The sequence below is a fragment of the Pseudomonas sp. 910_23 genome (genome assembly GCF_052850795.1).
This window is the reverse complement of sequence record NZ_VXCZ01000004.1, coordinates 285,862-336,530: the sequence shown is the minus strand read 5'-3', so window position 1 is coordinate 336,530 and position 50,669 is coordinate 285,862. Positions and strand designations below refer to the sequence as shown.

48 protein-coding genes and 2 pseudogenes (1 of these 50 running past the window's edge) are annotated in these 50,669 nt (G+C 57.0%); 23 read left to right on the top strand and 27 right to left on the bottom strand.

Annotated elements, in window-relative coordinates; genetic code table 11:
- Positions 1 to 39: 39 nt before the first annotated feature.
- Both FW800_RS07235 and FW800_RS07230 read right to left on the bottom strand, forming a co-directional pair.
- The gene (locus FW800_RS07235; RefSeq protein ID WP_248129033.1) at positions 40 to 1,212 is read right to left on the bottom strand and encodes a major royal jelly family protein; all 1,173 of its coding nucleotides are present in this window, start codon (positions 1,210 to 1,212) and stop codon (positions 40 to 42) included.
- A gap of 349 nt (positions 1,213 to 1,561) precedes the next feature.
- On the bottom strand, positions 1,562 to 2,500 hold the full coding sequence (locus FW800_RS07230) for a LysR family transcriptional regulator (RefSeq protein WP_248129032.1): 939 nt from the start codon (positions 2,498 to 2,500) through the stop codon (positions 1,562 to 1,564).
- 109 nt (positions 2,501 to 2,609) lie between these two features.
- Here FW800_RS07230 and FW800_RS07225 point away from each other — a divergent pair, with 109 nt between their 5' ends.
- The 9 genes and pseudogenes from FW800_RS07225 to FW800_RS07185 all read left to right on the top strand — a co-directional run.
- Complete coding sequence (locus FW800_RS07225) at positions 2,610 to 3,467, top strand: polysaccharide deacetylase family protein (RefSeq protein ID WP_200648838.1); 858 nt, start codon at positions 2,610 to 2,612, stop codon at positions 3,465 to 3,467.
- 69 nt (positions 3,468 to 3,536) lie between these two features.
- Complete coding sequence (locus FW800_RS07220; protein WP_200648839.1) at positions 3,537 to 4,844, top strand: MFS transporter; 1,308 nt, start codon at positions 3,537 to 3,539, stop codon at positions 4,842 to 4,844.
- 94 nt (positions 4,845 to 4,938) lie between these two features.
- The gene (gene hpaH / locus FW800_RS07215; RefSeq protein WP_200648840.1) at positions 4,939 to 5,721 is read left to right on the top strand and encodes a 2-oxo-hept-4-ene-1,7-dioate hydratase; all 783 of its coding nucleotides are present in this window, start codon (positions 4,939 to 4,941) and stop codon (positions 5,719 to 5,721) included.
- A gap of 11 nt (positions 5,722 to 5,732) precedes the next feature.
- On the top strand, positions 5,733 to 6,530 hold the full coding sequence (locus FW800_RS07210; RefSeq protein ID WP_200648841.1) for an aldolase/citrate lyase family protein: 798 nt from the start codon (positions 5,733 to 5,735) through the stop codon (positions 6,528 to 6,530).
- A 123-nt stretch (positions 6,531 to 6,653) separates the two neighbouring features.
- The gene (locus FW800_RS07205) at positions 6,654 to 7,397 is read left to right on the top strand and encodes an SDR family oxidoreductase (RefSeq protein WP_446437297.1); all 744 of its coding nucleotides are present in this window, start codon (positions 6,654 to 6,656) and stop codon (positions 7,395 to 7,397) included.
- 83 nt (positions 7,398 to 7,480) lie between these two features.
- Positions 7,481 to 8,431, top strand: coding sequence for an MBL fold metallo-hydrolase (locus tag FW800_RS07200; protein ID WP_446437296.1), 951 nt, complete (start codon positions 7,481 to 7,483; stop codon positions 8,429 to 8,431).
- Between the two features lie 89 nt (positions 8,432 to 8,520).
- Positions 8,521 to 9,414, top strand: coding sequence for an AraC family transcriptional regulator (locus FW800_RS07195; protein ID WP_446437295.1), 894 nt, complete (start codon positions 8,521 to 8,523; stop codon positions 9,412 to 9,414).
- Between the two features lie 68 nt (positions 9,415 to 9,482).
- The gene (locus FW800_RS07190) at positions 9,483 to 10,115 is read left to right on the top strand and encodes a LysE family translocator (protein ID WP_446437294.1); all 633 of its coding nucleotides are present in this window, start codon (positions 9,483 to 9,485) and stop codon (positions 10,113 to 10,115) included.
- Between the two features lie 538 nt (positions 10,116 to 10,653).
- Positions 10,654 to 10,997, top strand: a pseudogene (locus tag FW800_RS07185) (substrate-binding domain-containing protein); the annotation flags it as partial.
- Positions 10,998 to 11,416: 419 nt separating this feature from the next.
- Here the strand turns inward: FW800_RS07185 and FW800_RS07180 are convergent.
- Positions 11,417 to 11,554: a hypothetical protein gene (locus tag FW800_RS07180; RefSeq protein ID WP_446437293.1), complete on the bottom strand. Its 138-nt coding sequence runs from the start codon at positions 11,552 to 11,554 to the stop codon at positions 11,417 to 11,419.
- Positions 11,555 to 11,689: 135 nt separating this feature from the next.
- On the opposite strand from FW800_RS07180, the gene FW800_RS07175 reads away from it, so the two are divergent.
- The gene (locus tag FW800_RS07175) at positions 11,690 to 12,034 is read left to right on the top strand and encodes a helix-turn-helix domain-containing protein (protein ID WP_177030887.1); all 345 of its coding nucleotides are present in this window, start codon (positions 11,690 to 11,692) and stop codon (positions 12,032 to 12,034) included.
- On the opposite strand, the gene FW800_RS07170 is transcribed toward FW800_RS07175, so the two are convergent.
- From FW800_RS07170 to FW800_RS07135, 8 genes and pseudogenes are all read right to left on the bottom strand, one after another.
- Positions 12,035 to 12,349: a hypothetical protein gene (locus FW800_RS07170; protein ID WP_177030888.1), complete on the bottom strand. Its 315-nt coding sequence runs from the start codon at positions 12,347 to 12,349 to the stop codon at positions 12,035 to 12,037. It abuts the gene before it with no gap.
- A gap of 55 nt (positions 12,350 to 12,404) precedes the next feature.
- Complete coding sequence (locus tag FW800_RS07165) at positions 12,405 to 12,596, bottom strand: hypothetical protein (RefSeq protein WP_177030889.1); 192 nt, start codon at positions 12,594 to 12,596, stop codon at positions 12,405 to 12,407.
- Positions 12,597 to 12,661: 65 nt separating this feature from the next.
- A complete protein-coding gene (gene radC / locus FW800_RS07160) occupies positions 12,662 to 13,159 on the bottom strand; it encodes a RadC family protein (protein WP_177030890.1) in 498 nt (165 codons plus the stop codon).
- 17 nt (positions 13,160 to 13,176) lie between these two features.
- Positions 13,177 to 14,145 (bottom strand): DUF932 domain-containing protein, encoded by a 969-nt coding sequence (locus tag FW800_RS07155; RefSeq protein ID WP_446437292.1) that lies wholly within the window; start codon positions 14,143 to 14,145, stop codon positions 13,177 to 13,179.
- A gap of 92 nt (positions 14,146 to 14,237) precedes the next feature.
- Positions 14,238 to 14,567 (bottom strand): hypothetical protein, encoded by a 330-nt coding sequence (locus FW800_RS07150; protein ID WP_446437291.1) that lies wholly within the window; start codon positions 14,565 to 14,567, stop codon positions 14,238 to 14,240.
- 502 nt (positions 14,568 to 15,069) lie between these two features.
- Positions 15,070 to 15,369 (bottom strand): annotated as a pseudogene (locus FW800_RS07145) (tyrosine-type recombinase/integrase); the annotation flags it as partial.
- A complete protein-coding gene (locus FW800_RS07140) occupies positions 15,363 to 16,625 on the bottom strand; it encodes a tyrosine-type recombinase/integrase (RefSeq protein WP_177034170.1) in 1,263 nt (420 codons plus the stop codon). The pseudogene FW800_RS07145 and the gene FW800_RS07140, both read right to left, overlap by 7 nt.
- 262 nt (positions 16,626 to 16,887) lie before the next feature.
- A complete protein-coding gene (locus FW800_RS07135) occupies positions 16,888 to 17,157 on the bottom strand; it encodes a short-chain dehydrogenase (RefSeq protein ID WP_216091970.1) in 270 nt (89 codons plus the stop codon).
- Between the two features lie 317 nt (positions 17,158 to 17,474).
- On the opposite strand from FW800_RS07135, the gene FW800_RS07130 reads away from it, so the two are divergent.
- The gene (locus FW800_RS07130) at positions 17,475 to 17,933 is read left to right on the top strand and encodes a DUF2442 domain-containing protein (RefSeq protein WP_446437290.1); all 459 of its coding nucleotides are present in this window, start codon (positions 17,475 to 17,477) and stop codon (positions 17,931 to 17,933) included.
- Positions 17,934 to 18,195: 262 nt separating this feature from the next.
- Here the strand turns inward: FW800_RS07130 and FW800_RS07125 are convergent, their stop codons facing one another.
- The 3 genes from FW800_RS07125 to FW800_RS07115 all read right to left on the bottom strand — a co-directional run bounded on the left by FW800_RS07125 (position 18,196) and on the right by FW800_RS07115 (position 19,793).
- The gene (locus tag FW800_RS07125; RefSeq protein ID WP_446437289.1) at positions 18,196 to 18,828 is read right to left on the bottom strand and encodes a hypothetical protein; all 633 of its coding nucleotides are present in this window, start codon (positions 18,826 to 18,828) and stop codon (positions 18,196 to 18,198) included.
- A gap of 109 nt (positions 18,829 to 18,937) precedes the next feature.
- Positions 18,938 to 19,273, bottom strand: a complete 336-nt coding sequence (locus FW800_RS07120) for a hypothetical protein (RefSeq protein WP_446437288.1) — start codon at positions 19,271 to 19,273, stop codon at positions 18,938 to 18,940.
- Positions 19,274 to 19,418: 145 nt separating this feature from the next.
- Entirely contained in the window at positions 19,419 to 19,793 is a 375-nt protein-coding gene (locus FW800_RS07115) for a DUF2784 domain-containing protein (RefSeq protein WP_446437287.1), read from the bottom strand.
- A gap of 108 nt (positions 19,794 to 19,901) precedes the next feature.
- Here FW800_RS07115 and FW800_RS07110 point away from each other — a divergent pair, with 108 nt between their 5' ends.
- Positions 19,902 to 20,588: an HAD-IA family hydrolase gene (locus tag FW800_RS07110; protein WP_446437286.1), complete on the top strand. Its 687-nt coding sequence runs from the start codon at positions 19,902 to 19,904 to the stop codon at positions 20,586 to 20,588.
- A gap of 114 nt (positions 20,589 to 20,702) precedes the next feature.
- Here the strand turns inward: FW800_RS07110 and FW800_RS07105 are convergent, their stop codons facing one another.
- From FW800_RS07105 to FW800_RS07095, 3 genes are all read right to left on the bottom strand, one after another.
- Entirely contained in the window at positions 20,703 to 21,431 is a 729-nt protein-coding gene (locus FW800_RS07105) for an aspartate/glutamate racemase family protein (protein ID WP_446437285.1), read from the bottom strand.
- Between the two features lie 13 nt (positions 21,432 to 21,444).
- Positions 21,445 to 22,974 (bottom strand): NCS1 family nucleobase:cation symporter-1, encoded by a 1,530-nt coding sequence (locus tag FW800_RS07100; RefSeq protein WP_446437284.1) that lies wholly within the window; start codon positions 22,972 to 22,974, stop codon positions 21,445 to 21,447.
- Between the two features lie 474 nt (positions 22,975 to 23,448).
- Positions 23,449 to 24,183, bottom strand: a complete 735-nt coding sequence (locus tag FW800_RS07095; protein ID WP_005790417.1) for a phosphoadenylyl-sulfate reductase — start codon at positions 24,181 to 24,183, stop codon at positions 23,449 to 23,451.
- 148 nt (positions 24,184 to 24,331) lie between these two features.
- Between FW800_RS07095 and thrH the strand changes: the two genes are divergently transcribed.
- Positions 24,332 to 24,949, top strand: coding sequence for a bifunctional phosphoserine phosphatase/homoserine phosphotransferase ThrH (thrH, locus tag FW800_RS07090; protein ID WP_005790415.1), 618 nt, complete (start codon positions 24,332 to 24,334; stop codon positions 24,947 to 24,949).
- A gap of 110 nt (positions 24,950 to 25,059) precedes the next feature.
- Here the strand turns inward: thrH and pabB are convergent, their stop codons facing one another.
- The 4 genes from pabB to rloA form a co-directional block, all read right to left on the bottom strand.
- Positions 25,060 to 26,403, bottom strand: a complete 1,344-nt coding sequence (pabB, locus tag FW800_RS07085) for an aminodeoxychorismate synthase component I (RefSeq protein ID WP_446437283.1) — start codon at positions 26,401 to 26,403, stop codon at positions 25,060 to 25,062.
- 101 nt (positions 26,404 to 26,504) lie between these two features.
- A complete protein-coding gene (locus FW800_RS07080; protein ID WP_446437282.1) occupies positions 26,505 to 27,491 on the bottom strand; it encodes an alpha-L-glutamate ligase-like protein in 987 nt (328 codons plus the stop codon).
- Positions 27,491 to 29,023 carry an osmotic stress tolerance membrane protein RloB gene (gene rloB, locus FW800_RS07075; RefSeq protein ID WP_032879907.1) on the bottom strand — a complete coding sequence of 511 codons (1,533 nt, stop codon included), beginning with the start codon at positions 29,021 to 29,023 and terminating at the stop codon, positions 27,491 to 27,493. The genes FW800_RS07080 and rloB overlap by 1 nt, the downstream gene beginning before the upstream one ends.
- A gap of 5 nt (positions 29,024 to 29,028) precedes the next feature.
- A complete protein-coding gene (gene rloA, locus FW800_RS07070; protein ID WP_446437281.1) occupies positions 29,029 to 29,565 on the bottom strand; it encodes a retropepsin-like aspartic peptidase RloA in 537 nt (178 codons plus the stop codon).
- A 271-nt stretch (positions 29,566 to 29,836) separates the two neighbouring features.
- Between rloA and FW800_RS07065 the strand changes: the two genes are divergently transcribed.
- From FW800_RS07065 to prpD, 6 genes are all read left to right on the top strand, one after another.
- The gene (locus FW800_RS07065) at positions 29,837 to 30,550 is read left to right on the top strand and encodes a GntR family transcriptional regulator (protein WP_032879909.1); all 714 of its coding nucleotides are present in this window, start codon (positions 29,837 to 29,839) and stop codon (positions 30,548 to 30,550) included.
- Complete coding sequence (gene prpB / locus FW800_RS07060) at positions 30,547 to 31,440, top strand: methylisocitrate lyase (protein ID WP_032879910.1); 894 nt, start codon at positions 30,547 to 30,549, stop codon at positions 31,438 to 31,440. Before FW800_RS07065 ends, prpB begins: the two co-directional genes overlap by 4 nt.
- A 42-nt stretch (positions 31,441 to 31,482) precedes the next feature.
- Positions 31,483 to 32,610 carry a bifunctional 2-methylcitrate synthase/citrate synthase gene (gene prpC, locus FW800_RS07055; RefSeq protein WP_005790404.1) on the top strand — a complete coding sequence of 376 codons (1,128 nt, stop codon included), beginning with the start codon at positions 31,483 to 31,485 and terminating at the stop codon, positions 32,608 to 32,610.
- A gap of 191 nt (positions 32,611 to 32,801) precedes the next feature.
- Complete coding sequence (gene acnD / locus FW800_RS07050) at positions 32,802 to 35,396, top strand: Fe/S-dependent 2-methylisocitrate dehydratase AcnD (protein ID WP_446437280.1); 2,595 nt, start codon at positions 32,802 to 32,804, stop codon at positions 35,394 to 35,396.
- Positions 35,397 to 35,407: 11 nt separating this feature from the next.
- On the top strand, positions 35,408 to 36,598 hold the full coding sequence (gene prpF / locus FW800_RS07045) for a 2-methylaconitate cis-trans isomerase PrpF (RefSeq protein ID WP_446437279.1): 1,191 nt from the start codon (positions 35,408 to 35,410) through the stop codon (positions 36,596 to 36,598).
- A gap of 164 nt (positions 36,599 to 36,762) precedes the next feature.
- The gene (prpD, locus tag FW800_RS07040; protein WP_446437278.1) at positions 36,763 to 38,247 is read left to right on the top strand and encodes a 2-methylcitrate dehydratase; all 1,485 of its coding nucleotides are present in this window, start codon (positions 36,763 to 36,765) and stop codon (positions 38,245 to 38,247) included.
- Positions 38,248 to 38,381: 134 nt separating this feature from the next.
- On the opposite strand, the gene FW800_RS07035 is transcribed toward prpD, so the two are convergent.
- From FW800_RS07035 to FW800_RS07015, 5 genes are read right to left on the bottom strand one after another with little or no spacing between them, the layout of a single operon-like run.
- A complete protein-coding gene (locus FW800_RS07035; protein ID WP_032879914.1) occupies positions 38,382 to 39,122 on the bottom strand; it encodes an alanyl-tRNA editing protein in 741 nt (246 codons plus the stop codon).
- A 2-nt stretch (positions 39,123 to 39,124) separates the two neighbouring features.
- Entirely contained in the window at positions 39,125 to 40,117 is a 993-nt protein-coding gene (locus FW800_RS07030; protein WP_228308841.1) for a serine O-acetyltransferase, read from the bottom strand.
- Between the two features lie 37 nt (positions 40,118 to 40,154).
- A complete protein-coding gene (locus FW800_RS07025; RefSeq protein WP_057701141.1) occupies positions 40,155 to 41,069 on the bottom strand; it encodes a PLP-dependent cysteine synthase family protein in 915 nt (304 codons plus the stop codon).
- A 16-nt stretch (positions 41,070 to 41,085) separates the two neighbouring features.
- The gene (gene moeB / locus FW800_RS07020; protein ID WP_446437277.1) at positions 41,086 to 42,948 is read right to left on the bottom strand and encodes a molybdopterin-synthase adenylyltransferase MoeB; all 1,863 of its coding nucleotides are present in this window, start codon (positions 42,946 to 42,948) and stop codon (positions 41,086 to 41,088) included.
- Positions 42,949 to 42,971: 23 nt separating this feature from the next.
- Complete coding sequence (locus FW800_RS07015; RefSeq protein ID WP_032879916.1) at positions 42,972 to 43,916, bottom strand: DMT family transporter; 945 nt, start codon at positions 43,914 to 43,916, stop codon at positions 42,972 to 42,974.
- 109 nt (positions 43,917 to 44,025) lie between these two features.
- On the opposite strand from FW800_RS07015, the gene FW800_RS07010 reads away from it, so the two are divergent.
- Positions 44,026 to 45,450, top strand: a complete 1,425-nt coding sequence (locus FW800_RS07010) for an aminotransferase-like domain-containing protein (protein WP_005790387.1) — start codon at positions 44,026 to 44,028, stop codon at positions 45,448 to 45,450.
- A gap of 104 nt (positions 45,451 to 45,554) precedes the next feature.
- Here the strand turns inward: FW800_RS07010 and ppsR are convergent, their stop codons facing one another.
- Positions 45,555 to 46,373 (bottom strand): posphoenolpyruvate synthetase regulatory kinase/phosphorylase PpsR, encoded by an 819-nt coding sequence (gene ppsR, locus FW800_RS07005; RefSeq protein ID WP_003193298.1) that lies wholly within the window; start codon positions 46,371 to 46,373, stop codon positions 45,555 to 45,557.
- Positions 46,374 to 46,551: 178 nt separating this feature from the next.
- Here ppsR and ppsA point away from each other — a divergent pair, with 178 nt between their 5' ends.
- The 3 genes from ppsA to rraA all read left to right on the top strand — a co-directional run.
- On the top strand, positions 46,552 to 48,927 hold the full coding sequence (ppsA, locus tag FW800_RS07000; protein WP_005790384.1) for a phosphoenolpyruvate synthase: 2,376 nt from the start codon (positions 46,552 to 46,554) through the stop codon (positions 48,925 to 48,927).
- A 106-nt stretch (positions 48,928 to 49,033) separates the two neighbouring features.
- Positions 49,034 to 50,023, top strand: coding sequence for an alpha/beta fold hydrolase (locus FW800_RS06995; RefSeq protein WP_446437276.1), 990 nt, complete (start codon positions 49,034 to 49,036; stop codon positions 50,021 to 50,023).
- Between the two features lie 229 nt (positions 50,024 to 50,252).
- Positions 50,253 to 50,669, top strand: the 5' portion of a protein-coding gene (rraA, locus tag FW800_RS06990) for a ribonuclease E activity regulator RraA (protein WP_005790380.1). The gene runs 75 nt beyond the window's last position; only the first 417 of its 492 coding nucleotides appear in the window; it begins with the start codon at positions 50,253 to 50,255; its stop codon lies off the right edge, out of view.

Genomic DNA, 50,669 nt, shown 5'->3' with positions numbered 1-50,669 from the left:
TTTGATTTTCAATGACCAGCAGGGCTGGCCATTGACTGTTCAGCGAGTCTGAGCCGGCTTTGCGTTGATTTTCACTCGTAGCAGACTGTAGGGTTTTTCCCGCAGGTCTCTGCCTCCATGAAACCCCGCTTGGCGATGCACCTGGTTAGCGATGAAGTAGAGATAGCCGTCTGGCCCTACGGACAGAGTATCCGGCCAAAGTATCCGTGGGTCGTGAACTACGGTCTGCCAGGTCCCGTCTGGGAGTCGCTTACGAATACTGTTGTCTTCGTAATCGCCAGCATAGATCGCGCCTTCAGCATCAGCCTCTAACCCATCGGACGCCCCTTTTTCACCAAGGTCCTGAACCGCTGCAGCAAGCTGATCTTCGGAAACGGTCGGATCACGCAACAGCTTTGTAGGCACTGAGTACAAGTGTCGACTGGACAGTGGGCAGAAGTATAGGGTTTGGCGATCCGCCGATAGAGCGATACCGTCAGAAGCGACGGCAAATGGTTTACTGCTACCGTCGGCATTGCGGAACATGAGCATCTGACCTTCAACCTTCGGTATGAAGTCCCGATCTGCTGAAGTCGAGGTGGCGCCATTTAGTCGACGTACAGCTTTTCCAGTAGCGATATCCATGACAATGATTGCGCCCGGCCCGCTGAGAGAAGAGTCGGTGATATAGATCACGCCCTTCTCGCCCGCGCCGAAGTCAAAACGCATGTCGTTGACGTAGGTGCTAGGCAAAATGACATTGTCTGGAAAAACCAGTGTCTCGACTACTTTGTTCGTCTTCAGGTCAACCGCCACCAACTTGGCGCCGCCAGCAATCGGTGTGGAGAAGTTAGGCGAAGCTGTATCCAGGATCCATAACTTCCCTAAACCATCGGCCACGATGCTCTGAACACTGATAAAACCTTTGTCTGGATGCTTGGGATCTGCTTGGTTCACCTCAAGGTTGGGGTAGGGGAATACCTTATTCTCGCGTATTTCCCCGACAGTGAATGGAACGTTGTCGCCCCAGCGGGGGAAGTTGACAAAAACTCGGCCTTTTTCACTGACGCTTACGCCCGTCGGCATGGCGTCGTGGAAGGCAAAAACCTGCTCAATTTCTCCCAGAGACTTATCTTTTGGGAGATTTGCAGGCGTGGCCGCTTGAACAGCTTGAGCGCTGAGCGCCGCTATTAAGGTCAAAAAGGCCCATGAGATTGAGGTTTTGACGTGCATGAAAGATCTCCTTGCCCTCCCATCAGGCGGACCTGAGGTGAAGGCGGATGGTGAGCGTCTTGTAAAGGCCCTGGTCACGGCGGTGGCAAAAGGTATCTACCGCGGATCTTGGCCTCAAACCCGGTAAATGCGTTAGCACTATTGCTGAAAGTAGAGAATGTCTTGCTGCTGATTGACTTGATGCTCTATGGGCGGGCTTTGAGTGGCCACGCAACGACGCCTGATGAGCTCGCCGGATCAGGCAGCAGATGCATAATGGGAGCTGAAAGCGAGAACCGATATGCTTGGAACGCCGGACTTTATTCGCCATCGTCCAAGAGTTTTGAGTGAGTGAATTACTTTTAAGGAGTTACCTTTTCCAAAAAGTGACGCCCCGAAATGGTAGTTGCGATTGCGCTTCCAGAGACTGTGTTAACGTGACTTTGAACGCCTGAGCGGTCGCTGACAGAGGCGTGTTTGGCAATATGAAGCCAATATCTCTTATTATGACCGGGTCGCACATCGGGCGATGATGGAATTTTTCCGACGCGCCAGGATAAGCAAACGCCAGCGCTGGCAAAACTGAAACGCAGTCACTTTGCTCCAATATTTCCAGAATTGAAGGTATTCGGGATACTTCGTAGGTTGAGTGCGAAAATACTCCTCCAGTGGGGAATTGCCTATCTATCAGCCTCCGAATGCCTGATCCTTGGGCCAACGCAACCACGTCAAATGAGGCAATATCAGACCATTCAACTTTCTCTTTTTGAGCAAGTGGATGATCAGCTCTGCATACAAAATGTAAAACGTCCTGTATTACAGGCTCAAACACGACGCCGCCATCCTCTTCAAACATCGCTGAAAATGCGAAATCAACCGCTCCAGATTTCACACGACTAATAATGCCATCTGGATCCTCATCACGAACCCTGACCACTGCCCCTGGAAATGATTTTCGAAATAATGACACTGCTCGTGGCAACAGCCGAGTGGCAACGGAAGAAAGGCATGCGACGTCAACACGCCCGTTGCGGGGGTCACTGTCCTTGGATAATTCAGTAAGCGCCTCGCCAAGCTCATTAAGTATTGCATCTACTCGGATTAAAAATCTCTGGCCAGCAGGCGTAATACTTACAGACCGTTTGGTTCTTACAAATAACGCCGTGCCAATTACGATTTCCATCTGACTAACCGCTTGGCTAAGTGCAGGTTGTGACATGTGCAATGCTTCGGCGGCACGTGAAAAATTTTGAGTGCGCCCAAGGGTCCGAAAAATTTCCAGTTGTCGCAGTGTGGGAGTTATTGGCATGGCTTATTATTCTATTCAATTAATCCATTGGACGAATATAGCGCCGTTCTTTTAGGTTACACAACCCCCCCGGTACTTTTGTCGGGGCGGCAAGGTAACCGGAGAAAATATGTCAGCTACAGCATTTGCGTGGCCGGATGGAAATCGCATTGCAGTCATCGTTACTGTATTACTTGAGAATTGGTCTGAAGGAAAGGCGCCGCCTTACGGTCCAATGACAACCTCACTCAAACCGGGGACTTATGACCGCGCAGGTGTTACCTGGTCCCAATACGGCGGTAGAGAGGGTATTTGGCGATTGGTTCGAATCCTCCATGAACACGGGATCAACGCGACAGTCTGCGCCAACATCAAGTCGATTGAAATGTACCCAGAGGCGATGAAGACAGTTCTGGAGTACGGCCATGAAATTGCAGCTCATTCATATACGCAGGATAAAGTTCACGCTTATATGGAGCCTGCGGAAGAGGAGCAAAACATTCGCGACTGTAAGCGAATATTTGAAGAGCAGTTGGGGCATTCTCCATTAGGGTGGTTATCTCCTGTGGTCGCGGCAACCGATCGAACCGCAGAATTCTTGGCTCAGGAGGGGTTTCTTTGGCATGGGGATTACAATGATACCGATCTTCCTCGTATGGTTGAAACGCCCAAAGGCTCCATTGTCGGGCTGCCCCATACAGATTTCGCTGACAATCGTGTATTACGGCAGAGCCCATCGGATTATCTCAATGCCTACCAAGAAACATTTGATTATTTATATCGGCACGAGCCCGGCTCACTTATAAATCTGACGCTTCATTGTCAATTTGGTGCACGTCCGTTAATTGCGTCGGTCTTCAATAAAATACTTCACCATTTTAAGCAGTTTCCGGATGTCTGGTATCCCCGACATGATGAGTTGGCCTCCTGGTTCAAGAGTCGCGGCTTCATCGAGGTTACCTATGCTGAGCGCTTCTTTTCTGAATAAGGTTATTCGTGTGGTGTAGTGCTGGAGACATGCTAGAAGCCAGCATTCAAGCATTTAGCGGGAGGGAATATGTCATTAATACAAGAAGTGAGCACCCCTGCACAGCAAAATGTTACTGATGAAATAGAAAAGAAACTATTCGCAAAAATCGCGTGGCGGTTTCTTCCTATTCTCATGATTTCTTATGTTTTCAACTATATAGATCGCACCAGTATCTCAGTCGCAGCATTAACCATGAATGAAGATATCGGGTTAACGTCATCTCAATTCGGTTATGGCGCGGGCATTCTATTTTTGGGGTATTGTCTCTTTGAGGTGCCCAGTAACCTAATTCTCTATCGCGTAGGGGCCAGGCTGTGGATCTCCAGGATAATGATATCCTGGGGGCTGGTATCTGCCGCCATGGTATTTGCATCAGGGCCAATGAGTTTTTATATATTGCGCTTTATGCTGGGGGTCGCCGAAGCTGGATTCTTTCCCGGTGTTGCATATTATTTGTCATGTTGGTTTCCATCGAAATACCGTGCTCAAATCATTGGCTGGTTTTTAATCGCTATCCCTGCGTCTTCTTTTATAGGCGCACCCGTCTCCGCTTTGTTGCTCAATCTTGATGGTGTATTGGGTCTCGCGGGGTGGAAGTGGATGTTTTTAATAGAGTCACTCCCTTGCGTTGTACTTGGATTCTTCGTCGCAAAACTACTGGCAGACTCTCCCGGCAAAGCGTCATGGCTCAACCCCCATGAGCGGGAGCTCGTAGTCAGGCTGGTAGCTAACGAGCAGCGTGTAAAACCCGCAACCAATATGCGATCTGTACTTTCCGATATTCGTGTCTGGATACTCAGCGGTATATATCTGGGGTTCTCTATCGGATCATACGGTGTGCAAGTCTGGTTGCCACAGATTATCAAGCAGGAGAATTTTTCGAACGTCGCTGTCGGCTTCCTGACTGCCATTCCCTATCTATGTGCTGTCGTTGTAATGATCGCCTGGGCTGCTTACGTCGACAAGAATGGCCGTCGGATCAAAAATGTAATGCTCACCTGCGTGATCGCGGGCTTAGGGTTCTTTGTTTCTTTCCTCACTCAGTCGTTTGTATTTTCATTAGTGGGGTTGACGATTGCATTGGTAGGCGTGAACGCCGCCCGCGCCGTTTTTTGGGCGATCCCGTCGCGCTATCTCGTAGGTGTTGCGGCGGCAGGCGGGCTCGCGCTAATCAACTCGATTGGCACTCTTGGCGGGTTTTTAGGCCCGTGGATTATGGGATGGTTGAAAGAGGAAACGGGAAACTTCACGGCGGGTCTCGCAGTGATGGCGGCGTGTCTATTTATTGCAGGCCTCTTGGCGCTAATTCTGCAAAAAATTGCGAGCGAAGATTGAGGCACGCCTTATTCGATTCGACGGACAGCCAATAGTAAAAATCAATTAATACTGTCATTTGATAGTGTGTTTTCAATTTGAATGGGAGATTAACATGCTGAGCGAAATAGAACGCCAAAGCGCCGCCGTTCAACTTATGCACGCCGAGATTGAACGAAAGCCAATTGCACAATTGAGCAAGAGCTTCCCGCATATAGAAATCGAGGATGCCTATCAAATACAAGCTCTTTGGGCGGACTTCAGGATAGCTAAAGGTGCCCGCGTAATCGGGCACAAGATCGGTTTGACATCCAGGGCTATGCAGCAGGCATCAAACATGACCGAGCCGGACTACGGCCGCATTCTTGACGATGCTCTTTATAACGATGGTGCATGCATCGACGCTGCTAAATTCTTGAAACCACGTCTTGAAGTTGAGCTGGCATTCATTATGGGCGAGGATCTTGAAGGGCCAGGCACCCGAATTCACGATGTCTTGCGTGCTACCGAATTCGTTACACCTGCGATGGAAATAATTGATTATCGGACCGAGGTGCCGCGGGCGATCACCGACACTATTGCCGACAACGCCGCCTTCGGAGCGATAGTCATTGGCGGGCGCACAATTCGTCCAATGGATGTTGATATCCGGTGGATAGGCGCCACGCTTTCGAAGAATGGCATCATCGAAGAGTCTGGTGTATCCGCCGCAATCATGGGGCACCCGGCGGCTGGCATCGCATGGCTGGTGAATAAACTTCATGCCGTTGGCGGGAAACTGGAGAAGGGCCAGATTGTGCTCTGCGGTTCGTTTACGCGACCAGTCGATATTTCTAAAGGAGATGTGATTCATGCGGATTTCGGTCCACTTGGGGCTATTGGCGTGTCATTTAAATAGAGAGGCGCCACATGCAAATTCCGGTCAATCACTTCAAGTATGCCATTGCGCAAAGACGCAAACAGATTGGATTATGGTGCAGCCTGCCCGGAAGTTACGCGGCGGAGATTGTTGCCGCAACAGGGTTTGACTGGCTTCTTTTAGATACAGAGCATTCACCTTCTGACGTATTGAGTGTTCTTCCTCAATTGCAGACGCTGGCGCCTTACCAGGTAAATCCGATTGTCAGGCCTGCGAGCAATGACCCGGTTTTAATCAAGCGTTTTCTGGATATTGGTGCTCAGACCTTGTTGATTCCTTACGTCCAAGATGAGGTAGAGGCTGAACGTGCTGTCGCGGCCATGCATTATCCGCCTGCAGGTATCCGAGGTGTTTCTGGCCTGACGCGCGCGACCCGGTTTGGTCGGGTTGACAATTATGCAAAGCGTGCGCATGAGGAGCTTTGTCTGTTGGTGCAAGTAGAAACGGCAGAGTCTCTCGAAAGATTGGAAAAAATCGCCTTGATTGAAGGCGTGGATGGCGTATTTATTGGGCCAGCGGATCTTGCTGCCAGCCTTGGTTTCCCCGGAGAGCCAAATTGTGCTGTGGTTGTTAATGCGATTGAAGATGCAATCAAGCGCCTGGAGCGAGTTGGAAAACCATCAGGTATTTTGACACTCGATGTTAACTTTGCCCGAAGATGCCTAATGCTGGGGGCTACATTCGTGGCGGTTGGAGTCGATGTTGGCATTTTGGCACGTAATGCAGAGACGTTAGCGAGAGAGTTTTCGCCGGTATCAGAGGGCAGTGGTGAGCGTAAGCTAAGCTGACTAAGTCGTTTGTGCTGATCGGGTGTATTCCAGGTATTAAAAAGCCGGTTTGCGATACGCCCATTTACTGATGTTAAACAGTAAATAAAGTACTCCCACAGACAAACACATGAGGGAAGTAAGATGAACAGTATCTCAGGCAAAGTCGTTGTGATCACCGGCGCAAGCAGCGGTCTTGGAGAAGCCACCGCAAGGCATCTGGCGGCGAAGGGGGCCAAGGTGGTCGTCGCAGCGCGTAGAAAAGCTCGTCTTGACGATTTAGTTCGGGAAATCGTTGATGCCGGGGGGATTGCATTGGCGCTGCAGGCGGATGTGACGAACCGCCAGGATGTCGAAGCGATCATCGCTATGGCTGTTAGGCAATTTGGTAAGATCGATGTATTGATCAACAACGCGGGGCTGATGTCGATTGCTCCGCTCAATGCCGTGAAGGTTGATGAGTGGGAGCGGATGATCGATATCAATGTTAAAGGGGTGCTTTACGGCATCGCCGCGACGTTGCCACTGTTCGAAAAACAGCAATTCGGTCATTACATCACTATTTCCTCTATCGCCGGCAAGAAAGTGTTTAGTCCCGGAGGGACGGTCTATAGCGGCACAAAATTCGTAGTAAGCGCTATAACCGAAGGTTTACGCCATGAGGTCGGCGGGAAGATCAGAACCACGATCATTTCTCCGGGCCTGATAGATACCGAACTGAGGATGGGCAGCTCGCACGCGGAGAGTTCGAAAGCCGTTAGCGAGCTTTACCAGAGCCAGGCAATTTCTGCCGATGCGATCGCGGGTGCCATAGCGTATGCGATCGAGCAGCCTTTGGACGTTGACGTGAGTGAAATCGTTATCAGGCCGACAGTGCAGGAGTTCTAAGTGATTGGAGGGATATTCTCAGTTCATGTCCCTTATTACATAGAATTTTTAGGTATTTCCTTCTTCAATCTACGAGGTTCTCTATGCGTCGCAATATACTCATTGGCGCGTTTCTCGCCGTTTTTTCTACCGCTTCAACCGCCGCAGCGCCTTTTTCTAAAATAGAAAATCCGGGTTTCTACAGGATAATGCTTGGCGATTTCGAAGTGACGGCGTTGTCTGACGGAATAAGTCCCATGCCCGCAGATAAAATATTGATCAATACTCAGCTGAAGCAGCTTGAAAAGGCGATGGAGGTCAATAACCTATCGTTACCGTTGCCGACATCGGTGAATGCCTATCTTATTAACACCGGAGAAAAGTTAGTTTTAGTCGATGTCGGCACCGGCGCGCTGCATGGTGAAACGCTGGGCAAGATGATGAAAAATTTGAATGCTTCGGGCTATAAGGCGGAGCAGGTGGATGAGATTTATTTAACCCATTTGCACCCCGATCATGTGGGGGGGCTGGTCGCGCAGGATAAAATCGCTTTCCCGAACGCCATTGTCAGAGTGGAAAAAGAAGAAGTCGCTTTTTGGCTTAATGAAGAAACAAAACGGCAGGCGGAAGAGAAAGATAAGCGCTTTTTTGATGCCGCGATCACCTCATTGAAACCTTATGAAATGGCGGGGAAACTGAAGACGTTCGAGGGAGAAAAGGAACTAACGCAGGGTATTTCGGCTATCGAAACGCGCGGGCACACGCCAGGACACAGCGTGTTTGCCGTCGAAAGCAAAGGGAAAAAGATGGTGATATTGGGGGATATGATCCACGTCGCCTCCGTGCAATTCCCTGACCCTAATGTCGCCATCGCCTATGATATTGACGCCTCTGCCGCCGTTGCGCAGCGCAAGAGGCTGTTTGATGACCTTGCACAGCAAAGAGCGCTTGTCGCGGGCGCCCATTTGTCCTTCCCTGGCCTGGGCTACATCAGTAGAAAGGGAGATGGCTATGACTGGCACCCTTTGAACTACGGTGTGATTAATAAACATTAATCTGCATGCTAGTTAATAAGGAACGAATGCGAACATAATGTAATGGGGCCCAGCGGCCCCTTTTTTAAGATGCTGCGGAAGCATTTTCAATGCTGAGCTGCGGGCTTTCACGCTGCGTGTTGTGTGTTATTTTGGCCAACGGTGGCAACGATCGTTCGGGTAAAAATGTAATGGGAAATTCGGCATTCATGCATCGTTTTGACGCGCTGGGCGGTCTTGAGTTGCTGATAGCGGACTTTTCGGACCATCGATTTGACGTGCACTGGCATGATACCTGGTCGATTGGCGTTGTCCTGCGTGGCGCCAATAACAACAGCGCCAAGGGAGACTCCGACGGTATCGTCTGCCGTGGGCAAATTAGCATCATCTCGCCAGGGCAGATGCATGCCGGGACACCTCTGGGTGAGGAGGGCTGCCACTATTTTATGTTTTATCCCAGCAACGAGATGCTGCTCGGCGCAGCGGAAAGCATGGCAATGCATTTACCGGCTATTAAGGGGAAGCACATCGAACATGCGGCTTTCGCCAGAAAGTTGTGTGAAACCGCTTCGGTACTGATTGAAACGCAATCCAGTCATTTTGACCGTGAAGTGGTATGGAGCGACTGTGTGGCGGAGCTGCTCCAGGTGTTTTCTCCGTGGCAGTCATTAACTGAGGCCAGCGACATCACGCCAAGCTTGCGAAGAGCAAAAGAGTATCTGCACGATCATAAAGCCCAGGAAGTGCGTCTGGATATACTGGCACGGGAAGTCGGCATATCGAAGTTCCACCTTTGTCGTCAATTCTCGGCAAAATTCGGTTTATCACCGAGTCGCTATCAGCGGCAACTTAGATTGCAACAGGCTAAGGTATTGCTTTCCAGGGGCGGAGATATCGCGGAAATCGCTATCGCTTGCGGGTTTGCCGATCAGTCGCACATGGGCAGGGTATTTAAGTCAACTTACGGCGTCACGCCATGTAGCTATCGCAACCGACGCATTTGAGCAATATCGTTCTATCTCGCCGACTAAGAGGGGCCGACTATGTGCCTTTTGGACGAGGAGATGAAAACGTGTTCATCGATATTTCTACGCTGGGTTTATTTGCTATTTCGGCTGCTGCGTTAACGTTGATCCCTGGTGCCGACATGCTTTGCGCATTGTCTAATGCCATAACCCAGGGAACGAAAGCGGGGCTGATTACGGTATTGGGCGCTGTCACTGGGGTGATGTGTCACATCGGTCTTGCGATTGCCGGCGTTACGGCACTGATCGCTTCTTCGCCTGTGTTATATGAGTTTTTTGTCATCGGCGGCGCGCTCTATATCATGTGGGTAGGCCTTGGCATTTTTAACAACAAAAACACGATTAGCCTTCAAAGCAACAGTGAGCGGAAAAGCCTTAGTGAACTTTATTCGCAAGGATTACTGACCAACGTGCTGAACCCTAAGGCCATCATCTTTACATTGGTATTTATCCCGCAGTTTATTCAGGTTGAAGCAGGTGTGCCGGGTATGCAGATGCTGATATTGGGCATTGAGCTAATCTTTATTATGTTCTTGATTGAAATTCCTCTGATGTTTCTGGCTGGCGGAATTGCAACGAAAATAAAAAAGCGTCCGGCCATCGGAATCTATATTAATAAATTTTTTGGCGCCGTTATTCTGCTATTGGCCATTGCCATCCTGGCTGCGCGTTTATTCTAGGGTCTTAAGTAAATACAGGGTAAGGCAGTTTTTGATAGATATGGTTTTATTTTGTTCCACTGTCCAGTATGGCGTGAAGTTGAACTTGACCACTACACTCGGAGAATCGAAGCCATGGTTCGGCCGAAACCTTTAGATGAGTTCCTCTAGGATTCAGCAATAATAATGAACTCCGCCTATGGAGGTGGGAGTGTCGCCAGATCGAGTATCTGTCTTTCAGCCGCCAGTGGTGACTGTGTACCCTCTGCCTGGAGAGGCACGATAGAATTCCTCGCATCAAAAACAAAGGAGGGTAGCGGGTGTACAGCCCTTATGATCGCAACGAAGCCAGGGCAGGGAATGACAGCATGGTCGCTTTCTCGGCTCCCTCTCCAGATGCGGTAGACGTTGCCTATACCGCCGGGCCTCATGCGGGCGGGTCGGATGAAGGAACGCCCAGCTTACGTACGCAGTATGGTGAAGGTTACTACGACGCATACTTGCGTGATCCAGATGGCAACAAGGTACACGTCGTTCATCGTGGAGATTTGTAAGTTCGGCGTCTTGTGAAGCGGGCAAGCAGGCCATGGACGCGCTGATGGGGCAGGCGATTACGCCCGACGCAATTTCTTCGCCAATGACAACCTCGCCGCCGGCGGTTTGCTGGCCGGTCAACGCGCCGGGCTGAGCATTCCCCAGGACTGCGCCGTATTGGGATTTGGCGACTACCCGTTTGCCCACATGTTGCTGCCCAGCCTCAGCACCCTCCAGCCACCCGCGTTTGAGATTGGTGTACTCGCTGCCACACGCGTCCTGCAAAGTCTGGGCGTATTAGCCACCGATGAGGAAGTTGAGCGCTTGAATCTTTTGCACTGTCAGTTAATTGAAAGAGAGAGCACCTGAATGACCCGCCGTTATGGCTAATTGCAATTAGTGGCTATTGGCTGCTAACGCTCTAAATCAGTGCATTTGGCAATGTTTTGTATTTAATTACCCCCCCTCATCCGGAACTAGGGCTATAACTTCCAGTCGATACACCCGGCTAACGCCTGCCCGGGCTATGGCGAAATAATGGCATTGTTCGGTAGTTCTAAATAGCCATACTTTTCGCAACGTTAGATATTCCTCAATGATGTCGTCAGCTCCCATCGATGCTTGCAAGATGCAGATCCCGCACACCGACCAAGTGTTCGCTTTGGTTGGCCTGGCTCTTGGTGTTCTAGCATGCGTGTTGGTAGGAGCTCTTCTGTTCAAGATCCAGTGGTGGATTGGTGTCGAAGGACAGTGGCCTCTATTGACGCTGGGCACATGTGCTGTGTCGGTTAGCGCGGGATACCGTCGTCGACGGCATATTCGGTGCTGCCCATCGCCCAGCCCGTGGTCCAGGTATTGGTTCCGGCAGAGGCGCTGTTCGCGGCCAGGCAGCTAAACGCCACCATCAGTAGGGTTTTCGTATTCATGGATGTTCCTTATCGAGTGGTGTTGATATGTGACTTTAAGGCGAATAACAACCTTTTGGGGTGATTTTCAACTTTTCATGTTCTTCATGTCAATGAGGTGATGCCCAACCATCTAGGTTGAGATGGGAGAGCAACGTGGCTGAAATTGATCAGAAGCAATTGGCGGGCACCGTAGGGCGCGCCATATCGAAACAGCGGGTGCGTAGCGGACTAACCCAGGAGGCTGTTGCGGAGCGCTTGGGCGTGGGGAACGAGGCGGTTTCTCGTATCGAGCGAGGGATCGTGATGCCGAATATCACTCGGCTTTTGGAGTTCGCCGACATCTTTGGCTGCGAGGCGGCTGAGCTACTGAGTGAGGTGAGCCCACTCGTTGATGACCAGGCCAGTCGGATCAACCATTTATTGGTGTCCTTGGATCAGTCCGATAGAGAGCTGGTGGTCGAATTGGTCGAGCGTTTAGTCAGCCGATTAAAAACATGATCACGGGTCGATTGCATCGAAGCGGGTGCCACAACGCAGACACAAACAGGTAAATGCACCGAACTGGTAGGTGTGCATATCCTGAATAAACGCGTCACTGGCGCGAAGGGCTGAAGTGGCGCTCGCCACCGCACCCGTTACCAGTTTCAGCATCTCGACCATCGGTTCATCGGCGTTCTGGCCGCTGGCTGGTGGCTGAGACGATTGCCAATCACGGGCGAGGCCATTCAGCACCGCTAGGAGCTGTACAACTGCCTTGGCGTTGTCCTGAGACAGGATGGCTGAAGACTCACAAATCAAACAGTGTGGATTCATGTGGGGGCTCTGTTTCGGGAAAGTGAAGGCAGTGCTGAGCACTGGGCCGTGGGCGTCAAGTGGACGTCTGGGTATTTCTGCTACGAGGCTTTTTCAGGGCGATGATCAATAGAACGCAACCCAGCACAACAGCGAACAGCAGGGGCGGGAAGCGCAGCATCAGACAGGCAGTTGCCACCAACACGCTGCTACCGGCGAGCAAGCAAATGAAGAGGAACAAAGTGAGAAAAAACTGAATCACGCGCACGGACGTCTTTCCTTTCGTGGGGATTTAACCTGTGGGGGAGGGGTGGTATTCGCTGGATGGGGTATTTAGAGAAAACCGCGTTCGGCGAACGACACACAGCCCTCCAAGCCGACCACAACATGGTCGAGTGTCCGGGTCCCAACCAAGGAGAGTGCCTCTTTCAGCGCTTTTGTCAGCTGGCGATCCGCTTGGCTGGGCTCTGGATCCCCAGAGGGATGGTTATGCACCAGAACTACCGCCGCCGCGTTGTGCGCCAACACCAGCTTCACCACTTCCCGTGGATGCACGCTGGCTTCATCCAGGGTGCCGCGAAATAACTCCTGAAAGCTGAGCACGCGGTGTTTGCTGTCGAGCAGTAGCAGTGCAAACACTTCGTGCTCATAGTGTTGCAGGAGCACTTGCAGGTGGCTGATGACTTGATCTGGAGAGGTCAGCAGCCGACCTTTGGCCAGGCGTTGACGCGCCAACTGTTGCGCCATGCGCAGAATGTCGTCTGCGCTGACAGGTGAATCGATGAGGTACTGGCCAGCGATATCACCGGCCTTGAGCTTGTGCAGTTTCATGCGTGTAGTCCTTGGGTTTACGCCACGAGTTGCAGAGCGGCATGCAGCGCTTTTTGTTTGATCACCGCCCCTTGTCCAAACCAGGCTGAATCCATTCGGTACTCCGAGCTTCGAGCGCGGCGTTCATGATCGACGTATTCCGTCACCGCGTTCAGCAAGCCCCAGGCGGTGCCGCGTGCGGATGACAGCTCTGCGCCTCGGCCTTTCCCTTCGTATAGTGTTTGGACTTTCTCCATCGCCCGCTTATTGGGTAATGCATCAGGAATGGGGGCATGGACGCTGGTGTCGCACAGCACGTTCATGAAAAAGCCGATGGCTTCCTTGGTTTGCACTTTGCGTTCGGCGAGGGTGCGCATTCGGTACATGAATTCGTCCCATCGCGAGACGGCGATGCCCAGTTGCTTTTTGACCGTGCGCGGATCAAAGCGGGTACTGTGTGGAACCTTGATGGCGTGAGTGGCGCCGTTCAGGGAAATGCTTAAGGTGTTGTTGCAAACCACGCGCACCGTGGTAGGTGTCGCTGTAGTGGCCAGTGTGCCGTCGCAGGAAGTGGCCAGCAGCAGGTAGCCTTTGACCTGATCGTTACCCTTCAGCGCCGTGGCCTGACCGGTTCTGGCGAGCGCCCAGAACTTGCGTCCCCCTTTCAGCACTCCAGCGGTTTCCAGCTCGTATCCGGAGAGCTCGGTCAGGTCCCGGTAGAACTCTAGGACCTCACGAGGTTGCACGACCTGATAACGATGTGAGACCACTGACAACGGGGCTTTGGTATCGGAGCGATACAACACTTTTTGTTCCGGGAAAGTGTGAATGCTGCCCAGGGGGCGAGCCGCCTCGGCCTTGAAATGAACCGGGCTGTCCTGGATCTGCCAATCCATCCCCGCCTCACGCTGCCAGACTTCCAGCGGTTGTTTTTCGGTGAGGCGACTGCCCAGGCCATGCCAAGGAGTAGCGCCAACGTAAGCCATTTGTTCGATGAGATGAGCCATGGGAGAGATTCCTTTGGATGCAGGTCGGCATAAGCGCTGCGCACTACGCAGTACCGACCGGATTGATGTGGGGAAGTTGGAAGGTGCGCCGATTAAGTGGGCAGGTTGAAGCGATGCCCGCAGGCCAGACACAGGTTGTTCGCCAGCACATGGCGATCTAGTTTTTCGCCGAGTTGAGCGCCAAGCGCGCAGCCATCGGCACCGCCAGCCAGTCCACCGAGGATGGCGCCGGAGACGGCTCCGAGAGTGACGCCGAACGGGCCGGCGACTGCGCCGACGGTGGCACCCGCCTGGCCGCCAGCCAGTGCTGCACTGACGCCGCGTGCTGCTCCGCCTACCGTACCGATGGCCGCTGCAATTTTCATGGCTTGGTGGAAGGAAGCGATTTTGGGTGAGTTACAGCGAGGGCACTGCAATGACATGGTTTGAAGCTCCATGGTGGGGGTGTCATAGCAGTGATGTAGGGTTGAGTTTTTTTCGAATCGAATATGCGTTTTTGATGAATGATTTGATCGGTACGGTTGTAGACGGCTCAGCGCAGTCTATAGCCGAATCAATGCGCATCGGGGGCGTGGTCTTTAGCCGACTTGACATGCCAGGCGTATCCAAGAAGCAGAGAAGTGAGCCAGCTTGCACTTGCGGAGGAGGCAAGCTGGGCGAAACCAGAACCGAGTTGGTCGTCCGCTTTTGGCCGATTGTGTTGAAAAAGTCGGCTTTCCCGAAATACTCGAATATTTAGGGATGAAAACACCTCAGTTGCACGCTGCTATGCGAAGTCCGAGTCCTGAGCCTTCTGCCAAAAAATCAGATTTCAATCTCAGGCGCGTACTTTTCTGGCGCGGAATTCGAAGCCGACTTTTTCAACAGAATCGGCCGATTGCAGTCTGTCATTAAGGCCTACTGCTGGCTGATAGCTGCCTATGGTTAGCGTATCGAAACGACTTTTGAATCTCGTTTTTCTCTGATAGCTGACACAGAAAGGTTGCCGGTAGCAGCTTCCTGAATGTGGTCGCTCCACCAGGCCATCATCGGGCGTCTGCGCTCGATGTAGTCCGCTCGGTTATAGGCGCTTCGAACCTCGTCTTTATCGACGTGTGCAAGTGCGACCTCTATCAATTCAGTATCCCAGCCCTGCTCGTTGAGGATGGTGCTCGCCGTTGAACGCATGCCATGACTTACCAAGCGCCCTTCGAAGCCCATCCGCTTCAGCGCCATGTTTACTGAATAATGGCAGACCCATTTACGTTGCGTGTCACAAAGTCGGCCCAATCAGCCATCAATACACGGCGTTTTTCCAATAAGTCACTTCGCCAGTAGGCCGCCTCAGCACCGCTGGCGACAACGTGAGCCAAAGCCATCTCGCAAACTTCGCGTGCATGGGGTGTACATTCAGCTGCCCAGTCCCTGAATGTGCTGCGAAATCCGTGAGCGGTAATAACCCTGTCGTCGCTGCCGCGCCAACCCTTGCCACCATCATCTAGGTCCTTTTGGTCCATGCGACGCAAGGTCATTAACATGGCCATATTGCTAATGGGTCGACCTTTACGAGCCCCTGGAAACAGCAATGAACTACCTTTGATTCGAGGAAGAGCTTCGAGCAGTGCGATGAGTGCATCAGAAAGTGGCACGGTATGAATTTTCCCCGCTTTCATTCGTACTGCTGGAATCGTCCATAACTTGGTTTTCAAATCAACCTCACTCCAGTCGGCTTCAAGAACCTCGCTGGTCCGGCATGCAGTGAGAATGGTCATTTTAAGTGCGCAGGCTGATTGTCCTTCAATACTGTCAAGTGCCGGTATGAAACGAGCCAGCTCCGAGTAGGGTAGTGCCGGGTGGTTTTGGGTACGTTTAGCTTTGGAACTCGGTGGCAATAGCTTGTCTAGGTGTCCACGCCAGCGCGCAGGGTTTTCACCGTCTCGCAGTCCACGCGCTTTGGCGGCATCGAGAACTAGTTCGATCCTGTTGCGAACCCGGCTAGCTGTTTCGGCTTTGCTGCTCCAGATGGGTTTTAGAATGTCGAGGATGTGCTCGGTGGTGATCTGGTTGGTGGCGAGTTCGCCGATGACGGGCGCGGCGTAAGTAGCCAGTGTGTTCGTCCACTGCTGAGCATGTTTTATGTTTTTCCAGCCTGCACGATGAGCTTCTATGTAATCGTTTGATACGTCCCGGAACGTGATGGCTTTATTTTTACGTTGCAGCTCAGCGGTCGCCTGTGCCGCTCGTTCATCGTCACGAGCCTTTAAGGGGTCAATGCCATCGCGCAGTAAACGGCGTTTATCGCTGCTGTTTTGTCTAGCTTCCTTAAGGCCAATTGCTGGATAGGTACCTAAGCCCATCTCCCTGCGCTTTCCGGAAAGCTGGAAACGCAGTACCCAGTATTTCTTCCCGTTGGGTTTGATGAGTAGGCGAAGGCCATCTCCGTCCTCGTAGGTGCCTGGGGTCGTCAGATTTTCAATTTGCTTAGCTGTCAGCTTTCCCAAGGGAATGTTCCTCTATCGGTTTGTTCCCCCATCTGTTCCCCCACAAAGGCTCGGAAGGTGACGAATGTTGGTGGATGTCTTGAGACGATGATAGGCTTTTAACCCCTTTAAAATAAAGGGCTGTAGAGTTTTGTCGGTTGTTTTTGGATACTAATTGGGCGGACTCCTTCACCGCCAAATTCGATGTAAACAAAACCCCTGGTTTCGAGAGAAACCAGGGGTTTTGTGATTTCTAGGGTTTGAAAAGTCCAGCTTTATCAGATCACGCGCTTGGCATATCCATTCGCCTTCCTATGACGTCCAGCAAATCGCAGCCGTCGCGCAAAGAGATGGAACAAAGCAACGCAAAATCACTGAGTACAACCGCATCACTACTGATCTCACCGCGTAGTGCGAGGTTCTCAAGGACTTGTGTAACGGCACGAACTCGATAGGTCGCAGCGTCGAGGAGTATTTCCAATGGCACGGTGGTATCGACAAAAAGGGCAGGTGTGGCGCTGTCGTTGCTGGTGAGGGCTATGTATTGGTTCATGTGTAACTCCACAAGACAAATATAAAAACAATGAGCTCTTTTCACGCTAAACCGCCAAAAATGGCAGCCGCATGAAAATAACGTCGTCTACGTTCCGTCTTGTTTTCGAGTCGCCAAACCCGGCCGCCGTATGGGCGACCGGGTGACTATAGACATTGCGATTTTGAAACGGGAGCCCCACATTTCTGCTAGAAGGGCTTGTTGTGCTCGGTACAGGCGCCGAGAAGAAAGCCTTGAAAGCTGCCCTGCTTTGGGCAAAAGCTCATATCGCTGATCTTAAGCGGGTATGGGATGAACAAAACCGGAGGGACTGACATATGACCAGCAAGCTTCGTATTTCTGCTGTGCAACCAGTTGCCGGCAAGCATGCCTTAGAGATCGAATGGAGCAACGGTAAGCGACACACTGTTGACCTCACCGATCATATAAATACCTTTCCTGTCCTCACACCACTCTTGGATTTGGCGCTATTCAGCCAAGTGGAAGTTGGTGAGTGGGGCTTTGATGTGACATGGGGTAATAACCTAGAACTGTCCGCTGTCACGTTGCAACGTCTGGCGTTGGAGCAATCTGGTGAGGTCATGCTGACCCAGGATTTCAGAAAGTGGATGCTCAGTAACAATTTATCCCTTTCCGCAGCTGCTGTTGAACTGGGCTTTTCTCGTAGGACTATCACTGCGTACAGCAGTGGTGCTGCGCTTATTCCCAAGCATGTCGGGCTGGCATGTAGGGGGTGGGAGTATGAGCATAAAGGTTACACGGGCCACCCCGCTTAAACGGGCCTGTTCTCCACCAGGGCGGCCGATAGAACCGCCCTGATACATCCGCACCGCGCTCAATGCCTATGCCGATGATGCACATTCGGAAAATGCGCATGGCTGTGCTTCATTATCTTCTGCACATCACATCACTATGGGGCTGCGCCGGATCCTGCTGGTGCCGAACAGGGCCGCGGTCGCGAGGGCGTAAATGATGCTGAGGTTCATAAGGCACCCTCGAAGGTCGCGTCGATGATTCGAAGGCAGATCTGTCACCGCTTCAAGGCGATTCTTCTGTACTCAGAAACGGCCCAACTGAGCCAAATGGGTAACTGTTCATTCCAATACGCATGGGTGTTATCGGGCTGGCTGCAGCGCCGATCAGCAGGACGTTGTCGATAACAATGGTCTCTCCCGGAGCCCGATTATCTGCGGCGACGATGAGGTAATAAGTACCGCTGTTTTTCACTGTACCGGTCAAGGCTTGGTTGATGACTCCGACTATGCCGGTCGCCTTGCCAAAGCCTTCGCCTTGCATATTACCCTGGGCATCGATGAGGATTAAATACGGGTTCAAAGCGTATTTGCTGAATCCTAAACAGGCGTTGACGCACCAAGAGTTAACGTTGATATGGAAGACTTTGTCTTTAACCAGGGTAGTGCTGAACACTCGATAATTAGAGGGCGTTCCATTGATCAGGATACGAGGTTCTGCGGCGGTAATTTTCCATTGAGGTGGTCGCCAACCCGGGTCGACAGGCATGGGTACTGCCTGCGAAATATGCAGGGCTTCAGCCGGGGTGAGGGCCAAAGGCGTCTGGCTGTTTTTGACTTGATCTACAAACAGTGTTGCTGGGTTGCTTGAGCATGCACTTATTAAAAAACAGCACAGTGATACAAACAAAATTCGCATGATTGCTTCCTTTCATCACCTGTTTTCGAAGTAGTACGCCTGCTTGTCAGTTTCGCTAAAAAAGCCGCTGTCTCATATCGAGATTAAGCGGCTTTTAATACCATTACACTTATTGCGCGTTTTTCAGCTTGATCACATCACCGGAAATCTTGGTGGTGTAGCCGTTCAATACCCAGGCCCAGAACCACTTCTCCTGCACTTGGGTGTTGATCAGCGCGTCGCCGCCTTTGGCTTTGATGGCTGCATCCTGAGCGCGTACGAAGCGGTTGTTCTGGCCGATTGGGATGACGCCCAACAGCATGATGCCGGTGGCGCTGGCTTCGCTGTGGCCGAGGACGGTGTATTGGCTGGCGTCGTATTGCTGGGTTTTCATGGCGGTGCCGGTGCAACCTGCCAGAGTGAAACCAAGAACCGCTGCTGCAACTGCTTTAATGACGTATTTCACTTGAAACTCCATGGACTCAACCTCGAGATTCAATTCCCGAGGGGGCGACACTTTAAGCGCTCGGTTGGCAGATTGAAAACAATCTGCCCAGGTTTCATGTTCAGGCTTGTGCGTGCGCCCAGGCGATCAAGCTCGGGTCTGAAGGTCATGCGCTTCTGCGTGCCAGCAAACTCCGGATCAACCGCCCATACACCACGGCGTTGATCAATATCACCACCGCCCCCAGCACCAGTTGAATATTCGCCGTCAGCCCGGCGGGGTAGATCAGCGTCAGGATGTAGTGCTCGATAAACCCACCGCGATAACCGTCTTGCCCGGCCAGGTGACGAAACAGGTTTTCCCAGCGGGTGAGGGGGCAGGGCAGGTGCAGCACCTCTACCGCGATCCCCCAGGCCACGGCGGGCAAGTGCAGCCACATTACCCTGGGCCATTTCAGGGCGAGCAGGCCACCGAACAGTACGAACAGGATAAAGGTCAGGTGAAACAGCACGAGGCCGTCGGCGACGAGTCGGTAGAGCATTGTGGGCACTTCGAAAGGAGGGGCAAACAGTCTAAAGGGTTGCTCGCCGGCAAGGGTGACCGTTATTGTGCTGAATCCATTTAGTCCTTGCCCCAAGGTTGTGTCGTGATGAATGCACCGCGTACCGCTGTCCCGATCAAAGCCGTGATTTTCGATATGGACGGGTTGTTGCTGGATACCGAAGGCATCTACACCAAAGTCACGCAGATCATCGCCGAGCGCTATGGCCGTACCTATGACTGGGGTATCAAGCAGCACATCATCGGGCGAGGCGCTCAGGATCTGGCCGATTACGTGGTCAAGGCGCTGGATTTGCCGATCACGCCCGCGCAGTTTCTGGAAATTCGCGAACCGCTGATGAGCGAGCGGTTTCCCAAGGCCCTGGGTATGCCGGGCGCCGAAGCGTTGGTGCGGCATCTGAAGGCGCACAATATCCCGATTGCGGTGGGCACCAGTTCATCGCGTAACTCGTTTGGCCACAAGACCACCTTGCACCGCGAATGGTTTGGCCTGTTCGACACCATCGTCACTGCCGACGACCCGGAAGTCGGTGCGGCCAAGCCGGCGCCGGATATCTTCCTCACGGCTGCGCGCCGTCTGGGTGTGGCGCCTGAGGATTGCCTGGTGTTCGAAGATTCGCCGTTCGGCGTGACTGCGGCGAAGGCTGCCAACATGACCGCCATCGCCGTGCCCGATGAGGCCATGGCGGACAGCAAGTACCAACATGCTGACCAGATTATTCGCAAGCTCGCGGATTTTGATCTGGCGGCCTATGGTTTGCCACCTATGTCCTGACCCAACACAGGGCAAAATGTGGGAGGGGGCTTGCTCCCGATGACGGTGGGTCAGGTACAGATAAGCTGGCTGATACACCGCTATCGGGAGCAAGCCCCCTCCCACATTTGATCTTCAGTGGCCGAACTTACCGGGCCAACCTATGACTTTCTTAGGCCTGGGTGTCGCATACGTCCTGACTTTGGATGTCGACAACCCCAACCTCACCAACGATTCGGCAATCATCACCGCCGCTGTCACCCCGTCCACCACCGGCACCCCGGTGCGCTGTCGAATCTGCTCATCCAGCCCGGCCATGCCGCCGCAGCCCAGGCAAATCACCTCGGCCTTGTCGTCGTGAATCGCCAGTTCCGCTTGGCGCACAATGGCCTCCATAGCGGCCAGCGGGTCTGCTTCCAGCTCCAGCACCGCCATGCCGCTGGCGCGCACCGAAGCACAGCGCTGGTACAGGCCGGCGAGTTTCAGTCGGTCTTCAATCAGCGGCACAGTGCGGTCCAGGGTGGTGACCACCGAGTAGGCGTGCCCCAAAAACATCGCGGTGCTGGCCGCCGCTTCGGTGATATCCACCACCGGCACGTTGAGCAATTCCTGCAAGCCCTCACGGCCATGCTCGCCATAACCGGCCTGGATCACCGCATCAAACGGCTGGTCGTAAGCCATGACGCGGTCCATGACGGCGATGGCCGCCAGGTAACTTTCAAAATTTCCCTCCACTGACTCGGCGCCGAAGTAGGGCGTGAGGCCGACTATCTCGGTGCCCGGTGACGCCACGGCCCGCGCTTGCTGAGCGATGGTGTCGGTGATCGATTCAGTGGTGTTGACGTTGACGACGAGGATGCGCATGAAATGTCCCTATTCAATGACTGACGTTATCGACGGCAATGCTTTCGCCGCTGACATCGGCGTAAACCGGCTGACGCTTGGCGATCAGCAGGTACAGCAACCCTGCGATGCCGGCGCCGAACAGCCAGGAGAACGGTGAAACGCTGGCAAACCCTGGCAACAGCGCCAGCAGTATGGCGATCACCGCCGCAGGAATAAACGCCGCCACGGCGCGCATATTCACCCCCCGGCTGTAGTAATAAACGCCATTGGGGTCTTCGCTATACAGCTGCGGCACGTCCACCTGGCTTTTACGGATCAGCCAGTAATCGACCATGATCACCCCGTACAACGGCCCCAGCAGCGCGCCCAGGCCAGAAAGGAAGTACACAATCACCAGCGGGCTGTTGTAGAGATTCCACGGCAGTATCAGCACCGCCACGAAGGCGCTGATCAACCCGGCGCGGCGAAAGTTCAGGTACTTGGGCGCCAGGTTGCTCAGCACAAAGGCCGGGGCGACGAAGTTGGCCATGATGTTCACCGCCACGGTAACGATCAGGAAGGCCAGGCAACCGAGCACCAGGAAGACGGTATTGGGGATTGCCGCGATGATTTCGGTCGGGCTCTCGATCACTCGGCCATTGAGCTGGAACTGGCCGCCGCACAGCAGCACGGTAATGGCGGCGAACACCAGGATATTCACCGGCAGGCCCCAGAAATTGCCGACCTGGATGGTCTTGCGGCAGGGCGAAGAGCGGGCGAAGTCGCAAAAGTTGAGGATCAAGGTGCCGTAGATCGCCAGCCACAGCGCGCCACCGGCAAAGATATTGCGCCACATCTCGCCGCCGCTCAGCGGTTCACGGATCGACCAGGCGATATGCCCGCCCGCCTGGAAGTACATCCAGCCGGCCAACGCAGCCACCGTGAGCAAAATCACCGGCCCGGCGAAGCCCTCATAGCGGCGTACCATTTCCATGCCATAGGCGAGGATCACCAACTGCACCAGCCAGATCGCGACAAAACATGCCCAGCCCAGGCTCGACAGGCCCAGGATCGAGTTGTGGTCATAATCGGCAAAACCCGGATGAATCGCCGTCAGCAATACACGGAAAACTACCGATGCCAGGTACGTCTGGATACCAAACCAGGCAATCGCAATCACCGCCCGGATCAATGCTGGAATCTGCGCCCCGTGGATACCGAAACTGATGCGGCTGATCACGGGAAACGGCACACCGGTCTTCTGTCCCATGTACCCCGACAAGTTCATGAAGAAGTACACCAGTGCCGCGCCGATCCCCAGGGACAGCAATATTTGCCAGCCGCCCAAGCCCAATGCATATAAGCCGATGGCAAACGAATAGTTGGCGATGTTGTGCACGTCATTGGTCCACAGCGCAAAGATGCTATAGCGCCCCCAGCGTCGGCCCTCGATTTTGGTGGGGGCCAGGTCCTTGTTGTGCAGGCGCGGGCTGAGGATCAGTGGGCCGGGGCTTGCAGCCTCGGGGTGGAGGGTGGAGGAGGGTAGATCCAGCGCGATATTGCTCGAAAGACTTGTACGCATTCCGGCAGGCTCCAGCGCATCGGCAGCAAAGCGGCGGATGGCAAAGTGTATGTAGGTTTTGTATTGATTGTATACAAAGCGTACTTTTCACTAAGCCACATGCGTGCCAGTTTTCGTTATATGAAAAACGGGGATAATTTCTTTTTTATAGTATTTTTAAATAAACTACTGAATTGAAAGCAATATAAATTGACCGTTTGAACAGGTATTTATTTTTGATTGGGAGTAGCGTGATTCGGGGGTGTGGGGACTAGCAGAGATGAATGTTACGTTTTGGTGCGCTCGAATATGAGTTGCACACAAAAATGGCACCTATGGTTACAAGGTTGTGTACATTTTATGCTGCGCACAAAACAAAATGTGGGAGGGGGCTTGCTCCCGATAGCGGTATATCAGTCAGAAAATCTGCAACTGACCCACCGCTATCGGGAGCAAGCCCCCTCCCACATTTTTACCTCACCAGTTTGCCAGGCCTCAGGCCTTGCTGATGATATTCCCCGCATGCAGCCCGCATTCCTTCTGCGTGGCTTCTTCCCACCACCAGCGACCTTCGCGCTCATGCTGGTTCGGCAATACCGGGCGGGTGCAGGGCTCGCAGCCGATGCTGATAAAGCCGCGCTCATGCAGGCTGTTGTAAGGCAACTCCAACATGCGGATGTAACCCCACACCTCTTCGCTGGTCATCTGCGCCAGCGGGTTGAACTTGTACAGGGTACGTTCCGGGGTGGAGAACGCCGTGTCGATTTCCAGCGCGGCCACCTGGCTGCGGGTGCCGGGGCTCTGATCGCGGCGCTGGCCGGTGGCCCAGGCACTCACACCGGCGAGCTTGCGGCGCAGCGGTTCGATCTTGCGGATGCCGCAGCATTCGCCATGGCCGTCCTTATAGAAGCTGAACAGGCCCTTTTCCTTGACGAAGGGTTCCAGCTTGCTCTGGTCCGGCGAGATCAGTTCGATGTCGATCTTGTAGAACTCGCGCACCTGCTCGATAAACCGGTAGGTTTCCGGGTGCAGACGGCCAGTGTCGAGGCTGAATACCTTGACGTTCTTGTTCAGCTTCCAGGCCATGTCCACCAGCACCACATCCTCGGCACCGCTGAAGGAAATCCACAGGTCATCGCCGAACTGGCTGAACGCCAGCTTGAGAATATCCTGTGCAGACTTGTTGGCATAAGTCGCGGCGAGTTCAGCGACGTCGAAGGCTTGGTTCATCAGGACGGTTCCTACAGGTCAGTGGCGCTGAGCGCTCTATAGGCGGCGATGGTATCAAAATCTGCCGTGCGTTGCGGCGGCGTGCTTGAGTCGCTAGAGTTCGGCAGTCCTTTTGCCCGCTCAACTAATAAATCCAATGGAGTGTCTTGTGGAAATTGCCTGTCTTGACCTGGAAGGGGTGCTGGTTCCGGAAATCTGGATCGCCTTCGCCGAAAAAACCGGTATTGAATCCCTGCGCGCCACCACACGCGACATTCCCGACTATGACGTGCTGATGCAGCAGCGCCTGCGCATCCTCGACGAGCACGGGCTCAAACTGGCCGATATCCAGGCGGTGATTGCTACGCTCAAACCGTTGGACGGGGCCGTCGAGTTCGTCAACTGGCTGCGCGAACGCTTCCAGGTGGTGATCCTGTCCGACACCTTCTACGAATTCTCCCAACCGCTGATGCGCCAGCTGGGTTTCCCGACCTTGCTGTGCCACCGCTTGATCACTGATGAAAATGATCGGGTGGTAAGCTACCAGTTGCGCCAGAAAGACCCCAAGCGCCAGTCGGTATTGGCGTTCAAAAGCCTCTACTACCGCGTGATCGCTGCCGGTGATTCGTACAACGACACCACCATGCTGGGGGAAGCGGACCGTGGGATTCTGTTCCATGCGCCGGAGAATGTGATTCGCGAATTCCCGCAGTTCCCGGCGGTGCATACGTTTGAAGACTTGAAGAAAGAGTTTATCAAGGCGTCGAATCGGCAGTTGAGCCTGTAAGTTATGCGACGCGACTGATTACCCCATCGCAGGCAAGCCAGCTCTCACCTTTGATCGCGGCGCGGTCGAAGGTGGGAGGGGGCTTGCCCCCGATAGGGCCGGTACAGGCCCTACAAACTTTCCAAAGTCTGTAACAACACCCGCACCTTCGTCAGCGACTCCTGATACTCAGCCTGCCACTGCGAATCCGCCACAATCCCACCGCCACCCCAGCAACACACCTGCCCGTCCTTGACCAGCAAACTGCGGATGGCAATGGAGCTGTCCATCTCGCCGCGCACGTCCAGGTAGACCAGCGAGCCGCAGTAAAGCCCGCGGCGGGTTGGCTCAAGTTCGTCGATGATCTGCATCGCGCGTATCTTCGGCGCGCCGGTGATGGAGCCGCCGGGGAAGCTGCCGGCGATCAGGTCGAGGGCGTCTTTGTCGTCGGCCAGTACACCGGTGACACTGCTCACCAGGTGGTGCACGTTGGGGTAGCTTTCCAGGCTGAACAGCTCTGGCACTTTCACTGAGCCGATGCGGCAATTGCGACCGAGATCGTTGCGCAGCAGGTCGACGATCATCAGGTTTTCTGCGCGGTCCTTGGGGCTGGCGAGCAACTCGGCGGCGTTGGCGGCATCTTCTGCAGGTGTTACGCCGCGAGGGCGGGTGCCCTTGATCGGGCGGGTCTCGACCTGGCGTTCGCTGATGCGCACAAAGCGTTCCGGTGACAGGCTCAGTACCGCACCGTCATCGGGCAAGCTCTGGAACCCGGAAAACGGCGTGGGGCAGGCTTCGCGCAGGGCGCAATAGGCTGCCCAGGGATCCCCCATGCAGGGTGCGCGAAAGCGCTGGGCAAAGTTGACCTGATAGCAGTCGCCGGCCTGGATGTAATCCTGGATACGCGCGATGGCTTGGCGGTAGGCCTCTGCGGTGAGGTCTGGTGCCATCGGGCCCTGGAGTTTGAACGTCGCAGAGGTGTCGACAGTCCCGTGGCTGAACAGCGCGATCAACCGTTGTCGTTCGCTATCGGCCAGCGTGGGGTGAAACACCAGTTGGCTGCTCCGGGCCTGGTGGTCGCTGATCAGCGCCCAGGCGTACAGCCCGAAGCGCGCGTCCGGCAGGTGCAGGTCATCCACCGCCAGGTGCGGCATGGCCTCAAGGTGCCGGCCGAAGTCGTAGCTCAGGTAGCCGATCAAGCCTCCGGCGAACGGCAACGGTAAATCGGCGGGGATTGCGGCTTCACCCAATCGCGTGAGGTTTTCCCGTAAGCGTTGCAGGAAATCACTGCCGCTTTCGTCCGGCCCTACCGTCAATGTCGCTTCCGGCCAGGCACTGAGCAGGTCATACCGGCCGCGCTCAGCCGTCGGCCGGCCGCTGTCGAGCAGTACCGCGCCTGGAGCATGGCGAATCGCCGCAAAATACTCGGCGGGGTTGGCCCGGTAGGGCAATGGGTGTACGGAGCAGGTCAACATGCGGGGTTGGATCAGCCAATGGCGCGGGGGAGGGGGATTGTAGTCCCCTGTAGGATTTGCTCCTAGAGGGGATGTCGGGGATAGACAGTTTGAAGACCGGATCAGCCTTCCACGGGCGGTATATGCCCAAACATCTCCTGCACGAACTTCACCCGCTCTTGCGGGGTTTCCGTCACGCCGGCAGCTTTGAGTTCCTCCAGTCGCGCCTCCACCGCATGGGTGCGCAAGGTCAGCCCGCAGTCATTGGCGATCTGGATATTCAGCCCCGGCCGTGCATTCAATTCAAGGATCAGCGGGCCTTTTTCCTGGTCCAGTACCATGTCCACGCCGATATAGCCCAGTCCGCACAGCTCATAGCAGCCAGCCGCAAGCTGCATGAAACCGTCCCAGTTGGGCAGTTGCACACCATCGACCGCATTGGTGGTGTCAGGGTGCTTGGTGATGATGTTGTTCAGCCAGGTACCGCGTAGGGTCAGGCCGGTGGCAAGGTCGACGCCTACGCCGATCGCGCCCTGGTGCAGGTTGGCCTTGCCGCCGGATTGGCGGGTCGGCAGGCGCAGCATGGCCATCACCGGGTAGCCCATCAGCACGATGATGCGAATATCCGGCACGCCTTCGTAGCTGATGCTCTTGAAGATCTGATCGGGCACCACGCGGTACTCGATCAGCGCCCGGTCGCGGTGGCCACCCAGTGAATACAGGCCAGTGAGGATGCTGGAAGTCTGGTGCTCGATCTCTTCATGGCTGATGATCTTGCCGGACACCGTGCGATAGCGCCCTTCAAAACGGTCGGCCACTACCAGGATGCCATCACCGCCCGCACCCTGGGCGGGCTTGATCACGAAGTCGCTGCGCCCACCGATGATCTCGTCGAGCTTGTCGATTTCCTTCTCGGTGGAGATCACCCCGTACATTTCCGGCACATGAATGCCGGCCGCCAGCGCCCGCTCCTTGGTGATGATCTTGTCATCCACAATCGGGTACAGGCTGCGTTTGTTGTACTTGAGCACGTAGTCGGCGTTACGCCGATTGATGCCCATGATCCCGCGCGCTTCCAGGGCCTTCCAGGTTTTCCAGAAGCCAAACATCAGGAGTCAGCCTTCAGGAATGCCTTGAAACGCACCAGCTCGGTGAGGCGATAGCCGCGATAACGACCCATGGCCAGCATGAAGCCCACCAGAATCAGCAGGATCGCCGGGAAGGTAAACACGAAGTAAACCAGCTCCGGCACGCTCATGATGAGGTGGGCCAACGAGGCGGCGAACAGGGTGCCAATCGCCACTTTCAGTGCATGGTTGGCGCCGCGTTCTTCCCAGGTAATCGACAGTCGCTCGATGGTCATCGTCAGGATCACCATCGGGAACAGCGCCACCGACAAGCCACGCTCCAGCCCCAGCTTATGGCTGAACAGGCTGATAGCGGCGATCAGTACCACCACGAAGGTCAGCACCACCGACAGCCTCGGCAGCATCTGCAGTTTCAAATGTTCCAGATACGACCTGAGTGACAGCCCCAGTGCCGTGATAATCGTGAACAGCACAATGCCGAAGCCCAGTTGCGTCTCGCGGAACGCCAGGGCGATCAGCACCGGCGTGAAGGTGCCCAGGGTCTGCAGGCCGATCAGGTTGCGCAGGATCAGAATCACCAGCACGCCAATCGGGATCATCACCATGATCATGAAGGTCTGCTGGGTTTGCAGCGGCAGGCCGTACAGCGAGTATTCGAGGAAGTTGGCGTCGGTGTTTTCGTCGGTCAGCTTGGCCAGGCGAATCGCGTTCATTTCGCTGTTGTTGAGGCTGAAGGTCACCATGGCCTTCTTGCCGCCATCGACCGTGATCAGGTTTTCATCGCCGGTCCACCACAGCAGGCGGTCGGCGGGCAGGCCCTGTTCACCGGTCTCCGGGTTGAAGTACAGCCAGTCGTTGCCGTTGAAGCTGCGCAGCCACAGTTCCGGGGTTTGCGGCTGGTCGGCCACCAGGCGGATGGTGTGGACTTTCTCCACCGGCACATGGGCGATGGACAGCAGCAGCTCGACGATCCTGGCCTTGTGCGGCGTCGACGGGTCGCCGGCCAGCAGCAGCTTCACATTGTCGTCGTTGAGGTTGTTGGTGCGCTTGATGGCTTCGCTGATAAAGGTCTCGACGTCGGCCGAGTGCTGGCGGATCGGCGCCAGCAAGGCTTCGGCGGCGATTTTTTCCGGGCCTTCCACGGCGATGCTGTCGCGGAAGGTCGGGCCTTTGATCTTGACCTTTTCGCCGCTGTAACGCTTGGTCAGCACCAGGCGGTAATACAGGGTCTGGTTGCCCTTGGCCCGGCGCGCTGACCAGGTGACCTTGCGGTTGCCGTCGATGCGGTTGACGCTGACTCCGTAGTTGTTGGAGATAAAGCTTTCATTAAGGCTGACGAAGTCGCGGCTCAGTGGCGGCACGAACATCTGGATCTTGACTGGGTCCTTGGGGTTGGCGACGAACTCGACCTTGGCGTCGATGTTCCACAAGTCGTCGGTGGCATCCTCGGTCACGGGGATCCCCAGCACGAAAATCTGATAGGCGGTGACCGAAATGCCGAGCACCACCAGGAAGGTGATCAGGATTTTCAGGTGCAGGGTCAGAGAGCGCATTCGGTTTACTCGGCGGTATGAGCGTCGGCGACGCAGGCGGGTTTGCCTGCTGCATATTTAAGACTGGGGTCGACCAGCGCATCAAAGCGTTTCAGCGCTTCGGAGCCGATCAGCAGCGGGTATTGGAAGCTGCTGCGGTCAGTCAAGTTCACTTCGATGCTGCGTAAAGCAGTGCCCATGCAGATATCCAGGGCAACCACCGGACGGGCGGTGTAGTTCTTGTCCTCATCGGGGTCGTAGTCGCCGGCGCGGCGCTTGATCTTGCTGACGCGGGCCAGGGGCAGTTCGATGGGGTGGGAGTGGGCGGTGTCGATGGCCAGGTAGAAGCGTACCCAGGTTTCGCCGTTGCGCTTGAAGCGCTTGATATCGCGGGCGCTCAACGAGGCGGTCTTGGCGCCGGTGTCGAGCTTGGCCGCGACTTCCAGGTCGATACCGTCCAGCTTGGCGTATTCATTGAGGCCATACACCGTTTTCTCGGCGGTGAAGCCAAGGCTGGGCAGCAACAGTAGGCAAACAAACAGGGTGAAGGGCTTGAGTCTCATAAATCCTGAGGCGGTGCCGTGCGATGTTCAATTCAAGGCGACTGGCATTGCTGCGCAAACTCCCTCGTGCGCCGTTTCATCCAGGGATGTCAGGCAAATACGCCGGGCATTCTAACATGATGCTTTTTTGGCGCCAGCGCTGGCAGGCGGCCATGCCTTGGATGGGTTATTCAGACGTATTAGACGATTGTCGACAATGTGTATTTATTCTTTGACTGTTAAGGGGTAATTAGCTAGTTTTTGCGGCATTGATTTTAAAGGTGTCGACAATATGCTGGGTCAGGCGGAAATTCCGATAGCGGCGTCAGACGATTCCCAAACCATGTCCGAGAACGTTTTTCGGCGTATCCAGGCCGCCATCGTCAAAGGTGAAATCGCCCCCGGCAGCAAGATTTCCGAGCCGGAACTGGCGCGTACCTACGGCATCAGCCGCGGCCCGCTGCGCGAGGCGATCCACCGCCTGGAAGGCCAGCGCCTGCTGGTGCGCGTGCCCCACGTCGGCGCACGGGTCGTGTCCTTGAGCCACGCCGAGCTGATCGAACTCTATGAGATCCGCGAGTCCCTGGAAGGAATGGCCTGCCGTCTCGCTGCCGAGCGCATGACCGACGCGGAAATCGAAGAGCTGCGCCAGGTATTGCACACCCATGAGCGCGATGCCGCGTTCCAGGCCGGTGTTGGCTACTACCAGCAGGAAGGCGACTTCGACTTTCATTACCGGATCATCCAGGGCGCCGGTAACCGCACCCTGACCCAAATGCTCTGCGGCGAGCTGTACCAACTGGTGCGCATGTACCGCATCCAGTTTTCCGCCACCCCCAATCGTCCACGCCAGGCCTTTGCCGAACACCACCGCATTCTCGACGCGATTGCCGATCGCGATGGTGAATTGGCCGAACTGTTGATGCGCCGGCATATCGGCGCCTCCAAACGCAACATCGCCCGTCACTTCCCGGACGGTGCTCCTTCATCACGAGGTGAGTCATGAGTTCCCATAACAACAGCACTCCCGGCCAGCGTTTCCGTGACGCAGTCGCCAGCGAACAGCCTTTGCAAGTTGTTGGTGCAATCAATGCCAACCACGCGTTGCTGGCCAAGCGCGCCGGCTTCAAGGCTATTTACCTGTCGGGTGGCGGTGTCGCCGCCGGCTCGCTCGGCGTGCCGGACCTGGGTATTACCGGGTTGGATGACGTACTCACCGACGTGCGCCGCATTACCGACGTCTGCGACCTGCCGCTGCTGGTGGACGTGGACACCGGTTTCGGCTCCTCGGCGTTCAATGTGGCGCGCACCGTCAAGTCGATGATCAAGTTCGGCGCCGCCGCCATCCATATCGAAGACCAGGTCGGCGCCAAGCGCTGCGGGCATCGCCCCAATAAAGAGATCGTGTCGCAGCAGGAAATGGTCGACCGCATCAAGGCTGCCGTGGATGCGCGTACCGATGACAGCTTCGTGATCATGGCGCGCACCGACGCCCTGGCGGTCGAGGGCCTGGAGTCTGCCCTTGAACGTGCCGCCGCGTGTATCGAAGCCGGTGCCGACATGGTCTTCCCGGAAGCCATCACCGAGCTCGAGATGTACAAGCTGTTCGCTTCCCGCGTAAAGGCGCCGATCCTGGCTAACATTACCGAGTTCGGTGCGACGCCGCTGTACACCACCGAACAGTTGAAATCTGCGGATGTTTCCATTGTGCTGTACCCGCTCTCGGCCTTCCGTGCCATGAACAAGGCCGCCGAGAACGTCTACACCGCGATCCGTCGCGACGGCACCCAACAGAACGTGATCGACACCATGCAAACGCGCATGGAGCTCTACGATCGCATCGACTACCACACCTTCGAGCAGAAGCTCGACGCGCTGTTTGCCGCGAAAAAATAATGCGGTGCGCCTCCCTAATAAATTCAAGATTGGAGAACGAACATGGCTGAAGCAAAAGTATTGAGTGGCGCCGGCCTGCGTGGCCAGGTTGCCGGGCAGACCGCACTGTCGACCGTGGGCCAGGCTGGTGCAGGCTTGACCTATCGTGGCTACGATGTGCGTGAACTGGCCGCCGATGCGCAGTTTGAAGAAGTCGCCTACCTGTTGCTGTACGGCGAGTTGCCGACCAAGACCGAACTGGCCGCCTACAGCGCCAAGCTGAGCAAACTGCGTGACTTGCCCCAGGCATTGAAAGAAGTGCTCGAACGCATCCCCGCCGACGCCCACCCGATGGACGTGATGCGCACCGGTTGCTCGTTTTTGGGCAATATCGAGCCGGAAAAAGATTTCAGCGTACAGCGCGATGTCACCGACCGCCTGCTTGCCGCATTCCCGGCGATCATGTGCTACTGGTACCGCTTCAGCCACGACGGCAAGCGCATCGACTGCGTGACCGACGAGCCGAGCATCGGCGGCCACTTCCTGCACCTGCTGCACGGCAAGAAACCCAGCGAGCTGCACGTCAAAGTCATGAATGTGTCGCTGATTCTCTACGCCGAGCACGAATTCAACGCCTCGACCTTCACTGCCCGGGTGTGCGCCTCGACCCTGTCCGACCTGTATTCCTGCGTCACCGCCGCCATCGGTTCCCTGCGCGGCCCGCTACACGGCGGGGCCAACGAAGCGGCGATGGAAATGATCGAGCGCTTTTCCTCGGCCGAAGAAGCGGTCGAAGGCACCCTTGGCATGTTGGCGCGCAAGGACAAGATCATGGGCTTCGGCCACGCGATCTATAAAGACAGCGACCCGCGTAATGAGGTGATCAAGGGCTGGTCGAAAAAACTCGCTGATGAAGTGGGCGACACCGTGTTGTTCCCGGTCTCCGAGGCTATCGACAAGACCATGTGGGAGCAGAAAAAGCTGTTCCCCAACGCCGACTTCTACCATGCCTCGGCGTACCACTTCATGGGCATCCCGACCAAATTGTTTACGCCAATCTTCGTGTGCTCGCGCCTGACTGGCTGGGCCGCGCACGTGTTCGAACAGCGCGCCAACAACCGCATCATTCGTCCAAGCGCCGAGTACATCGGCGTTGAGCAGCGCAAGTTCGTGCCAATCGAACGTCGCTGAAAACCAACGCTTCCAGAATTGGAATGAGGCCAAAAATGTGGGAGGGGGCTTGCCCCCGATAGCATTCTGTCAGCTGATACAACTGGCACTGAACCACCGCCATCGGGGGCAAGCCCCCTCCCACATTTGGACTGCATTTCAAATCTGGATCAGTAGGTCCCTTTTGTAATCACCGTGACCGAGTCCTGACGATGAACACTGAATTTCGCAAACCGCTCCCCGGCAGCCGCCTGGATTTCTTCGACGCCCGTGCGGCTGTCGAAGCAATCACCCCCGGCGCCTACGCCACCTTGCCTTACACCTCGCGCGTGCTTGCCGAAAACCTGGTACGCCGTTGCGACCCGGCCACCCTCAACGCATCCCTGAGCCAGTTGATCGAGCGCAAACGTGATCTCGATTTCCCCTGGTTCCCGGCGCGCGTGGTGTGCCATGACATCCTCGGCCAGACCGCTCTGGTGGACCTTGCCGGTCTGCGCGATGCCATCGCCCTGCAAGGCGGCGATCCGGCGCAGGTCAACCCGGTGGTGCCGACCCAACTGATCGTCGACCACTCCCTGGCTGTCGAGGCTGGCGGCTTTGACCCACAGGCGTTCGAGAAAAACCGCGCCATTGAAGACCGTCGCAATGAAGACCGCTTCCACTTTATCGAGTGGACCAAAAAAGCCTTCAAGAACGTCGATGTCATCCCGCCGGGCAACGGCATCATGCACCAGATCAACCTGGAGAAAATGTCGCCGGTGATTCAGGTCCGTGACGGCGTAGCCTTCCCGGATACCTGCGTCGGTACTGACAGTCACACTCCCCACGTCGATGCCCTGGGCGTGATCGCCATTGGCGTCGGCGGCCTGGAGGCCGAGAGCGTGATGCTCGGCCGTGCGTCGTGGATGCGCCTGCCGGAAAGCGTCGGCGTGGAATTGACCGGCAAGCTGCAACCGGGCATCACCGCCACCGATATGGTGCTGGCACTCACCGAGTTCCTGCGCCAGCAGAAAGTGGTCGGCGCCTGGCTGGAGTTCTTCGGCGAAGGGGCTAGTGCACTGACCCTGGGCGACCGTGCGACCATCTCCAACATGGCTCCTGAATACGGCGCCACCGCAGCGATGTTCTATATCGATCAGCAGACCATCGCCTACCTCAAACTCACTGGCCGAGAAGACGAACAAGTTGCCCTGGTCGAACAGTACGCACGCCACACCGGCCTGTGGGCCGATGACCTCCAGGGGGCTCAGTACGAGCGTGGCCTGACCTTCGACCTGTCCAGCGTCGTGCGCAACATGGCCGGCCCCAGCAACCCCCACGCCCGTGTTGCCACCCGCGACCTGGCGTCCAAAGGCATCAGCGGCCAATGGGACGAAGTGCCAGGGCAAATGCCCGACGGGGCGGTGATCATTGCGGCCATCACCAGTTGCACCAACACCAGTAACCCGCGCAATGTCATCGCGGCGGGGCTTCTGGCACGTAACGCCAACAAGCTCGGCTTGGCCCGCAAGCCTTGGGTCAAGTCGTCGCTGGCGCCGGGCTCGAAAACCGTGGCCATGTACCTGGAAGAGGCCGGTCTGGGCCATGAGCTGGAAAAACTCGGTTTCGGCGTAGTGGCCTTTGCCTGCACCACCTGCAACGGCATGTCCGGCGCGCTCGACCCGGTGATCCAGCAGGAAATCATCGACCGCGACCTGTACGCCACCGCCGTGTTGTCGGGCAACCGCAACTTCGACGGGCGCATTCACCCTTACGCCAAGCAAGCCTTCCTGGCTTCGCCGCCGCTGGTGGTGGCCTATGCGATTGCCGGCACCATCCGTTTCGATATCGAGAAGGACGTGCTCGGCCTGGATGCCGACGGCAAGGAAATTCGCCTGCAGGATATCTGGCCGAGCGACGAAGAGATCGACGCGGTGGTCAAGGCATCGGTCAAGCCCGAGCAGTTCCGTGCGGTGTACATCCCCATGTTCGCGATTCACGAAGACACCGGCCCCAAAGTCACCCCGCTGTATGACTGGCGCCCGCAGAGCACCTACATCCGTCGCCCGCCGTACTGGGAAGGCGCGCTGGCCGGCGCGCGGCCGCTCAAGGGTATGCGCCCGCTGGCGGTGCTGCCGGACAACATCACCACCGACCACCTGTCGCCGTCCAACGCGATCATGCCGGGCAGTGCTGCCGGGGAATACCTGGCGAAGATGGGCTTGCCGGAAGTCGACTTCAATTCCTACGCGACCCATCGCGGTGACCATCTGACGGCGCAGCGCGCCACCTTCGCCAACCCGAAACTGTTCAACGAAATGGTGCAGGAAAACGGCAAGGTCAAGCAGGGCTCGCTGGCGCGAATCGAGCCGGAAGGCAAGGTCACGCGGATGTGGGAAGCGATTGAAACCTACATGGAGCGCAAGCAACCGCTGATCATCATCGCCGGTGCCGACTACGGCCAGGGCTCGTCCCGCGACTGGGCCGCCAAGGGCGTGCGCCTGGCCGGTGTGGAAGCGATTGCCGCCGAAGGCTTCGAGCGCATTCACCGCACCAACCTGGTGGGCATGGGCGTGTTGCCGCTGGAATTCCTGCCGGGCACCGACCGCCACACCCTCAAGATCGACGGCAGTGAAACCTATGACGTGATCGGCGAGCGCACCCCGCGCGCGCAACTGACCCTGGTGATCAACCGCAGGAATGGTGAACGTGTCGAGGTGCCGGTGACGTGCCGCCTGGATACCGCCGAAGAAGTGTCGATCTACGAGGCGGGCGGCGTGTTGCAACGTTTTGCCCAGGATTTCCTGGAATCGGCGGCCACCGCCTGAAGAGGACTACCATGGCACACGTAGCGCAAATCAAGATCCCCGCCACCTACATGCGTGGCGGCACCAGCAAGGGCGTGTTCTTCAGCCTCAAGGACCTGCCCGAAGTCGCGCAGGTGCCGGGGGCGGCCCGCGATGCCTTGTTGCTGCGGGTCATCGGCAGCCCCGACCCTTACGACAAGCAGATCGACGGCATGGGCGGTGCCACTTCAAGTACCAGCAAAACCGTGATCCTGGCCAAAAGCAGCCGCGCCGATCACGACGTGGACTATCTGTTCGGCCAGGTCTCCATCGACAAGCCGTTTGTCGATTGGAGTGGCAACTGCGGCAACCTGTCGGCAGCAGTGGGCTCGTTCGCCATCAGCGCTGGCCTGGTTGATCCGGCCCGCGTGCCCGAGAACGGGGTGGCGGTGGTGCGGATATGGCAGGCCAATATTGGCAAGAGCATCATCGCCCATGTGCCGATCACCAACGGCGCGGTGCAGGAAACCGGCGACTTCGAACTGGACGGTGTGACCTTCCCGGCCGCCGAAGTCCAGCTGGAATTCATCGACCCGGCGGCGGAAGAAGAGGGCGGCGGTGGTTCGATGTTCCCCACCGGCAACCTCATCGACGACCTGGAAGTACCGGGCGTCGGCACCTTCAAGGCCACGTTGATCAACGCCGGTATTCCGACCATTTTCATCGACGCTCAAGACCTCGGCTACACCGGCACCGAGCTGCAGGGCGCGATCAACAGCGACCCCAAGGCCCTGGCCATGTTCGAGACGGTACGGGCTTATGGCGCGTTGCGCATGGGCCTGATCAAGCACCTGGACGAGGCCGCTCAGCGCCAGCACACGCCCAAGGTCGCCTTCGTGGCCAGGCCTGCGGACTACGTGGCCTCAAGCGGCAAGGTAATCAAGGCTGGCGATGTGGATCTGTTGGTGCGTGCTTTGTCCATGGGCAAACTGCACCACGCCATGATGGGCACGGCGGCGGTAGCGATCGGCACGGCGGCGGCGATCTCCGGCACCCTGGTCAACCTGGCGGCGGGCGGCGTGGAGCGCAATGCCGTGCGCTTCGGGCATCCGTCCGGCACCTTGCGCGTCGGTGCCGAAGCCAGCCAAGTGAACGGTGAATGGGTGGTGAAGAAAGCCATTATGAGCCGCAGTGCGCGGGTGTTGATGGAAGGTTTCGTGCGCGTCCCCGGTGACGCTTTTTAGCTTTATGTGCCCGATAGCAGGGTGTCAGTCGCCCCATTCATTAACTGACCCACCGTCATCGGGAGCAAGCCCCCTCCCACAGGGATACAAGCAGGCAATCAGACCTGCGCAACGATTAACCCTGACCCTGAGGATGGAACAACCCAACTTTTAGGAGAACTGCCATGAGCGCCAACGTCGACCAGAACAACCGCCCCGACTACGACCAGGTTTTGCAGGACATCGCCGACTATGTCCTCAACTACCGCATCGATTCCCGGGATGCACTGGACACCGCCCGCAATTGCCTGATGGACACCCTTGGCTGTGGCCTGCTGGCCCTGCGCTTCCCTGAGTGCACCAAACACCTGGGGCCGATGGTGGAGGGCACCGTGGTGCCGTTCGGCGCGCGCGTGCCGGGTACTTCGTTTCGCCTCGACCCGGTCAAGGCCGCCTGGGACATTGGCTGCATCGTGCGCTGGCTCGACTACAACGACACCTGGCTCGCTGCTGAATGGGGCCACCCTTCGGACAACCTCGGGGGCATTCTCGCCGTGGCCGATCACCTTTCGCAAAAACGCGTGGCCAATGGCGAGGCGCCGCTCACCGTACGTGCGGTGCTGGAAGCGATGATCATGGCCCACGAAATCCAGGGAGTGATCGCCCTGGAAAACTCTTTCAACCGCGTCGGCCTTGACCACGTGCTGCTGGTCAAAGTCGCCTCCACCGCTGTCACCGCCAAGCTGATGGGCGCCAATCGTGAACAACTGCTGTCGGCCTTGTCTCACGCTTTCGTTGATGGGCAGGCGTTGCGCACCTATCGCCATGCACCGAATGCCGGCTCGCGCAAATCCTGGGCCGCAGGCGATGCATCGAGCCGTGGTGTGCGCCTGGCGGATATCGCCCTGCGTGGCGAAATGGGCATCCCCGGTGTGTTGAGTGCGCCGCAGTGGGGGTTTTACGACGTGTTGTTCAGCCACACCAACAAGGACCTGGCGCTCAAGCCCACAGACAAGCGCGCCTTCAGCCTGCCTCAGGCCTACGGCACCTACGTGATGGAAAACGTGCTGTTCAAGATCAGTTTCCCGGCAGAATTCCACGCGCAAACCGCCTGCGAGGCGGCGGTGACCTTGCACCCGCAGGTCAAGCATCGTCTGCATGAAATCGAACGTATCGTGATCACCACCCATGAGTCGGCGATTCGGATTATTTCCAAGGTTGGCCAATTGGCCAACGCTGCCGATCGCGACCACTGCCTGCAATACATGACGGCCGTGCCCTTGGTGTTCGGCAATCTGGTGGCCGAGCACTACGAAGATGATTTCCACGCGGCCCACCCGATCATCGACGAGCTGCGCGACAAGATGGTCATCGTTGAAGACCCACGCTATAGCCGCGAATACCTGGAGGCGGACAAGCGTTCCATTGCCAATGCGGTGCAGGTGTTCTTTATGGATGGCACCTGCACTGAGCAGGTAGCGGTGGAATACCCGATTGGCCATCGCCGCCGTCGGGTGGACGGTATCCCATTGCTGGAAGACAAGTTCAAAGCCAACCTGGCGACGCGGTTCACTGCGCAGCGCAGCGCCGAGATTGTTGCGTTGTGCAAGGATCAGGCACGGCTTGAGGCGACGGCTGTGAACCGTTTCATGGATCTGTTGGTGATCTAAAAAACAACGCGGCCAATGTGGGAGGGGGTTTGCTCCCGATAGCTGGGTGTCAGTCAACAGATTCATTGACTGCTCCACCCCTATCGGGAGCAAGCCCCCTCCCACATTTGTCCTCCATTGGGGCAACTATCGGGTCAGGCGCAAGCTTGTTCAAACCGCAGTATCACCCTGCGGTTGTGCTTGCTCTTCTTTTCGATTTTCTCGCAGAACACCCGGCCGATTTCCTCGGTGTTGAGCACATGGGTGCCGCCGCATGGCTGGATATCGATGCCGGGGATCTCAATCACCCGTACCGAGCCCGACACCACCGGTGGCGCAACCGCCTGGGTGCGGGTGATCTGTAGCAAGGTCGCGTATTCGGTGGCGGGCATCGACAGGGTCTTCACCGCGTGGGCCTGCTCGATCAGGGCGTTGAGGTCACGGGTTAGACCGTCTTTGTCCAGGGTCATTTCCGGCAGGTCGAAATCCAGTCGGCCTTTATCCGCACTGATGCTGCAACCGGTCACGGGCGCGTCAATGAGCGAGCACAACAAATGCAGGCAGGTGTGCATTTTCATGTGCTGGTAGCGCCGCTCCCAATCCAGGCCGGCGTCTACCTGGATGCCCGCCGTCAACTGCTCGGGGCAATGGTCAACCTGATGCCAGATGATCGAGCGCAACACGGGATCGCGCACGGTACCTGTCACCTCGACCCGCGTGCCATCGGGCAGGGTGAAATGGCCGGTATCGCCCGGTTGCCCGCCGCCGGTGGGGTAGAACAGTGTGTGCTCCAGGGCGATGCCGTGTTCACTGACCGCAATAACCCGGGCGCTGAACGCGTTCTGATAGGGCGCGCTGTCGAACAGCGCCAGGGTTTCCATGGTATGCACGGACATGTTCAACCTCCAACGATCAGTGGGCTGGCTTGCAAGAGATGGCGCACCATCGCGCTTAAGCCAGGGGGAGAGAGCAGGGTGATTTCAAATTCCGGCCCGCAGACTTTCAGGTTCAGCGGCAAGCGCGGCAGTTGTTCGCCGGTATCGACACGGTGCAGGCGAAATTGCAGGTGGTGGCGCTCTTTCACCGTGGGTTCGAGCATTAACCCTTGCAGCGGATGAAAGTCGGCATCCAGCACCGTGACCTTATGACCGGCACTCACCTCACCGACGACGTGCAAGCGCTCATCCAGGGCAAAGGCGCCTAGGTAATTGCTGCGGTCCGATTCGTCGTTTTTTTGCAACTGGATCTGGTTGACTACCTTGACCTTGGTGCCTGCCGGTACGTCCTGGGTGATCACGCAGGAGGGGCTGATAAATACGTTGTCGCCGATCGACACGTAGCCCAGCACCCGGGCACCGGCGCCCACCTCGACGTTGTTGCCCAGGCGCGGGTGGCGCTTGCCGTCCGGATTGTTGGCGATGCCGCGGGCTCCCAGGGTCACGCCGCACAGGATGTAGCAGTCGTTGCCGATCACGCAGGTTTCGCCGATGACGGTGCCATAGCCATGGTCCAGTACAAAGCGCCGGCCGATACACGCCGCCGGATGAATCTCGGCACCGGAGAGAATCTTGCCCTGGTTGCTGAGCTTGAGTGCCATGCGCGAAAACATCCCATGGCCCGGGTCGGGGAAATTCCACACCTGGTGCGCAAGACGATAGAACAGCACTGCCTTGAACGAGGCATAGGATTCCAGGATCAACTCACCGCGCCCACGCGATGCCGGATCTCGATAGGCGTAGGCGATCAGGTCCTCGGCCACTGCTTGGGCGGCGTTCTGGATCAGTGGCGCCAGGTGTGGTTCCAACTGCTTCATCTGCCCGGGCGTCAGGGTCGTGATGAGATGGGTAAGCAACTCATCGTGCAGCAGTTGCATGTCGATAAAGCCCCCCATGGAGGCACCCCCGCATTCTGGATGATTGAAAAACCCGTTACTCGAAACTGGGCAGGTAGCTGTCGGCATTGTCGTAGACCATGGTCAGCACCACCGTTTCAGGCGGCAGTTCGGGGGCGAGTTGGGCGATGGCAACCATGTTGGCGGCGGAGGACAGCCCCAGGCTGATGGCGTCGGTGCGCATGATGCGTTTGATCATGTCCAGGCACGCCGAGTGCGACACCTTGAGCATGCCGTCGATCACGTCCAGGTTGAGGATGCTCGGGATCAGGCCAATCGACAGGCCCTGGATTGCGTGCGCAGCGTGCTGGTCTTTGAGCAGGTCGCATTCCTGCGGCTCCACGCCCATCACGCGGATCGCTGGCCAGGCGGCCTTGAGGGTTTCGCCAATGCCGGTGATATGGCCACCTGTGCCGATGCCGCTGACGAAGTAGTCCACGCGCTGATCACCGAAGGCGCGGATGATCTCCGGCGCGGTGGTGTCGCGGTGGGTCTGCGGGTTGGCGCCGTTGCGCTGCTGGTTGAGCATCACGAAGTTGGGGTTTTCCAACTGCAGTTCCATGCACTTTTCGCCGTGGGAGTTGTTGCCCAGGCGGCTGTCTGACAGCACCACTTTGGCACCATACAGGCGTAGCAATTTCTGCTTTTCGGGGCTGTAGTTGTCAGGGATCACCAGCACCACTTTATAGCCCAGGACATTGCCGGCCATCACCAGGCCAATGCCGGTGTTGCCGCCGCTGGGTTCGATGATGGTTTGCCCGGAGTCGCGGATCAGTACGCCACGGCGCTCGGCATCGAGGATCATGCCCAGGGCGATGCGCGCCTTGTGGCTGCCACCGGGGTTGAGGGATTCCAGCTTGGCGTAGACCTCGATGCCGAGGTCTTCGGAAAACTGGGCCAGGCGCACGATAGGCGTTTGGCCGATGACGTCGAGAATGGAGTTATGCAGCATCAGCAAGTCTCCACGATCAGTACAGAGGCATGTCGGGTTCGACGTCGCGAACCCAGTGCTTCATGCCGCCCTGCAGGACTTTGGTGTTCGCGAACCCGGCTGCCAGCAGGGTGCTGGCGGCCTGTTCGGCGCGGGTGCCCGCGTAGCAGATCAGGTAATGGGTGTTGTCTCGGCTGAGGTTGTCGAGTTGACCATCCAGTTCGGCCAGGGGAATGTGCAGCACGCCTGGCAGCTTGCACACTTCCAATTCGCTGGCGTCGCGCACGTCCAGCAATACATCGGCGCTGCTGGGGTGCTCAAGCACCTGCTTGAGGTTCTGAGGCTTGATGTAGCGTTCTGCCGCCAGCGACGGTTGGCTCGGTACGGCATCGGCACATGCTGTGGGGGCGGCGCTTTCGCTGCTGCGCAGCTCCGAGCAGCAGGGGCAGTCGACGCGGCGCTTGAAGCGGATCTCGCTGAACTTCATCGCCAGCGCGTCAAAGCGCATCAAGCGGCCGGATAACGGTTCGCCAATGCCGATCAGCAATTTGATCGCCTCGGTAGCCTGGATCATTCCTACCACACCGGGCAGCACGCCGATCACGCCGCCGGCGCTGCAATTGGGTGCCAGTTCAGCGGGCGGGGCCTTGGGAAACAGGCAGCGATAGCACGGCCCGCCTTTGTAGTTGAGCACGCTGATCTGCCCGTCGAAACGGTAGATGGCGCCATAGACCAAAGGTTTGCCCAACTGTACGCAAGCATCGTTGACCAGGTAGCGGGTATCGAAATTATCGGTACCGTCGATCACCAGGTCATAGGCGCCTACCAGTTCCAGAGCGTTGTCGGTGTCAAGCGCGGTGTTGTGCGCATTGATCCGGATATGAGGGTTGAGGTCCTGCAGGCGTTGCTTGGCGGACTCGACCTTGGGCATTCCCAGGGTGCTGTTGCCATGGACAATCTGGCGCTGCAGGTTGCTGCTTTCCACCACGTCAAAATCCACCAGCCCCAGGGTGCCGATGCCTGCCGCTGCCAGGTACAGGCTGATGGGCGAGCCCAGGCCCCCGGTGCCGATGACCAGAACTTTGGCTTTCTTCAGGTTCAATTGGCCTTCGCGGCCGACGCCCGGCAGGGTGATGTGGCGCACGTAGCGCTGCACTTCTTCGTTGCTCAGGGTGTCGATGTCCATGCCGCCTGAGGTGGCGAGCAACACTTCGATCCGGGATTTTGGCGGCAGGACTTCATCGGCTTCGATCAGCGCCTCCTCGGCGGTAAACAGGAAGTGTTCCTTGAGCTGGTTGTTCTTTTCATGGAACAGGTACTGACGCAATTGGGGGTGATTGGTGCAGAGATTTTCAATGACTTCGCGCAATGTCGATCCGGCGCCCTCAAGGGTCGATTCCGGCAGCTTGGCCACGCGAACCAGAATGTCGGGGAAAGAGACAGCGTTCATGGACAACTCCGTGTGCAGGTCGTTGAAGGGTTGAGGTGCGAAATGCTTGCCATCCCAGGCAAACAGTTTTGAGCCCAGGACCTGGCTCTGGCGAACATCCACCACCAGATAGCTGACGGGGTAGATCGGCTCCCCCATGAACAGCGCCTTGTCCTGGTCTTCATCACTGAAATAGGCGCCGACATCCGGGTGGGAGTGATAGATCACCACCACCGGGTTGTCGCTGCGAAACGACTTGTTCAGCAGCAGGGTATCGGCCACCGAGAAGGTGTAGCCGTTGGCCGCGCTGCGGGGGTACATCTGGGAGTTCTTGTGGTGCAGCTCGTTCTGGATATTGCTGCCCAGGTACACACTGCCGTCGGCGAAGACGAAGCCGCAGCACTCTTCTGGGTAGCTGCGGCTGGCGTGGGCGTAGATCTGTTCCAGGGCGGTGGGGCGGAGGACTTCCATGTTTCTCTCGCGTTGGTTGAGGGTCATTTTTTCTTGGCCAGGAGTTTTTCAACCGGCAGCTTGGTGATCGCAAAGCCGGCCAGCAGAATCGCCGAATACAGCATAAGGTCGCGGGAAATTTCCACGCCTTCGTACCAGGCACCGATGATCACCGCGAACACCGGGAAGATGATGAAGACGAACGACAGGATGATCGGGCTCAGGCGCTTGAGCAGCATGAAATACACAATAAACCCGCCTACCGAGGCCACCAGCCCGAGGTAGAACAGTGCAGTCCAGGAGCGCAGGGTGATGTCATTGAAGGCTGGCGTTTCAAACCACAGGCCGGCGACGAACAACATCAGCCCGGCGATGCCGATGGGCAGGGTGTTGTAGGTAATCACGCTGATGGCACTGCCTTTCTGCTTGGTAATCACGTAGCACAACGCGTGCATGATCGCGGCGCTCAGTATCGCCAACACCCCGAAGAACTCGGCGTGGTCCAGGTGCAGGCCCTGGCTCTTGATGATCATGTAGAGGCTGCCAAACCCGATACCGATGCCAACGACCTGGGAGAAGTAGATGCGCTCACGCAGGAACAGCGCCGAAAAGATCAGGATGAATACCGGCATGCAGCTGAACAGCAGGGCCGTCAGGCCGGATGACACGTGCATCTCGCCATAGTTGAGCAGGTAGTAGGGAACGCTGAAGTACGACAGGGTCACAAACACAAAGAACCAGCGGCTTTCCCGTGGGAACAGGATCGGCTCGCGACGCACCATGGCAAAACACAGGAACAGCGGAAACGCGATCAGAAAGCGCAGCCCGGCGGATGTCAGCGGCGGCACGCTTTCTACGGCGATCTTGATGCCCAGCCATGTAGTGCCCCAACTCAGGCACACGATCAGAAACATCAAGCTGGTCACCAGCCCGGCGAGCCACTGTTTTTGAGTTTTTGTTTTTGCAGTGTTTTCGAGAACGGCGGACATTGGCATCTTTTATTGCTTCCCTGAGCCGGAATTGAACTCTATATTGAACTTGTAATGAGTTATGTTTATCGGCGATTGAACCCGTAAAAGCACACTATTAGGGCGAAAGATGGCTGTCAAAACAAATATTGACATGGTGTCAATTATGCGTGAGGGCCTGTCCAACGGGCAGGGCGTGAAGTACAAGCGCCTGTCTGATGTGATGGAGCGGGGCATCCTCGAAGGCTTGATTGAACCGGGACGAAAACTGCCGCCCCATCGGGTGCTGTCCGACAACCTGGGGGTGACCATCGGCACCATCAGCCGGGCCTACGGTGAGTTGGAGCGCCTGGGCTTGGTGGTTGCGCGGGTCGGTGACGGAACCTTCGTGCGCAAGCGTGGGATGGAGCGTCAACGTGATGAAGGCTTTCGCAATTTCAGCGAGGAGCCGCGCCAGTACTTCGACATGAGTCGCAACATGCACATTCCGGGGCAGGAAACGGTGTTTCTTGCCCAGAGCTTCCAAACGCTGTCGACCAACGCCAAGTTCCTGCAGGACATCAGCGCCTATACCCCCGACGCCGGCTTGCCGCGTTACCGTGAAGCCGGGGCGCAATGGCTGGTGCAGCGCGATTTTCATCCGATTCCAGAGCAGGTCATCTGCGTCAACGGCGGCCAGCACGGTTTGCTGTGCGCGATGATGGCGCTGCTGCGTGCTGGCGATACGGTAGTCACCGAGCAACTGACTTATCCTGGGCTGATTACGGCTGCGCGCATGTTGGGCGTGCGCCTGATTGGCCTGGAAATGGATGAAGAAGGCGTGTTGCCCACGGCGCTGGATGAGGTCTGTCGTAATCACCGGATTTCGGCGTTGTACTGCACGCCGACTATTCAGAATCCTACGACGGCGGTGTTGTCGGTGGCGCGTCGCGAAGCCTTGGCCAAGGTGTGTCGTGAGCACAACCTGCTGATTCTCGAGGACGAAGCCCACGGCGTGCTGGTTGAGGATCGCCCGCCGCCCCTCAGCTATTTCGCGCCTGAGCGTACGATTTTGATCAGCAGTCTGAGCAAAGCGGTGTCGGCAGGGTTGCGGGTAGGCTACGTGCACGCGCCACCGGCACTGGTCAGCCGCATCTCGGCGGCACTGCGCTCGACCTGCTGGATGGCGACGCCTGTGACCCTGGAACTGGCCACCCAGTGGATTGAAAACGGCACGGCGGAATATCTGTTGCGCCAACAAATCAACGAAATCAGCCGCCGCAAGACCTTGGTCGAGGATTTATTGACCGGGCTGGCGTATCGCACCCACCTCAACAGCCCGCATTTCTGGATCGAGGTGCCGGAGCCATGGCGTGCGTCGGAAATCGAGGCAGAGCTCAGGCAGAACAATTACCTGATCGCCACCGCCGAGGCGTTTGCCGTGGGGCAGACGGCGGTGCCGCAGTTTATTCGGGCGAGTATCTGCAATACGTCTGGCGATGATCAGTTACTGCGCGAGGGGTTTGATGCGCTGGCGACGGCGTTGGGGCAGGGGGGGGGGCGGTTTCATCTGTAAATCCGCGTTACCGTTCATCGCAGGCAAGCCAGCTCCCACAGGGGAGCGCATTCGAACTGTGGGAGCTGGCTTGCCTGCGATAGCGTCAGATCAGGCGGCAGAGATCACTTGAAGCGCCGCTCCACACCCTTCTCAACCAAAATCTTTGCCGAAATCTCTTCCACCGAAAAATGCGTGGAATTGATGTGTGCAATATTCTCGCGACGGAACAGATTTTCCACTTCACGCACTTCGAACTCGCACTGCGCATAGCTGGAGTAGCGGCTGTTGGGCTTGCGTTCGTTACGGATGGCGGTCAGGCGGTCCGGGTCGATGGTCAGGCCGAACAGTTTGTGCGAGTGGGCGCGCAGGGCGGCGGGCAGCGTCAGGTGCTCCATATCGTCTTCGGTCAGCGGGTAGTTGGCCGCACGGATACCGAATTGCATGGCCATGTACAGACAGGTCGGGGTCTTGCCGCAACGCGACACGCCCACCAGGATCAGGTCGGCCTTGTCATAGTAGTGGGTGCGGGCGCCATCATCGTTGTCGAGGGCAAAGTTCACCGCCTCGATGCGTTCCATATAGTTGGAGTTATGCCCGATGGAATGGGACTTTCCGACAGAGTATGAAGAATGCTCACTCAACTCCTGTTCCAATGGCGCCAGGAAGGTCGAGAAAATGTCGATCATGAAACCATTCGACGTTGCGAGAATCTCACGAATGTCTTGATTGACGATGGTGTCGAAAATGATCGGGCGAAAACCGTCTTTTTCAGCCGCCAGATTGATTTGTTGTACCATGGCCCGCGCTTTATCCACGCTGTCTATATAAGGCCGGGTGAATTTGGCGAAGGTAATGTTTTCGAACTGCGCAAGCAGGCTCTGGCCCAGTGTTTCGGCTGTGATGCCGGTGCCGTCGGAAATAAAGAAAGCAGATCGTTTCATTTGAGCCCTGGGCCTTAAGCTGATGGCGAATCTTGGATATGATAGGCGCGATTTTGCCGTCCCGCAGTGGGCCGCATTCTCACTTATTTTCCAGGTCCAGGCCACAAGCGCTGGCGTTAGCTCCTACTGAGCAACCCGCGTCCTGAGCTTTTCCAACACAGAAAGTGGAGAGATCACCTTGGTAGAGTACGTAGTTTCCCTCGATAAGCTCGGCGTCCATGATGTAGAGCATGTGGGGGGCAAGAACGCATCCCTCGGCGAGATGATCAGTAATCTTGCAGGCGCTGGTGTCTCGGTGCCCGGTGGTTTCGCCACCACGGCCCAGGCTTACCGCGACTTCCTCGAGCTGAGCGGCCTCAACGCCCAGATCCACGCCGCGCTGGATGCCTTGGACGTCGACGACGTCAACGCCCTGGCCAAGACCGGCGCCCAGATCCGTCAGTGGATCATGGAAGCCGAGTTCCCCGAGAAGCTCAACGAAGAAATTCGCACCGCCTTCGCCACCCTGTCCGCCGGCAACCCGGACATGGCCGTCGCCGTACGCTCCTCGGCCACCGCCGAAGACTTGCCGGACGCTTCCTTTGCCGGCCAGCAGGAAACCTTCCTGAATATCCGTGGCGTGGAAAACGTCATTCGCGCGGCCAAGGAAGTATTCGCCTCGCTGTTCAACGACCGCGCTATTTCCTACCGTGTACACCAGGGTTTCGACCACAAACTGGTGGCCTTGTCTGCTGGTGTGCAGCGCATGGTGCGTTCGGAAACCGGCACTGCTGGCGTGATGTTCACCCTGGACACTGAGTCGGGCTTCCGTGATGTGGTATTCATTACCGGTGCCTACGGCCTGGGCGAAACCGTCGTACAAGGCGCGGTCAACCCTGACGAATTCTACGTGCACAAGCACACCCTAGAGGCCGGACGCCCGGCCATCCTGCGCCGCAACCTGGGCAGCAAGGCGATCAAGATGATCTACGGCGACGAAGCCAAGGCCGGTCGCTCGGTGAAAACCGTTGACGTCGACAAGGCCGAGCGCGCGCGTTTCTGCCTGACCGATGCTGAAGTCAGCGAACTGGCCAAACAGGCGATGATCATCGAGAAGCACTACAAGTGCCCGATGGACATCGAGTGGGCCAAGGACGGTGACGACGGCAAGCTATATATCGTGCAAGCGCGTCCGGAAACCGTGAAGAGCCGCACTTCGGCCAATGTCATGGAGCGTTACCTGCTCAAGGAAACCGGCACCGTACTGGTGGAAGGCCGTGCCATTGGCCAGCGCATCGGTGCTGGCAAGGTGCGGATCATCAAGGACGTGTCCGAGATGGACAAGGTCCAGCCCGGCGACGTGCTGGTTTCCGACATGACCGACCCGGACTGGGAGCCGGTGATGAAGCGCGCCAGCGCCATTGTCACCAACCGAGGCGGGCGTACTTGCCACGCGGCGATCATCGCCCGTGAACTGGGGATCCCGGCGGTAGTCGGTTGCGGCAACGCCACCCAACTGCTCAAGGAGGGCCAGGGTGTCACCGTGTCCTGCGCCGAAGGCGATACCGGTTTCATCTTCGAAGGTGAACTGGGCTTCGACATCAAGCAAAACTCCATCGACGCCATGCCCGACCTGCCGTTCAAGATCATGATGAACGTCGGCAACCCGGACCGCGCCTTCGATTTCGCGCAGTTGCCGAACGCCGGTGTGGGCCTGGCCCGCCTGGAATTCATCATCAATCGCATGATCGGCGTGCACCCCAAGGCATTGTTGAACTATGACGGCCTGCCGCTGGATATCAAGGAAAGCGTCGACAAGCGCATCGCCGGCTACAACGACCCGGTGGGCTTCTATGTCGAGAAGCTGGTGGAAGGCATCAGTACGCTGGCCGCGGCGTTCTACCCGAAAAAGGTCATCGTGCGCCTGTCGGACTTCAAGTCCAACGAGTACGCCAACCTGATCGGCGGCAAGCTCTACGAGCCGGAAGAAGAAAACCCGATGCTGGGCTTCCGTGGCGCCTCGCGTTACATCAGCGAAGCGTTCCGTGACTGCTTCGAGCTTGAGTGCCGTGCCCTCAAGCGCGTGCGCAACGAGATGGGCCTGACCAACGTCGAGATCATGGTGCCGTTCGTGCGCACCCTGGGCGAAGCGAGCCAAGTGGTCGACCTGCTGGCCGAAAACGGCTTGACCCGTGGCGAGAACGGCTTGCGCGTGATCATGATGTGCGAATTGCCGTCCAACGCCATCCTCGCCGAAGAGTTCCTGGAGTTCTTCGACGGTTTCTCCATCGGCTCCAACGACCTGACCCAGCTGACCCTGGGCCTGGACCGCGACTCCGGGATCATCGCTCACCTGTTCGACGAGCGTAACCCAGCGGTCAAAAAGCTGCTGGCCAATGCCATCCAGGCGTGTAACAAGGCCGGCAAGTACATTGGTATCTGTGGCCAAGGCCCTTCCGACCACCCTGACCTGGCCAAATGGCTGATGGAGCAGGGCATTGAAAGCGTCTCGCTGAACCCGGACTCTGTGCTGGAAACCTGGTTCTTCCTGGCGGAAGGCCAAGCGTCCGCTTAAAGTCGCAACGTCAAAAGTGCCGGTCACTCGTGAGGGTGACCGGCATTCTTATCTGTAATGGGCGGGAACTCCTTGCGGACGCCGCCCTTTTTTGTGCAAGAGCATTATGCAAAGCAGCAGCAACCTGTTTCCCGTCGCCTTGATCAGCGCTGAACGTCGTGGCGACCTGAGTGAAGACGTCTACCGGCTCAAGCCCGGCAATAGCCCTGATGGCACCGTCGAGCTGGCGGTTACCCGTTTGGGCCTGGCCGATGTCCCGGAAAACCGGGGCACGCCGATTATTTTATTGCATGGCAGCTTTTCCAATCGGCGCTTCTGGTACTCGCCCAAGGGGATCGGCCTGGGCGCGTACCTGGCGCGCCGGGGTTTTGATGTGTGGATCCCGGAAATGCGCGGCCATGGGCTGTCCAAGCGCAACCATGAGTACGCCAGAAACCGTGTCGCCGATTACGCCCGCTACGATTTGCCGGCCATGGGGGCCTTTGTGCGTGAGCAAAGCGGGCAGGTCCCGCACTGGATCGGGCACTCCCTCGGTGCCACGACCTTGGCTGCGGCCCTGGGCGGGCAACATTTGGGGGCGCCTGAGGTGGCTTCGGTGGCATTGTTCGGCTGCCAGGTCAGCCGCACCCATTGGCCGTTGAAAATTCCACCCGTGGAGTGGGGTACTCGGTTGATCCTCAAGCGCCTTGCCCATGTGTCTGGCCCACGCTTCAAGCGCGGCCCCGAGGATGAGCCGGCGGGAGTGATGATCGAAGCGATGCGCTGGAATGGCCTGTTCGGCCGCTTCGGCGATGTCGAATGTGACTGGTGGAAGGGCTTGGCGCAGATCGATGTGCCGTTGCTCGCGGTCAGCGCGGCGGGCGATCGGCAAGACCCGGACTGGGCGTGTCGCAAGCTCTTCGAGCAGGTCGGCAGCGAGCATCGCCAGTATCTGTGTCTGGGGCGCGAGCAGGGTTTCAGCGAGGACTTCGGGCATGTGCAGATGCTGGTCAGCAAAGCCGCGCAGGCCGAAGTATGGCCATTGGTGGAACGGTGGTTGAACGACCCACTGACACCATTATTCGGGACTCGACCCCAAGTGGCCGCAGCAGTTTGAGCAAACGCTCTACCAAGGGCGTTTCACTCTTGAGTGGTTGCGGCTAAGATATGACGCGCTGGGCGCTTCTGGTCATATTCAGTCGCGCAACGTGTATTGCGTTGCGCTGATGCGGGTCCGATCATGGCGGCTCACCACTGGCAGGCACTTAAAGAATGCCTGTCGCGGCGCGTTTTTCTGATGTACACCGTGGATGTTCGATCTCTTCTTTGACGACAGGAGCTTCTCGATGAACCATTACGTGACCCCCGACCTGTGTGACGCCTACCCGGAACTGGTGCAGGTAGTGGAGCCGATGTTCAGCAACTTCGGTGGCCGAGATTCTTTTGGGGGTGAGATCGTCACCATCAAATGCTTCGAAGATAATTCCCTGGTAAAGGAACAGGCTGACCAGCCGGGCGCTGGCAAAGTGATGGTCGTTGACGGCGGAGGCTCACTGCGCCGCGCGTTGCTGGGCGATCTGATTGCCGATAAAGCTGCGAAAAATGGCTGGGAAGGGCTGGTGATCTATGGTTGCGTCCGGGATGTGGATGTTCTCGCCCAGACCGACCTGGGTGTGCAGGCACTGGCCTCCCACCCGATGAAAACCGACAAGCGTGGCCTCGGTGACCTGAACGTTGTTGTGACGTTCGCGGGTGTGACGTTC

What these genes read in the sequence shown, in the direction of transcription:
- FW800_RS07080 (WP_446437282.1), bottom strand. Translation starts at nt 27,491, where the DNA reads ATGTTTGGCTTCTGGAAAACCTGGAAGGCCCTGGAAGCGCGCGGGATC.
- FW800_RS07150 (WP_446437291.1), bottom strand. Translation starts at nt 14,567, where the DNA reads ATGTCATTGCAGTGCCCTCGCTGTAACTCACCCAAAATCGCTTCCTTC.
- FW800_RS07230 (WP_248129032.1), bottom strand. Translation starts at nt 2,500, where the DNA reads ATGCCAATAACTCCCACACTGCGACAACTGGAAATTTTTCGGACCCTT.
- hpaH (WP_200648840.1), top strand. Translation starts at nt 4,939, where the DNA reads ATGCTGAGCGAAATAGAACGCCAAAGCGCCGCCGTTCAACTTATGCAC.
- FW800_RS07025 (WP_057701141.1), bottom strand. Translation starts at nt 41,069, where the DNA reads ATGCTGCATAACTCCATTCTCGACGTCATCGGCCAAACGCCTATCGTG.
- acnD (WP_446437280.1), top strand. Translation starts at nt 32,802, where the DNA reads ATGAACACTGAATTTCGCAAACCGCTCCCCGGCAGCCGCCTGGATTTC.
- FW800_RS07125 (WP_446437289.1), bottom strand. Translation starts at nt 18,828, where the DNA reads ATGCGAATTTTGTTTGTATCACTGTGCTGTTTTTTAATAAGTGCATGC.
- FW800_RS07225 (WP_200648838.1), top strand. Translation starts at nt 2,610, where the DNA reads ATGTCAGCTACAGCATTTGCGTGGCCGGATGGAAATCGCATTGCAGTC.
- moeB (WP_446437277.1), bottom strand. Translation starts at nt 42,948, where the DNA reads ATGGAAGTCCTCCGCCCCACCGCCCTGGAACAGATCTACGCCCACGCC.
- FW800_RS07030 (WP_228308841.1), bottom strand. Translation starts at nt 40,117, where the DNA reads ATGGGGGGCTTTATCGACATGCAACTGCTGCACGATGAGTTGCTTACC.
- FW800_RS07110 (WP_446437286.1), top strand. Translation starts at nt 19,902, where the DNA reads ATGAATGCACCGCGTACCGCTGTCCCGATCAAAGCCGTGATTTTCGAT.
- FW800_RS07200 (WP_446437296.1), top strand. Translation starts at nt 7,481, where the DNA reads ATGCGTCGCAATATACTCATTGGCGCGTTTCTCGCCGTTTTTTCTACC.
- FW800_RS07220 (WP_200648839.1), top strand. Translation starts at nt 3,537, where the DNA reads ATGTCATTAATACAAGAAGTGAGCACCCCTGCACAGCAAAATGTTACT.
- FW800_RS07010 (WP_005790387.1), top strand. Translation starts at nt 44,026, where the DNA reads ATGGCTGTCAAAACAAATATTGACATGGTGTCAATTATGCGTGAGGGC.
- prpB (WP_032879910.1), top strand. Translation starts at nt 30,547, where the DNA reads ATGAGTTCCCATAACAACAGCACTCCCGGCCAGCGTTTCCGTGACGCA.
- FW800_RS07210 (WP_200648841.1), top strand. Translation starts at nt 5,733, where the DNA reads ATGCAAATTCCGGTCAATCACTTCAAGTATGCCATTGCGCAAAGACGC.
- FW800_RS07130 (WP_446437290.1), top strand. Translation starts at nt 17,475, where the DNA reads ATGACCAGCAAGCTTCGTATTTCTGCTGTGCAACCAGTTGCCGGCAAG.
- FW800_RS07195 (WP_446437295.1), top strand. Translation starts at nt 8,521, where the DNA reads ATGCTGAGCTGCGGGCTTTCACGCTGCGTGTTGTGTGTTATTTTGGCC.
- FW800_RS07100 (WP_446437284.1), bottom strand. Translation starts at nt 22,974, where the DNA reads ATGCGTACAAGTCTTTCGAGCAATATCGCGCTGGATCTACCCTCCTCC.
- FW800_RS07155 (WP_446437292.1), bottom strand. Translation starts at nt 14,145, where the DNA reads ATGGCTCATCTCATCGAACAAATGGCTTACGTTGGCGCTACTCCTTGG.
- FW800_RS07035 (WP_032879914.1), bottom strand. Translation starts at nt 39,122, where the DNA reads ATGTCCGTGCATACCATGGAAACCCTGGCGCTGTTCGACAGCGCGCCC.
- FW800_RS07235 (WP_248129033.1), bottom strand. Translation starts at nt 1,212, where the DNA reads ATGCACGTCAAAACCTCAATCTCATGGGCCTTTTTGACCTTAATAGCG.
- prpD (WP_446437278.1), top strand. Translation starts at nt 36,763, where the DNA reads ATGAGCGCCAACGTCGACCAGAACAACCGCCCCGACTACGACCAGGTT.
- FW800_RS07065 (WP_032879909.1), top strand. Translation starts at nt 29,837, where the DNA reads ATGCTGGGTCAGGCGGAAATTCCGATAGCGGCGTCAGACGATTCCCAA.
- rloA (WP_446437281.1), bottom strand. Translation starts at nt 29,565, where the DNA reads ATGAGACTCAAGCCCTTCACCCTGTTTGTTTGCCTACTGTTGCTGCCC.
- prpF (WP_446437279.1), top strand. Translation starts at nt 35,408, where the DNA reads ATGGCACACGTAGCGCAAATCAAGATCCCCGCCACCTACATGCGTGGC.
- FW800_RS07135 (WP_216091970.1), bottom strand. Translation starts at nt 17,157, where the DNA reads ATGAACCAATACATAGCCCTCACCAGCAACGACAGCGCCACACCTGCC.
- FW800_RS07105 (WP_446437285.1), bottom strand. Translation starts at nt 21,431, where the DNA reads ATGCGCATCCTCGTCGTCAACGTCAACACCACTGAATCGATCACCGAC.
- pabB (WP_446437283.1), bottom strand. Translation starts at nt 26,403, where the DNA reads ATGTTGACCTGCTCCGTACACCCATTGCCCTACCGGGCCAACCCCGCC.
- FW800_RS07205 (WP_446437297.1), top strand. Translation starts at nt 6,654, where the DNA reads ATGAACAGTATCTCAGGCAAAGTCGTTGTGATCACCGGCGCAAGCAGC.
- prpC (WP_005790404.1), top strand. Translation starts at nt 31,483, where the DNA reads ATGGCTGAAGCAAAAGTATTGAGTGGCGCCGGCCTGCGTGGCCAGGTT.
- FW800_RS07180 (WP_446437293.1), bottom strand. Translation starts at nt 11,554, where the DNA reads ATGAATACGAAAACCCTACTGATGGTGGCGTTTAGCTGCCTGGCCGCG.
- FW800_RS06995 (WP_446437276.1), top strand. Translation starts at nt 49,034, where the DNA reads ATGCAAAGCAGCAGCAACCTGTTTCCCGTCGCCTTGATCAGCGCTGAA.
- FW800_RS07015 (WP_032879916.1), bottom strand. Translation starts at nt 43,916, where the DNA reads ATGTCCGCCGTTCTCGAAAACACTGCAAAAACAAAAACTCAAAAACAG.
- ppsR (WP_003193298.1), bottom strand. Translation starts at nt 46,373, where the DNA reads ATGAAACGATCTGCTTTCTTTATTTCCGACGGCACCGGCATCACAGCC.
- FW800_RS07115 (WP_446437287.1), bottom strand. Translation starts at nt 19,793, where the DNA reads ATGCTCTACCGACTCGTCGCCGACGGCCTCGTGCTGTTTCACCTGACC.
- FW800_RS07170 (WP_177030888.1), bottom strand. Translation starts at nt 12,349, where the DNA reads ATGAATCCACACTGTTTGATTTGTGAGTCTTCAGCCATCCTGTCTCAG.
- FW800_RS07095 (WP_005790417.1), bottom strand. Translation starts at nt 24,183, where the DNA reads ATGAACCAAGCCTTCGACGTCGCTGAACTCGCCGCGACTTATGCCAAC.
- radC (WP_177030890.1), bottom strand. Translation starts at nt 13,159, where the DNA reads ATGAAACTGCACAAGCTCAAGGCCGGTGATATCGCTGGCCAGTACCTC.
- rloB (WP_032879907.1), bottom strand. Translation starts at nt 29,023, where the DNA reads ATGCGCTCTCTGACCCTGCACCTGAAAATCCTGATCACCTTCCTGGTG.